Below are 57,671 nucleotides of genomic sequence, written 5' to 3'. Positions count from 1 at the left end.
CACGCGAGAGAAGATCGCCTTCGAGAAGGCCGGCATCTTCCGTCCGGGACGGCCGGCGATCTGCGCCGACCCGGCGCCGCCGCAAACGCTGATCGATCACGCGAATGCGATCGGCGCGCAGCTGTGGCTGTTCGGGCGCGATTTCCGATACGAAGGGCAGGCGGGCAGCGAGCGGCAGCAGTGGAGCTACGTGGGCCCCACGCTGCGGCGCTCCGCTCTTGCTTATCCGGCGCTGCGCGGCGCGAATCAGCTCATCAATACGTCGGCGGCGCTCGCGGCGCTCGAGGCGTTGCGCGATCGGCTGCCCGTTTCCGCGCAAGATCTGCGGCTCGGCCTGGCCAACGTCGAGTTGCCCGGGCGCTTCCAGGTGCTGCCGGGGCGGCCGTCGGTCGTGCTCGACGTCGGTCATAATCCGCACGCGGCGGCCGTGCTTGCCCAAAATTTGGGGAGCATGGGTTTCTTCCGCTACACGTACGCCGTGTTCGGCGCGATGCACGACAAGGACATCGCGGGCGTCGTCAAGCATTTGAAAGACGAGATCGATCATTGGTGCGTGACCGATTTGCCGCTTGGCCGAGCCGCGCGTGCCGAGGATCTGGAAAAGATCTTGCGGGAGGTGGGCGTGGAAGAAGGGCCGGACAGCAGCATCGAATGTTTCAAAACGCCTGCGGAAGCGTTTCAAGACGCACTGAGCCGGGCGACAGAGGATGATAGAATCGCGGTTTTCGGCAGTTTCTATACGGTGGCCGGTGTGATGGTCTACCGTAAGTCTCGGCAACATTGACAGATGCGTGCCAGACGGATGGCCGCCCCCTCGAACTCGGCGATTCATGGGATTTTTTTCGTTCGGCAAGAAAGACGACGCACCGCGCCGGCGGGGTGCCGCCACAAAATCCGCGCGTAGCGGGGGGGCATTCGATACGCGCGAGCCGCGGCGCAACCGTCGCAGCGAGCGTGCCGGCGATGCCGACGCGATGCTGCTCGACCCCACGCTGCCCGAAAAGCAGCGCGCCCGCCGGCGGCTCGTCGGCGCGGTCGCGCTCGTGGTGGCGGCGGTCGTGGTCCTGCCGATGGTGCTCGATTCGCATCCGAAGCCCGTTACCGACGACATCGCCATCGATATCCCGAATCGCCCCGCGGCGGCGGCGCCGAGTGCGCGGGACGATAACGATGCCGACAGCCAAGCCGGTGTGGCGCCCGACACGAGCGATGCCGGCGCCTCGGGCAACGCGGTAGCGGGTATCGCTTCCGCGCCCGCTCCGGCGGCAGCCCAAGGCAAGGCGGCGCAGCAGTCCGCAGCGAATGCAGCGGCTCCCGCTGCGCAAACCCAATCCAAGCAAGCAGACTCTGCTAAATCGGCGCCGGCCAAGCAGGCGCCATCGGCGCACTCGAGCAAAGCGGCGGCCTTGCCGTCGCCGAGCCCGGCCGTTGCCGATTCGGGTACACCGGCTGCGCCGGCCGGCGCACGGTTTGCTGTGCAACTCGGCGTGTTCGGCGACGACGCCAGTGCTCGCGCGTGGGAAACGAAACTCAAGGCCGCGGGCGTGCCCGCCTACATCGAGCACCGCAAGCAAGCGGACGGCAAGACGCGTACGCTGTTGCGAGCGGGTCCGTTCGCCGATCGGGCGGCCGCGTCGGCCGCGATCGCGAAAGTACGCGACGCCGGTTTGACGGCGAGCGCGGCGCAGTGACGGCTCGATGCTGACCGCATTCGATTACGCGGCGCTGGCCGTCATCGGTTTGTCGGCGCTGCGCGGCGCGTGGCGCGGTTTGTTGTCTGAAATATTCGGGTTGATCGGTTGGGTGGTGGCTTTTTTTGTGGCTTGCCGCTACGTCCAGCTCCTGGTGCCCTATATTCCAAGCGACTGGCCCGGCGGCTCGCTGACGCAATGGCTCTTGGCATTCGCGGCGATCATGATCGGCGTCGTGCTCGTGGCGAGCGTGGCCAATGCGCTGATCGCGCGGCTCGTGGCCGTGACCGGCTTGGGCGGCGTGGATCGCTCGCTCGGCCTGCTGTTCGGCATCGTGCGCGGTGCGGTGTTCGTGCTGCTGCTCGTGGCGCTGGCTGGGCTGACCGAGCTGCCGAAGCAAGAATTTTGGCGCAATGCGCTGCTGCGGCCTTACGCCGAGCAAGGCGTGCGCGAGTTGAAGCCCCTGCTGCCTCCGGCACTCGCGGCGTACATTCGCGTGTGAGGCGCTAGTGCCGGCCACGCGGCCGGCGCCCATGTTTTCGTATTTTTGAAGGACCCTGCCATGTGCGGCATCGTAGGCGTAGTCTCCCATTCCCCGGTCAATCAGCTGATCTACGACAGCCTCCTGCTGTTGCAGCATCGCGGCCAGGACGCAGCCGGCATCGCGACAGCGAACGGCAGCACGTTCCACATGTACAAGGCCAACGGCATGGTGCGCGACGTGTTCCGCACGCGCAACATGCGCAGCCTGCCCGGCACGGCCGGCATCGGCCAAGTGCGTTATCCGACGGCCGGCTCGGCATCGAGCGAAGAGGAAGCGCAGCCGTTCTACGTGAACGCGCCGTTCGGCATCATCCTCGCGCATAACGGCAATCTCACGAACTGGCAGCAGCTGAAAGACGAGATGTTCCGCATCGATCGTCGCCACGTGAACACGAACTCGGATACCGAGGTGCTGCTCAACGTGCTGGCGCACGAGATGCAGTTGGCCAGCTCGGGGCTGCAGCTCGAACCCGCCACGGTGTTCAAGGCCGTGGCCGGCGTGCATCGCCGCGTGCGCGGTTCGTACGCGATCGTTTCGCTGATCGCCGGCTACGGCCTGCTCGCGTTCCGCGATCCGTTCGGCATCCGTCCCCTTTGCATCGGCAAGCACGAGACGGAGCAAGGCGTGGAATGGATCGTGGCGTCGGAATCGGTGGCCGTCGAAGGCATCGGCTTCGATTTCGTTCGCGATGTGGCACCGGGCGAAGCGATCTTCATCGACAACGAAGGCAACCTGCACAGCCAACAGTGCTCGGACAAGCCCAGCCTGAATCCCTGCATCTTCGAATACGTTTATCTCGCGCGTCCCGACTCGGTGCTCGACGGCGTGTCCGTCTACAACGTGCGCCTGCGCATGGGCGATTATCTGGCCGAGAAGATCAAGCGCGTGCTGCCTGACGTGCCGATCGACGTCGTCATGCCGATTCCCGATTCGTCGCGTCCGGCGGCGATGCAGGTGGCGGCCAAGCTTGGCGTCGAATACCGCGAAGGGTTCTTCAAGAACCGCTATGTGGGCCGCACGTTCATCATGCCGGGCCAGGCGGTGCGCAAGAAGTCGGTGCGTCAGAAGCTGAACGCGATGACGATCGAGTTCAAGGACAAGAACGTGCTGATCGTCGACGATTCGATCGTGCGTGGCACGACGTCGCACGAGATCGTGCAGATGGCGCGCGATGCGGGTGCCAAGCGCGTCATCTTCGCCTCGGCGGCGCCGCCCGTGAAGTACCCGAACGTGTACGGCATCGATATGCCGACGCGCAGCGAGCTCGTTGCCCACGGCCGTACGGACGAGGATGTCGCCAAGATCATCGGCGCCGATCATCTCGTCTATCAGGACGTCGACGCACTGAAGCAAGCCGTCAGCGACATCAATCCGGCGCTGACGAACTTCGAGGCCTCGTGCTTCGACGGCAACTACATCACGGGCGATATCACGTCTCAGTATCTCGACGCGATCGAACTCGCGCGGCTGTCGCCGCAATCGCAGCTGGAGCGCGATTCGGCGGGCGATGCCGTGGACGGGAGCGTGACGCGTTCGCAGTTGCATTTGCAGCTGTCGGTGGAGTAGGCCACGCGTTGTCACGGGGGCGCGTAATCGGCCCCGCATAGGAAGCCCGCTTTTGCTGACGCGAAGCGGGCTTTTTGCTGGGTGCCGTATTTGCAGCGGTCAGTAAGCTTCCGCCCTCAATGCATCCGCATTGCGCGCCACTGTCCCGGTGCGACCCCGAAGCGTCGGGTGAATGCATGGGTGAACGCGCTTTGATCGGCAAAGCCGACCGTCAGCGCCACGTCGATCAGCGTAGGGCGCGGATCGCACAGCAGCGTCAGCGCCGTATCGAGCCGCAGCCGCTGTAGATAGCGATGCGGGGTGGTCCCGAACGCCTCGTCGAATAGCTGATGGAATCGGCGCTCGCCGAAGCCGCAGTGTGCGGCAAGATCGGTAACGCGCAGCGGCTCGGATAGATGCGCGCGCAACCATTTGTCGATGCGTGCATAGTCGAGCCCCGACGCCGGCACCTCGACGCCGATGCTGTCTCCGATCAAGACGGCCAAGCGTGCCGCCGTATCCCACGCCAAGCGGCGCGCCAACAGGACCGCCCTTGCTTCATGCCCGGGAGCGTCCCGTTCACCGGCGATGCAGCGATCGGCACCCGATGCCGCATCGATGCGCGCGGCGAGCAACGCGGCTTCATGAACGACGCCTGTAAGCCCTTCGTTCATGGTCAACGGCACCGCCCGCGAGAAAATCCGCTCAGGCAATGCCAGCGAGGCGCACGGCACGTCGAGCACGAGTTGCCGGTTTTCGCCGATGCCCACATATTCGTGAAGCTCCCCGGCCGGAATCAGCCAAGCGCGCCGCGCGTCGATACGATGGCCGACCCCATCGACGGCCATCTCCATCGCTCCGTCTAGGCCAAGCACGATCTGATGGAACGTGTGCACGTCGCACGCACTGATAGCGCCGAAGCGGCGCAGCGACAAGGCCGGCGCGTCGATCGTGTGCTTGTGCTCGTGCTCGTGCATCTTTACGCTCGATGAGTCTCGGCTTCGTTGGGCCTTCGCTTAGGCTTCGAGCAGTTCGACTTCGAAGACGAGCGTCGCATTCGGCGGAATCACGCCGCCCGCGCCGCGCACGCCATAGCCGAGTTGCGGCGGAATCGTCAGACGTCGCACACCGCCCACCTTCATGCCTTGCACGCCTTCGTCCCAACCCTTGATGACCATGCCGCCGCCAAGCACGAACGCGAACGGATCGTTGCGGTCCTTGCTCGAATCGAACTTCTGGCCGTCGGTGAGCCAGCCCGTGTAATGAACGGTAACCGTACGGCCCGCCGCGGCTTGCTCGCCCGTACCTTCAGTCAAATCCTCGTACTTCAACCCCGATTCCGTGGTCACGACGGTCATGATTTTCACGCTCCGATTTCAGAAGAAACCACCATTGTAGGCGCTGCGCCCGCCGGGGTGCCTATAATGTCCGTCTACTCAACACGCCTACGGCGGCACCCGGCCGTTCCGACGTTGCGAGCGGCACGTGCAATTTGCATATTGCCCACTCGCGCGGCGTCGTGGCCGGATACCAGCCGACTTTTCAAGAGGCCGATCGTGTCGACGTTTCCCAACGCCGCTGCAACATCCGACGAACGTCTCGCTCATCTGCGGGCGGAGGTCGCACTCTTCATGCGAGACCATGTCCTGTCCCTCGTATCGCACGACCTGCGCAGCCCGCTGAATGCGATCCATAGCTGGGCGTACGTGCTCGAGCGCAAGCTCGATGCCGCCGATGCTTCGTCTCAGCGCGCATTGGCCGGCATTCGTTCGGGCGTCGAACAGCAAGTGAAGCTGCTCGAAGAGGCGGTCGACAAGACGCGCGCCGAAACCAAATCGCTGCCGCTCGCGCGCGAGGCGTTTCCCGTTCGCGCCGCCATCGAGCGCGCGCTTGACGATGCGCGCCGTGCCATCACCGAGGCGCGCGGCACAAAGGTGGAGGTCGATTCGGCACTCGACGCCGAGCGGTGCGACGGCGATCGCGAGCGTCTCGCGCAAGCGTTCTGGACGATGCTCGTCTTCGCCGCGGAAGCCACCATGCCCGGTGCGACGATCTCGCTCGCGACGGCCTTGGATGCCGGGTTCTGGCGTATCGAGGTTGCCTTCACGCCGAGTTTCGCCGTGTTGGCCGACGCGGAACTTCCCCACGCGCTCGAGCCGTTTGCGCGTACGCAGGCCATGCTGCCGCGCGAGGCAGGGCGTATCGCCTGGGTGCTGGCGATCGCGCAGCGAGTCGCTGCCGCTCACGGCGGCACCTTCGAGCAAGGCGCCACGAACGACGGCGAACCGACGACGCTCGTGCTGCGCATTCCCCTTTCCGCCCAGTAACCAGTCGCTCGCCGGTACCGGTTCGGCGCCGGTTGCCATAGCCGCAAGAAGCGGCAACCAACCGCAAGCAGGCGAAAGCCACCGAAAGCCATCACAAGAAGCCGCAACCGCAGGAGCGGTTTCCGTCGCTGCCGCGGCAATGTAACCCAACGCAGGCTACCCGTGCGGCACGCCTTCTTCCACCAAAAGCGCCACCGGCAGCGCGCTCAACGCGTCGCGCAGATAGAGCCTGCCCGCGCCGTCGGCTTTGGGCGCGGCGGGACTCATGCAGTCGAACAGCGCCCGCCCGGCCAGTGGGGGCGGCAATGTGATCGACGTCTCTCCCCAGGCGGCCGGATCCACGAGTGGGACATCGCCCGATTCCGATATCAACGACGACGCGAGCCGTGTCGCGATGACGATCGCATAAGCGTCGCCATGCTGCCGTGCGAACGCAACCGCGTGGCGCGCGCGAGGGCCGGTTACCGTCAGCGGAAGATACGAGCCTTCGAGAACGAGTGCGGGAGAGACCGCGCGCAACGTCAGCGCGCGATGCACGACGCCGAGCTTGACGCGGCCGTCGCGCCAGTTCCGCAGTTGCTCGCTCGGCGGCGTATCGACGAGGCATGCGCGTCGCGCATCGAAATCCACCGGCCGGCGGTTGTCGGGATCGACGAGGCTGAAATCCCATAGCTCGGTGCCCTGGTACAAATCGGGCACGCCGGGGCAGGTCATGCGCAGCAGCGTTTGCGACAAGCTATTGATCGCGCCGGCGCGCTCGATGCGCGCCACGAACGACGAAAGCTCGCGCAGAAAGCCGTCGCGCCGCTGCGGTGCCAAGATGTCGAACAGAAACGCGCGCGACGCCGCTTCGTACGCTTCGTCGTGAGCATGCCAGCTCGTCTGCTGCTTGGCTTCGCGCGATGCCTTCAACTGCCACTGCGCGATGCGCTCGGCAAACGCCTGGATACCCTTGGCATCGGTGTGTTCGAGCCCGTACGGCCAAGCACCGACGAGTGTTTGATAAAGCATGGCCTCCGCGGCCGGGCCCGGTGCCCAATTCGGCGTTGGGCCCGGCAACGGGGTGCATGCCATCGAGAGCCCCGCCTGCGATGCGGCCGCCGCTCGTCCGGCCATGGATGCACCGGTAGTCGACATGGAGACGGCGTCGATCGATGAACCCATCTCGCTCGTGGCTAGGACCTCAGCCCGATCGGCAGCCGTTTCGTCGATACCGGGGGCCGAGCCGAACGCGCGGCGATGCGGTGCGTTCAGCGTCGACCAAGCACGTAGCGTGGCCGTCCAGTCATCGGCGATTTCGCTCAGGACGGCGAGCCGGGCTCGCACGTCCTCGCCGCGCTTGTGATCGTGCGTGGCCGTCGCGATCAGCGCATAGGGAAAGCGCCGCGCGCGCTCGAGATTGGCTGCGTGAAAGGCATCGACGTCGAGTGCGAATTCTCCCGGATCGGCGCCGACTTCGTTGCGCGACAGTAAGCGGCCGTAGCGGTAAAAGGCGGTATCTTCGAGCGCCTTCGCCGCCAAGGGCGCGGTGACCTGCGCAAACAGCGTCGCCGCCGTGCGCCGTTCCCGATTCGGCAATGCGCTCGCGGCCGAGCGCGGTTCGCCGTCGCGGCCGTCGCCCCCGAGCGACGCCGCCACATAGGCGAGCACCGCATGGTCGCCGCGTGCCGTCGAGCGGCGCGCGCCTTCGAGCGCTTGGCGGAAATACGCGTCGTCGGGGGCCGTGCGCGAGCCGTTGTGCGGGTACATCCGGTAGACGGGAAAGTAGACGGCCAATTCGGCGAGCACGCGGCGAATCGCCGTGAACGTGAAATCGCGGGTAGCGGATTGCTCTCTCGCGATTCGATGAATGCCGCGCGCGGCGCGGTCGAGTTCGCTCGATAAGTTCTCCGCGAGGATCTTGCGCCGCGCCTCGAAAGCGAGTTCCGCGTACGTTCGCGCCGATCCCGAAAGCTCGCTCCACGTCGCCGTCAGCGGTGCTTCCCCTTGCGGATCGTGCAGCAAGGCGCTCACGTCGTTCATGAAGTCGTAGCCTGTCGTGCCGTCGACACCCCAATCGTTCGGCAACGCCTCGCCGCGAGCGAGGATTTTTTCGACGACGACATACGCGCGCGAACCGTCGAGTTGCGGCGGCCGCTCGGACTCGCGCTCGCCGAGTTTTTCGCGCAATCGTTGGCAATACTCGCGCGGGTCGACGAGTCCGTCGACATGGTCGACGCGCAGGCCATCGATGACGCCCTGCGCGAACAGACGCAAGGCGAGCGCGTGCACGGCATCGAATACTTCCGCGCGCTCCGTGCGCACGGCAGCGAGCGTGCCGATGTCGAAGAAGCGCCGCCAGTTGATTTCGTCGGCCGCCGTGCGCCACCACGCGAGGCGAAAGAACTGCCGCTCGAGCAGGCGATGCAAGCGCTCGCGCGAGGCCGTGGCGTTGGACGAATACCCGGCCAGCGCAGCATCGAACGGCTTCGCGCCGTGCGTCGACGCGAACGCGCGCAGCGCTTCTTGCGCGGCGCGCGCGCGAGGGTGCTGCTCGGGTTGCACGGTCAGCCCTTCGAAGTGGTCGGCCAGCGCCGTCATCTCGGGGTGTTCGCCGTGCGCCGCGCCGCGCAAGATCATCGGATAGTCGACGGGACAAATCGGAAACCGATGTTCGCCATAGCTCGCAAAGAAGCGGCCCTGCGCGGCGTCGAACGATAGCGCGATGCGGCCCGCCGCGAGTTCTTCGCCGTAGGGCGCACCTAGACAAGGCGCGAGCACTTTGCCGCGCAGCGCCGGGTCGGGCGAATGCCAGTCGACGTCGAAGTAGCGCGCGTGCGCGCCATGCCGGCCCCATTCCAGGATGTCGAGCCACCACGCGTTGTCGCTGCCGGCGATTCCCATGTGATTGGGCACGATGTCGGCGATGAGCCCCATTTGCCGCGCATGCACCGCTTCGGCAAGACGCAGCAATCCCGCCTCGCCACCGAGTTCGGGGTTCACGCACGTGTAGTCGATCGTGTCGTAGCCGTGCAGCGAGCCCGGCATTGCCCGCGTAATCGGCGACAAATAAAGGTGGCTCACGCCGAGTGCGGCGAAGTAGTCGACCCCCGCGATTGCATCGTCGAACGTGAAGCCGCTGTGTAGCTGTAGGCGTAGCGTGGAGCGCGGGACAGTCATGGCGTGCGGGAAGGTTTGGAGGGCGGGCCTTGGCGAGGGCGCGCGACAGGGGCACGCCTGCTCGACACGGCGAGCAGGCGGTCGCTCAAGACACCGCCGTCGAAAAGCGCGTCGACCGGCGCGGTCAGGCGCCGGCGCCAGTTCGGATGCTCGTCGATCGAGCCCGGCAGGTTCGGTTGATCGGGGAGGCCCAGCAGGTCCTCGAGCGGGTAGAGCGCGAGCGGCGCCGGCGTCGATGCGACGAACGCGAGCGCTTCGTCGACGGGCGCGTGGTCTTTCGGCGGCGCACTCACGCCGGGTGCCGCGACACCCGCGTGCTGGAACGTTCGCCACAGCGCATGGCGATCCGCGGCGCGCTCGGCATTGGCCAAGGCGACAGGATCGCGGCCATCCGCGCGCGGGGCCGTTTGGCCGATCCGATCGCGCCAGACGATGTCGTTGCCGCTCCACCAGCCGGCGACGGTCGGCAGGTCGTGGGTGGTCGTCGTCGCCAGTGCGGCGCGGCTGTATTGCGCCGGCGGCTTGAAACTGCCGCCGTCTTCGCTGCGCTCGAACCAAAGCACGCTGATGCCGAGCAGGCCATGGCGCGCGAGGCGCTCGCGAAACCCCTCCGGCACGGTGCCGAGATCTTCGCCGATGACGATCGCGCGATGGCGCATCGATTCGAGCGCGATGAGCCGCAGCAAATCCGACATCGGGTAGCGCAGATAGGCGCCGTCGGCGGCGCTCGCGCCCTCGGGCACCAGCCACAGCCGTTGCAGGCCGAGCACGTGGTCGATCCGCAGGCCGCCGCCGTGAGCGAACGAGGCGCGCAGCATGTCGATGAACGCGCCGAAGCCTTGCATGCGCATGGCGCGCGGCGAGAACGTCGTCAGCCCCCAAGCTTGACCCGCTTGATTGAACAAGTCGGGCGGCGCGCCGACGGAGACCGAGCGGAGCATATCGTCGGGATACGACCACGCGTGGCTGCCGGCGCCGTCGCAGCCGACCGCGAGATCGGCGACGAGCCCGATCGCCATTCCCGCGGCGCGCGCGGCGCTCTGGGCATCGGTCATCCCCTTCGCCGCGAGCCACTGCAGGAATAAATGGAAATCGACCTCATGGCGATGCTCGCGCGCGAAGGCCTCGACCTCGGGGCGGCGCGGATCCGTGAGTGCGGCGGGCCAGTCGCGCCAGTGCCCGACGCCCTGGCTCGCGCGCTCGATCGCATCGATCGCTTCGAAGCGGGCATGGTCTTCGAGCGCGCGTCCCCCTTGCGAGCAGAACGTATCGAACTCGCGGGCCAGCGGTGCCGCCGCTGTGCGCTCGTGCGCGCAAAAACGCTCATAGAGCGCGCGCAGCACCGCGAGCCGAAGCCCGAGGGCGTCCGGCCAATCGATGAGCGGCAGTGCTTCCAGCGCAGCCCAGCGTTCTCGCGGCGAACCTGTACCGGTCGTCGCCACCGCGTCGAGCGCGGCTTCGACGGCCTGCATGCCGAGCACGGCCGACGGGTCGATATGCGCGACGTTCAAGAACAGCCGGGATGACGGCGCATACGGGCTGAACTTGCGCGGATCGGCGCTGAACATGGCATGCGTGGGACTGATCGCGACGGCGTCGGCGCCCGCCTGCGCGCTGTGCCGCGCGAACGACGCGAGTGCGGTGAAGTCGCCGATGCCGCCGTCGCCGGCACGGCGCAGTCCGTAGAGTTGCGCGCCGATGCCCCAGATCGAGGCGGCGCGCGGGGCGTCGGCATTGCTGCGCCGCGTGGGCTTGCCGTCCGCGCTAGCGCGCGGGGCGAGACACGCATCGTCGACGGTGTAGCAGCGCGGCGGCGCGACCGCCAGGCACACGCGCCGCTCGCCGATTTCCAACATGTGATAGCCGGGCTCCGCGACGGGGGCGAGCAGGGCCGATTCGCCCTTCGGCACGCCCAAGCGCCCTTCGACGATGCCACCGCTTTCGAGCTCGATCCGGTATGCGTCTCCTGCTCGGCAGGCGGCGGCGGGCAGCGCCGTCGCGCGATGGCATTCGGCCGTCACGAGCGGCGGCAGCGTCTGCGCGGCGTGTTCGGCATCGAGCATCGCCAGCGTCTGCTTGGCTTCGTCAGCGGTGCCGCAGGGCAAGCCCAGCGCCGCGAGCAGCGTGGCGAGCGTTTCGGATTTGACGCGATGCGTCCGCTTGTTCGCATCTTCCCAATGCACTTCGAAGCCGGCGCGCGTGGCGATTCGCTCGATCGTCTCCCGGCCGAGCGATGACGATATCGTTCGGGACCCGGTCATGGCGCACTCCCGCCGAGCATAGGCGCGCGAACGTCGTGTTGCAGGGCAAACGCGTTCACGTTGCCCGTCAGCCACGCGATGCAGGCATAGCCGGGCAATTCCCGGGCGTCGGCGCTGTCGCGCGCGCGGCCCGGCGTTTCGAAGATGACCATGCCCTCGGGCCGCTTTTCGAGCGGCAGCGTGTCGGACGTCAAGTTGAGCGCGATCGAGAGCGCTTCACCGTCCGCCAGGCGCCAACGTGCGACGAGCGCGTTGGCGTCATGGCCTACCGCCGTGCGCAACAGCGTGACGTCGAGCGTCCGCGCACCGCGAAGCCGCGGCGCGATCAGCTTCGCGCGCACGGCCAGGGCCGACCGATAGAAGTGCAGCCAGGCCTCGCGCTCGCCGTGCGCCGCGGGTTGAGCTGAGCCGTTGCTATTGCTGCCTCCGCCGCTGCCGTTGCTGTCGGCGTTCCCGTTGGGTTCCTCTTCCGTGGGCGGTGACGATAGCGCGAACGTCTGGACCGCATTGGGATCGGGGATGCGTGCGCGCCGCTCGGGCTCCGTGAAGGCGGAGAACTTCGCGAACTCGCGCCGCCGGCCTTCGCGCACCGCTCGCGCGAGGTCGCCCGAGTAGTCGGTGAAGTAGAGGAACGGCTGCGTGGAGCCGAATTCCTCCTCCATGAACAGCAGCGGGATTTGCGGCGAGAGCAGCAGCAGCGCCGTGGCCGCGAGCAGGGCCTGAGGCGCGCACAGTGTGCGCAAGCGTTCGCCGAATGCGCGATTGCCGATCTGATCGTGATTCTGCAAGAACATCACGAAGGCCGTCGGCGGCAACTGCGCGCTCGGCTCGCCGCGCGGCGCATCGTCGTGAATCGGAGACGGCTCGCCTTGATAGACGAAACCTTCGGCAAGCACGCGCGCGAGTTTGGCGATGGGCCGCTCGGCATAGGCGCGGTAGTAGCCCTCGTGCTCGCCCGTGAGCAGCACGTGGAGCGTGTTGTGCGCATCGTCGTTCCACTGCGCGTCGAAGTGCGTTTGCAGCAGGCTGGCCGTGTTGCGCTCGTTCTCGAGCACGAGATGGACATGTCGTTGCGGCTCGATCGAAGCGTGAACGCGGTCCGAGAGTTCGCGCAGCCAGCCGTCGTTGCCGATCGCATGGACGGCGTCGATGCGCAAACCGTCGAAGCCATACTCGCCCAGCCAGTAGAGCGCGTTCTGAATGAAGAATTCGCGTACTTCGGTACGGCCGAAATCGATGGCGGGGCCCCACGGCGTCTTGACGTCGTCGCGGAAGAACGCCTGGGCGTACTCGTGCAGGTAGTTGCCGTCCGGCCCGAAGTGGTTGTAGACGACGTCCAGCAACACGGCGAGCCCCAGTTCGTGCGCGCGATCGATCAATGCCTTCAGTTCTTCCGGGCGGCCATAGGCCGAATCGGGCGCGAACGGCAGCACGCCGTCATAGCCCCAATTGCGGCGTCCCGAGAAATCGTTGACCGGCATCAGCTCGATGGCGGTCGCGCCTAGTCGGGCTATGTGAGGCAGGCGTCGTGCGACGTTCGCATAGCCGCCGAGCGCGCCGACGTGCAGTTCGTAGACGACCATCTCTTCCCAGGGGCGGCCGAGCCACCCAGGGTGCCGCCATCGATACGAAAGCGGATCGACGACTTCGCTCGGTCCGTGCACATCGTCGGGCTGAAATCGCGACGCGGGATCCGGCACGGCCAAGTCGCCGTCGAGCCGATAGCGATAGCGGGTTCCAGCCCCGCAGTCGGCTTGTGCCTCGAACCAGCCGTCGCCGGCCGGCGTCATCTGCGCGATGCTCGCCTTGCCCGCGTATTCGAATTCGACGCGCACCGCCGCGCGCGACGGCGCCCAAAGCCGAAACCGCGTGCGCGGCGCTTCGCCCGCGGGCGCGCCGATCAGCTCGGCACCGAACGCGAATCGATGCGCGCGGCGGTCGTGCGGGTCGGATCGGTCTTCGGACATGTCAGCGGCTCCTTGTTCGAGAACGCGAAATGATTCGTCAGTGTTGGTTCGGACCGTGATGTTGATCTTGGTCTTGGTCCGGGTCCCCGGCATCGGGGGCCGGTGTCGTGCTTTGGGCCCGTGGCGGTCTCGCGGCGAGCAGCATGAAACCGTGCGCGCCGACTTGCAGCTCGCCGCCGTCGAGTCGATGCACGGGGGCCTCGGGGTCCGTGCTGTCGGTCAGCACGTTCCATTCCAGAGGCGGGGCGGGCGGCACGAATTTAAGGTCCACGTGCGAGCCGTTGTGCATCAACAGCAGCACTTCGATCTTGCCTTCGAGATCGGAACCCGCGCGGCGCAACGTGAGCGCGCGCCCCTCGGGGTCCTGCCACGCATCGCTCGTCAGCGGTTCGCCGCGTTCGTCGAACCAGCTGACGTCTTTCACGCCGGGCACCACGTCTTCCTCGCCACGCAGAAAGCGCGTGTCGCGCAGTAGCGGATGTTGGCGCCGAAGTGCGATGAGCCGGGCGGTGAACGCCGTCAGCGCGCGGCCTTCCTTCGAATCGGCGGCCTGCCAGTCGAGCCACGATAGTTCGTTATCCTGACAATAGGCGTTGTTGTTGCCGCCCTGGCTGCGCCCGAACTCGTCGCCCGCGGCGAGCATCGGCGTGCCGAGCGACGTGAATACGCTCGCGAGCATCGAGCGTGCGATGCGCGCGCGCGTCGCTTTGATCGTCTCGTCGTCCGTCGCGCCCTCGGCACCCCAGTTCGCACTGCAATTCTCGTTGTGGCCGTCGGCATTGTTTTCGCCGTTCGCTTCGTTGTGCTTGTGCTCGTACGCGGTGACGTCGGCGAGCGTGAAGCCGTCATGCGACGCGAGATAGTTGACCGAGGCCCAAGGGCGCCTGAAACGGTGATTGAACAGTTCCGCCGAGCCGGCGATCCGGGCCGCGAGTTCGGCGCGTATGCCCGAATCGCCACGCCAGAAGCGCCGCGCGCAGTCGCGGAACTTGTCGTTCCATTCCGCGAAGCCCGGGGGATGATGGCCGACCTGATAGCCGCCGGGGCCAACGTCCCACGGCTCGGAGATGAGCTTGCGCTTCGACAGGACCGGGTCCTGGCGAATCACGTCGAAAAAGCCCGAGCCCGGGTCGAAGCCGTTGCCTTCGCGGCCGAGCGTCACGCCGAGATCGAAGCGGAAGCCGTCGACATGAAACGCGCTGACCCAGTAGCGCAGCGAATCCATCACCATCTGCAGCACGCGAGGGTGAGACAGATTGAGCGTGTTGCCGCAGCCCGTATCGTTGATGTAGTGGCGCTCGTCGCCGGGAATGAGCCGGTAGTAGCTCGCGTTGTCGAGTCCGCGCCACGAGACGGTCGGGCCCAGTTCGTTGCCTTCGCAGGTGTGGTTGTAGACGACGTCGAGAATGACTTCGATGCCGGCCGCGTGCAGTTGCCGCACGGCGATCCGCATTTCGTTCAAGCGCCGCGTCGAAAGATACGCCGCATGCGGCGCAAAGAAAGCGGCCGTGTTGTAGCCCCAGTAGTTCGTGAGGCTGCGTTCGAGCAGGAAGCGTTCGTCGAGAAATGCGTGGATCGGCAGCAACTCGACTGCCGTGATGCCGAGATCGCGCAGATGGTCGATGAAGCGCGGCGACGCCAGCGCCGCGAACGTGCCGCGCTCGTGCTGGCGCACGTCCGGGTTCAGCATCGATACGCCGCGCAGGTGCGCTTCATAGATGACCGTTTCGGACCACGGCACGTCGGGGCGGACGTCGCGCGACCAATCGAACGCTTCGTCGATCACGACGCATTTCGGCACGGCCAGCGCCGAATCGCGCTTGTCGAGCGACAAGTCGTGCTTGTTCGAGTGCACGCGGTAGCCGAACAGCGCATCGGCCCAGCGAAACGGCCCCGTTAGCTTCTTCGCGTACGGATCGATCAGCAGCTTGTTCGAATTGAAGCGATGGCCATACTGCGGCTGATAGGGGCCGTGCGCGCGAAAGCCGTATACGGTGCCCGGATGCGCGCCGGGCAGATAGCCGTGCCAGACTTCATCGGTGCACTCGGGCAGCGGCAGGCGAGCGAGTTCCTTGTGACCCGCGGGATCGAACAAGCAGAGGTCGATCTGATGCGCATTCGCCGAAAACACGGCGAAGTTCACGCCCAAACCGTCCCACATCGCACCGAGCGGATAGGGTGCGCCGGGCTCGAGCCGATCGGGTAACGAATTCGCCATGCCTCGTCCTTGTCCCTGTAATGATGTGATGGTCGTGATGCGTCCGGGCCGGCGATGCCGTTGCGTCGTTACCTAGTGATGTCGTCACGTGCGCGATCGATTACTCGGCGCGCAGCACGATCGTGGCGAGCGGCGGCAGCGTCAGCACGGCCGATTGCGGTTTGCCGTGAGCCGGCACGTCTTCGGTGACGACCCCGCCGCCGTTGCCGACGTTCGATCCGCCATAAACGAGGGCATCGGTGTTCAGCACCTCGCTCCACCAGCCGGAACGCTGCATGCCGATGCGGTAGCCGTGACGCGGCACGGGCGTCATGTTGCAGACGATCGCGACTTCCCGGCCCGCCCCGTCGCAGCGCCGATACGCGAACACGCTGTTGCCGCTGTCGTCGCCGACGAGCCACTCGAAGCCGCCCGGCTCGGAGTCGAGCGCATGCAGCGCGGGCTCCGCGGCATAGAGACGGTTCAGGTCGCGAATAAGCGTTTGGACGCCCTGGTGCATCGGATCGTCGATGAGATGCCAATGCGGCGAGGCGTCGTGGTTGAATTCGGCGTGTTGCGCGAGTTCGCCGCCCATGAAGAGCAGCTTCTTGCCGGGGTGCGTCCACATGAAGCCGAAGTACGCGCGCAGATTCGCGAACTGCTGCCAGCGATCGCCGGGCATCTTGCCGAGCAGCGAGCCCTTGCCGTGCACGACTTCGTCGTGCGAGAGCGGCAGCACGAAGCGCTCGGAGTAGGCGTAGACCATGCCGAACGTCATGTTGTGATGGTGGTAGCGGCGGTAGACCGGGTCTTCATGCATGTAGTGCAGCGTGTCGTGCATCCAGCCCATGTTCCACTTGAAGTTGAATCCTAGGCCGCCGTCCTCGAGCCGAGCCGTTACGCCGGGCCATGCCGTCGATTCCTCGGCGATCGTAATGGCGCCGGGTACACCGGGGGCGTAACCGACCTCATGGTTGACTCGCTTGAGGAATGCAATCGCTTCCAGGTTTTCCCTGCCGCCGTAAATGTTCGGCACCCATTGGCCTTCGGCGCGCGAGTAGTCGCGGTAGAGCATCGAAGCGACGGCATCGACTCGCAGCGCGTCGACGTGATAGCGCAGCAACCACGCAAGCGCCGATGCGACCAGGAACGCGCTGACCTCGTTGCGGCCGAGGTTGTAGATCATCGTGTTCCAGTCTTGGTGATATCCCTCGCGCGGATCCGCGTGTTCGTAAAGCGGCGTCCCGTCGAATTGGATGAGGCCGTGCGCGTCGTTCGGAAAGTGCGCGCTGACCCAATCGATAATCACGCCGAGCCCCGCCTCGTGCGCGCGGTTGACGAAATGCGCGAACCCTTGCGGTGCGCCGAAGCGCGCGGATGGGGCGAAAGGCGCGAGCGGCTGATATCCCCACGAGCCGCCGAACGGATGCTCGGCGATCGGCAAGAATTCGACGTGCGTGAAGCCCATGCCGAGCACGTAAGGAATCAGGCGATCGGCGAGTTCGTCCCAATCGAGTCCGCGGTGGCCGTCTTCCTCGATGCGGAGCCACGACTCGGCGTGCACCTCGTAGATGGAGATCGGCGCCTGGGCGCTTTGCAGCGCGGCGCGATTCGCGATCCAAGCGCCGTCCGTCCAAGGGAATTGTTCGATCGAAGTCCAATCGGCGACGACCGATCCCGTTGCCGGCGTCCGCTCGGTTTGCAAGGCGCAGGGATCGGCTTTGAGCGGCAGCGTGTGTCCCTCGCGCGTGACGATTTCGTACTTGTAGCGCGCGCCGGCTGCGAGCCGAGGGACGAACAGCTCCCAGACACCCGCCTCGTGGCGCAGGCGCATGGGATGACGGCGGCCGTCCCACGTGTTGAAGTCGCCGACGACGGACACGCGCCGCGCGTTCGGCGCCCAGACGGCGAAGCGCACGCCCGGGATGCCTTCGAACGTGCAGGGCCGCGCGCCGAGGCAATCGAGCACGGCATAGGGATCGGCGCGCGCGAGACGCGCGAGTGCGTCCTCGGACAGCACGGGGCCGAACGTATACGTGTCCTCGATCTCCTGCTCGACGCCGTGCCAATCGACGCAAAGCCGATAGGGCTCGTCGCGTTGCACGAGCCCCGCAAAGAGCCCGCTCGGATCGATCCGTGTCAGCTTGCCGATGCATTCGCCGCTCGAGCGCGCAACGACGGAGACGCCCGATGCGCCGGGCAGCATCGCGCGCACGGCATGGCCTGCCGTGGTGCGATGCAGGCCGAGCTGCGAGAACGGATCGGGATGCCGGCCGTCGACGAGTGCTTCGACGTCGACGGGGTGCATGCCGGTGGTCGGATCGCGGTCGGCGATTTCGCGGACGCGTGACGATTGATCGTTCATGGAACCCATCTGACAATTCTCACGTTTGCTCGGGCGAGGCGGCCTCGTCGTCGTCGCCCGTTTCGCCGAGGAGCCGCGCTGCGAGCGCGGCCAGGCCGCGCAGCGGCAGCCCGAGCCAGGTCGGCCGGTTCGCGGCTTCGTAGCGCACCTCGTAGGCTGCCTTTTCGACGAGGAACAGATCGAGCAGCACACCCTCGGCATCGGGCGAGACGAGCGGATGCGCGGCATGGCCGACGGCCTCGCGATAGCCATCGAGGAAGCTTTGCTGGCCTTCCTCGCGGAAGCGTTCGAAGAGCGCGCGCTTGCGGTCGGCGGTCAGCATCGGCGCGTTTTCCGAAAGGGGCTGCGCCGCCGCGCTCGCATACGAGAGCGAGCGCAACAGGCCCGCGACGTCGACGAGCGGGCTGCGCTTCATTCGGCGCTCGTCGAGCGGGCGGGCCGGCTCGCCCTCGAAGTCGATCAGGTAGACGTCGTTTTGCGCGATCAGGATTTGGCCCAAGTGGAAATCGCCGTGCACGCGGATGCGCAGCGCGTCGACCTGATGCGGCACATGATGCTCGAGCGCTTCGACGAGTTCGGCACGCCGATCGACGAGCGCCTGCGCTTGCGCGCGAGTCTCGTCGTCCATCGACGATCCTTCCTTCGCCGCCTCCGCCGCGAGCACGTCGAGCGCGTGCTCGAGCATCGAGCGAGCGCCTTCCACCCAGGCTCGCACGTCCGCGCGCGTGGCCTTTTCCGGTGCGAACGCAGGGTCGTCGCAGGGGGCCGCCAGCGCGGCGTGCAACTCGCCGAGGCGCCGTCCGATTGTCCTCGTGAGCGCGCGATAGCCCTCGAACATCTCCGGATCGGGTTCTTCCGTTTCCGGCGCGAGCGCGAGCTCGTCGATCACGCGGCGCAGATAGTCGAGCGCCCAATTCCACGCATCGCCTTGGTTTTCGATGAAGCCTTGCAGCAGGGCCAGCGTATGCGGCACGTTTTGCGGGTCGACGCGCACGACCTCGCCGTAAAGCGGTGCCGTGTTCGCATAGCCGATCTCGGTCAGATGCCGGCTCATTTCGGCTTCGGGATGGATGCCGCCGATCACGCGCCGCACGAGCTTGAGCACGGCGCGATCGCCGACGACGAGCGAGCTGTTGCTTTGCTCCGCCGCGATCCAGCGAATTTCGGGCGCCTCGCCGAGTGCGTCGAGTTCGCCGAACCTAGCCGTCGGAACGAAACGAATCTCGCTCTTCTGCACGGTGGGGATGACCGATTGCACGCGCAGATTCTGCAACACCGCATGCGCGAACAGCGGCAGCGAGAAGGCGTCGGTCAAGTGGCCGATGTTGCGTCCGCGTCTCACACGGGCGAGCGATAGCTGCATGAACAGCGGCACGGTCGTGTCGCTGCCCCAGCTGATCGCCAGCGGCAGCACATAGCGCTCGGTGTGGCGTCCGACGTCGGCTTCGATTTCGGTGAAGGCGAAGCCCGCGTCGGGGATCGTCGTCAGCGCGGCGAGCCGCACGGCGTGAAGCTTCTGGTCCTTCGACGCGAACCAGCGGCGGCGGCTGAGGTAGGAGGGCAGCACCTCCGATTCGAGCAGCCGCACGTTTTCGGGCGTCGGGCCCGTTTGCCCTGTGCGAAGCACGAGCGTGATGAATTCCGGCAACTGCTCCGAACTGGACTGCGACCAGGACGGGCGATCCTCGTTGTTGCAGAGCATGAACCAAAGGAAGCCGTAGGGCGGGAAGGTCAGCAGATACGTGAGCTGGCCGATCGCCGGAAACACCGAATCGGCTGTCATTTCGACGGGCACGCGGCCGGCGAATTCGGACAAGTCGAGTTCGACCGCTTGCGGCGCGCGCGACATATTCGCGACGCAGAGAATCGGAGCGTGGCCCTCCATTTCGCGTAGATAGGCCAGGATTTTGCGATTCGACGGACGCAGGAAGCGGATCGTGCCGCGGCCGAAGGCGAGCTTGGAGCGGCGCGTGGCGAGCATGCGCCGCGTCCAGTTGAGCAGCGAGTGCGGGTCGCGTGTCTGCGCCTCGACGTTGACGGCGTCGAAGCCATACAGCGTGCCCATGACGGGCGGCAACACGAGTTGCTCGGGATCCGCGCGCGAGAAGCCGCCGTTGCGGTCAGACGACCATTGCATCGGCGTGCGGACACCGTCGCGATCGCCGAGATGGATGTTGTCGCCCATGCCCAGTTCGTCGCCGTAGTAAATGACGGGCGTACCCGGCATCGACAGCAGCAGCGAATTGATGAGCTCGATCCGGCGCCGGTCGCGCTCCATCAGCGGCGCGAGCCGGCGGCGAATGCCGAGATTGAGGCGCGCCCGACGATCGCTCGCATAGGTGTTCCACAGATAGTCGCGCTCGGAGTCCGTCACCATCTCGAGCGTCAGCTCGTCGTGGTTGCGCAGGAAGATGGCCCACTGGCAGGTGGGCGGCAGCTCCGGCGTCTGCCGCATGATGTCGGTGATCGGAAAGCGGTCTTCGCTCGCGATCGCCATGTAGATGCGCGGCATCAGCGGGAAGTGAAAGGCCATATGGCATTCGTCTTCCTGCCCGAAGTATTCCTGCACGTCTTCCGGCCATTGATTCGCTTCGGCGAGCAGCATCCGGTTCGGATACTCGGCATCGATCGTGGCGCGGATGCGCTTCAGGATCGCGTGCGTTTCCGGCAGGTTCTCGTTGCTCGTGCCTTCGCGCTCGACGAGGTAGGGCACCGCATCGAGCCGGAGCCCGTCGATTCCCATGTCGAGCCAGAAGCGCATGACCTGCAGCACTTCGCGCATGACGGCCGGATTGTCGAAATTCAGATCGGGCTGATGCGAATAGAAGCGGTGCCAGTAATAGGCGCCGGCTACGGGATCGTGCGTCCAGTTCGAAGGCTCGGTATCGATGAAGATGATGCGCGTGCCCTCGTACCGCTTGTCCGTGTCGGACCACACGTAGTAGTTGCGGTGATTGGATCCGGGCTTCGCGCGGCGCGCGCGCTGAAACCACGGATGCTGATCCGACGTGTGATTGATGACAAGTTCGGTGACCACGCGCATGCCGCGCGCGTGCGCGCCTTGAATGAAGCGTCGCAGATCGGTGAGCGTGCCGTAATCGGGGTGCACGCTGCGGTAATCGGCGATGTCGTAGCCGTCGTCGCGTCGCGGCGACGGATAGAACGGCAGCAGCCAGATCGTGTTGACGCCGAGTTCCGCGATGTAGTCGAGCTTCGCGATGAGGCCCGGGAAATCGCCGACGCCGTCGTTGTTCGCGTCGAAGAACGACTTCACGTGCACCTGGTAGATGATCGCGTCTTTGTACCAAAGCGGATCGTCGGACAGGGGCGATTTGGCCGCGCGCCGCGACGTGCGCGAGCGCTGTCTCGTCTCGTCCTGCGTGGCGGCGGAGTCCAAAGGATGATCTTCACGCTTCATGGTGCGTCTCCGTGTCGCCGTGACCGCGGTTGCCGGCTTGTTCCGCTCGGCCGATGCGATCCAAGGAAGCCAGCGCGTGTTCCTCGCGCGGCAAACCTGCGGCGGGCGCAATGCGCCAGATGGCGAAGGGGCGTGTATCGGGTTCGATTCGTACGTGCTGGCGGCGGCCGCGCCACTCGAAGCGCTCTCCGGTAGCGAGATCGGCGACGGCCAGCGCGTCCCATTCCTGCATGTGCCAATGCTCGAACAGATGCCCGGGCAGTTCGAGGTCGGCCTCTTGCGGACCGAACGGATCGAGGCTGATCGCGACGAGGATCACGTTTTCGCGCGAGCGCGTCGCTTTTTCGAAGAAGAGGATCCGGTCGTTGTGGGCGGCCAGAAACGTCAGGCCGAGATGCGAGTGCAGCGCGGGATTGGCGCGGCGAACGCGGTTCAGCATCGTGACGACATCGACGATATTGCCGGGCCGATTCCAATCCCGCGCCCGAATCTGATACTTCTCCGAATCGAGGTATTCCTCGCTGCCGGGCAAGGCGGCGGACTCGCAAAGTTCGAAGCCGCTGTAGACGCCCCATAGGCCCGACAACGTCGCGGCCAGGGCCGCGCGGATCATGAAGCCGGGACGGCCCTGCGCCTGCAGGTGGCGAGGATTGATGTCCGGCGTATTCACGAAGAAATTCGGCCGGAAGTAGTCGCGCACGTTCGTTTGCGTGAGCTCGGTCAGATACTCCGTGAAGTCGCGCTTCGATTCGCGCCACGTGAAGTACGTGTAGGACTGCGAAAAGCCGAGCTTCGCGAGCCGGTACATGAGGCGCGGACGCGTGAACGCCTCCGACAGGAACATCACGTCGGGATCGCGCGACCGGATATCGGCGATCATCCACTCCCAGAACGGCAGCGGTTTCGTGTGCGGATTGTCGACGCGGAAGATCCGCACGCCGGCGTCGATCCAGAACGCGATGATGTCGCGCAGCGAAAGCCACAATGCCGGTTTTGCGTCATGCGCGTAGAACTCGGGGTTGACGATGTCCTGATACTTCTTCGGCGGATTCTCGGCATAGCGCAGCGTGCCGTCGGGACGCCAGGCGAACCAGGTCGCGTGCTCGGCGAGCCATGGATGATCGGGCGCGCACTGGATCGCGAAGTCGAGCGCGATCTCGAGCCCGTGCTCGTGCGCGGCGGCCAGCATGCGCTTGAAATCGTCGAGCGTGCCGAGTTCGGGATGCACGGCGGTGTGCCCGCCTGCTTCGCCGCCGATCGCATAGGGGCTGCCCACGTCGCCCGGTAGCGCCTTGAGCGTGTTGTTGCGGCCCTTGCGATTGATCTGGCCGATCGGGTGGATCGGCGGAAAGTAAAGAACGTCGAAGCCCATGTCGCGAATGCGCGGCAGTTGCGCGATCACGTCGTCGAACGTGCCGTGGCGCGCGGGATCGCCGCTCATCGAGCGCGGGAATATTTCGTACCAGCTCGCGAAGCGGGCCGCGGCCCGCTCGGCGTCGATGCGGTAGATCGTGGCCTCGCGTGCGAAGAACGGGCGGTGCCGGGACTTTGCGATGGCATCGGCCGTGTCGGGCGCGAGCACCGCTTCGAGCCGCGCGGCAGGGTTCGCGCTCGCGAAGCGCGTCGCGATACGCTTCAGTGTGGCGATGGCCGCGTGCTGCGCCTCATGCTCGCGATGTTCGTGATGGATCTGTTGCTGCGCGCCCGTTTCGTCGGCGGTTTCCGCTTCGGCCAGCACGCGCGCGAGCAGATGGCGCGCTTCCTCGAGTTCGAGTTCGACCGATTGATTGGCGTCGAGCTTCTTGCGGATGTGATCGACGAGCGAGGCGAAATCGTCGCGCCAAGCGACGACCGTGAACTCGTAGCGCCCCACGCGCGGGAACGTCACGCTCGCCTGCCAAAGATCGAGGCCAGCCGGCGCAGCCGGGTGCATCGGCGTCTCGTGCCAGGCCGTTTCGTCCGTGGCGCGCCAGATGACGGCCGCCGCGATCTTGTCGTGGCCCTCGCCGAAGATGGCGGCGCCGATGTCGACCGCTTCGCCGACGACGCGTTTGACGACGAACCGCCCGGCGTCGACGGTGGGCGTCACGCTCTCGATCGCGATGCGCGGCGCGGCAAGCGCTTCCGAGGCCGAGGCCACCGAGTTGCGTTTCGGCGCGCGCCGCACGGCGATGCTGGGGCACGGCTGCGCGCGAAAGACGCGCGCTTCGCCGGGCGCGAGGGCGAAGGCCGGCAGCGGCTCGGCGGGTTCCGAACAGGGGCTTGCCAGCGGCTTGAATGCCATGAAGTTGCCGGGTACGCCTTCGAGAAAGCGTGTCGGCTCGACGAACGCGGGCCGGCTCAGATCGGGATTGACGACGAGCAGCACGGCTTCGCGCGCATCGCGCAGATCGGCGCACTCGCCGCGCAAGACGGCCGCGACGTTCGATCCGGAAGCCGACAATTGACGCAGTTCGCCGACCGTCGACAGCAGCGGCGTTTGCTGCCGCAGCAGGTTGGCTTGCCGCACGGCATCGCCCAGATCGAAGCGCGCGGCGGCGCATGCTTCGCCGTATCGCTGCGCGCTGCCGGTCGTGTACGAGATCGGCTCGGCAACGCCGTATTCGAATCCCATCGGCACGAGCCAACCGGTGCCGAGCGAGGCACTCGTTGCGATCGCGCGGCGATAGGCGCGTTCGATCGCGGTTGCGTCGGACACATAAGCCAATTCGCTCGCCAGACGCGGCCCGTACGGCGCTTCGGGAAACGCGATCGGCGCGCCTACGCGTGCGAGCACCGCATGCTCTTCGGCCAGCCAGTCTTCGCGATAGTCCCACCAGCGCACCGACGAGAAGACGCTGTCGAACTGTGCGCGTTCGAGCCTTGCGAGGTCGTCGCGCGCGAGTCCCGGTGTCGCGGCGAGCATGCGCGCGTTTTTGCGGCGGGCGCGCACGGCTGCCCCCAATTCGAGCCAAATGTCGACGGGAACGTGATGCGGCGAATCGAACCTGAAGCCGTCGACCCCGGCCTCGATCAAAGCGGCGAGCCGCTCGCGCCACCAGGCGCCGAGCTGCGCGGCGGCATGCGGGTCGCCGAAGTTGGCGTAGGCCGCGTTGTCCTCGTAGCGCGCGTGTCGTGGATCGAGTCGAACGCGTGCGGGCTCGTACGGGTGAAACCATTGGGGGTGCGCGCGCAGCAGTTCGCCGTCGGCCGCGACGCGATCGAGCACGAGATCGACCAGAAGCGCGAGACCGGCGGCGTGGGCGTCGTCGGCGAGGCGATGCAGGCCTTCGTCGGCATGCCCGGACGTACCGAAGACCGGGTGCAGCCGGGCCGAATCGGCCACCAGTTGTGTGTGTCCCGCTTGCCCCGTGGCGAAGGGCGAGCCGATCAGCACATGATCGAAACCGAGCGCGGCGGCTCGCTCGAACTGTGCGGGCCAAGCTTCGAGCGGCCCGACGAGGGGAGGGTGAAGAAAATAAATCCGCGGCGCATACGCGTGACGAGGTTCCATCGGTCCGTTCCAGTTCGTCGGCGATGTGGATGCACGTTGGCCGTGCGATCGCATCGCGTTGTCAGGCGGCGCTCGATGATCCGCGCACCGGCGCGGGATCGCCCGAGAGGTGGCGGCATGAGCGCGCGACAGAGCCGAAAGCACGATGCATGCCGCGAAGACCCGAGCGGGGGCCGCGTCCGAGGAACGGAAGGCGTCGATCGCGTCAAGTATGCGCGCGTTGAGCGAAGCCGGCATACGCTTCGACGCTGCGGTCGATGCACCGAATGCGCGCGCGAAGACAGTGCACATCGACTAGTCTTGAAGACGGATTCGTCAGTTGTGCGCGGTGTAAATGTGACAGACGGCGACGCGTTTTTACATCGGCGCCGGCGTCGAGCGTTGAATCGTGGAATGCCGCCGCGCGGTTCGTCGTCTATCGGTCTAATCGGTCTATCGCGCGTATGAAGCGCGTGCTCGAAAAGGCCGCGAGACATGGAAAGGAGACGCTGTGCAAAAAATCACTCCGTTTCTCTGGTTCGACGATCAAGCGGAACAGGCCGCCGCGTTTTACACGTCTGTATTCGAACGCTCGAAGATCGTCGACGTCATGCATTACCCCGACGCGGGCGAAGGCGGAAAAGGCCGGGTGATGAGCGTGACGTTCGAACTCGACGGACAGACCTTCATTGCGCTGAACGGCGGCCCGAACCCGCAATTCGCCTTTTCGCCCGCCATGTCGCTCTTCATCCATTGCCGCTCGCAGGAGGAAGTCGACGCGCTGTGGCAGCGGCTCGGCGAAGGCGGCGAACGGCTTCAATGCGGGTGGCTGCGAGACAAGTTCGGCGTGACCTGGCAAGTGGTGCCGACGGTGCTCGGCGGCATGCTGCGCGACGAAGACCACGAGCGAGCGGCACGCGTCATGCGCGCGATGATGAGGATGTGCAAGCTCGACATCGCGCAGTTGCAGCGCGCATACGAGGGCGAGGGGGGCTGATCGGATCGATGCGATAGATGCGATTGATCCGATTGATCCGATCGATCTGCTTAATCGGTTCGGCTGCGGCGAGATCGTTTCCAGCTTGAATGTCTCCCCTATGCATCCACCTATGCCGATTGTCTAAATGCTGGGACGCGGCTATAGTCGCAGCCAATGGGCACGGCCCAAGGGTTATCACGGATAAGGACAGACCGCCACGGCTAGGGCGGCATCAAGACCGGAATCGGGGAATGAAGACCGTCGGCCCATGTCGGCGGTGTCTTGAACACGATGCTGGAGCCCACATGACAGATGCCCGAACCGGCCGGCCGCGCGAGGCGGAAGCGGCCGCGGCCCGCAGACAATTTCTGCTGGGCGCCGGTGCGTCGGCCGCAGCGCTCGCTTTTACCGCGGCGATCGGGCTGCCGCTTACCGCGTCGCGCGCGTTCGCGTTCGCACCGCCTGCCGGCGGCGGACTCGACGCTTTCACCGCGCTTTCGCAACAATTGACGGGCCGCCCGACGCTCGACGCGATGCTCGCCTCGCGCATTTACGACGGGCTATCCAAGGCCGACAGCGCGTTCGTCTCCAATGTCGCCGCGCTGAACAAGTGGCTGGCGACGCACGCCGGCGTACCGAGCGACACCGTGACGGCCGCGCTGGCAGCCGACGATCCTCGTTTGGCGAAAACGGTCGAGCGCGTTGTTCGCGCCTGGTATCTCGGGCTCGTCGGCGACATGCCCATGGTGCATGTGGTCGCCTACGAGCACGCTCTGATGTTCGACCCGGTGAACGACATTCTCACGATCCCCTCGTATTGCCGGGACGTGCCGTTCTACTGGGCGCAGAAACCGGCCGGCGTTTGACGCCGCCACCACGCGAAGGGAGCGGCACGCGCTTGCGGCTTGCTTCTGGGTCCCGCATGCGGAAGAACAGCAAAAGAACGAAATAGGGCGAAGCGCTTATGGCAAACAACCCTTCCGCCGACGTCGTGATCGTCGGTTCGGGCGTGGCAGGCGGTCTCGTCGCGCATCAACTCGCACTGGCCGGCGCATCGGTCATCATCCTCGAGGCCGGGCCGCGCCTGGCGCGCTGGCAGATCGTCGAAAATTTTCGCAACTCGCCCGCCAAATCGGATTTCGCGACGCCGTATCCGTCGATGCCGTACGCACCGCATCCGGAATACTCGCCGGCCAACGACTACCTGATCCAAAAGGGCGACTATCCGTACAACTCGCAGTACCTTCGCCTGGTGGGCGGGACGACCTGGCATTGGGCCGCGGCCGCTTGGCGCCTGCTGCCGTCGGACTTCAAGCTGAAAACCACGTACGGTGTCGGCCGCGATTGGCCGTTTCCCTATGAAGCGCTCGAGCCTTGGTATTACGCGGCCGAAGTCGAACTCGGCGTGTCCGGGCCCGACGTCTCGATCGACCTCGGTTCGCCGCGCTCGAAGCCGTATCCGATGTCGCAATTGCCGCTCTCCTACATGGACACGCGTTTTTCCGACGTGCTCAACGCCAACGGGTTCAAGGTCGTGCCCGAGCCCGTCGCGCGCAACAGCCGCCCGTACGACGAACGCCCGACCTGCTGCGGCAACAACAACTGCATGCCGATCTGCCCGATCGCGGCCATGTACAACGGGATCGTGCACGCGGAGAAAGCGGAAAAGGCGGGTGCGAAGCTGATCGATCAAGCCGTCGTCTACAAGATCGAAGCGGACGACAAAGGGCTTATCTCGGCCGTCCATTACAAGGACCCGACGGGCCGCACGACGCGCGTGAGCGGCAAGCTGTTCGTGCTCGCCGCCAACGGCATCGAGACGCCGAAGCTGATGTTGATGTCGACGTCGGACCAGTTTCCCCACGGCATCGGCAACAGCTCCGATCAGGTCGGCCGCAATTTGATGGACCACCCCGGCACCGGCGTGAGCTTCCTCGCGAATGAAGCGCTATGGCCGGGACGCGGCCCGATGGAGATGACTTCGGTCGTCAATTTTCGAGACGGATCCTTCCGTTCCGATTACGCCTCGAAGAAACTGCACTTGTCGAACGGCGTGGCGACGATGGCCGTGACGTCGGCACTGATCGAAAAAGGTGTGACCGGGGCCGAGCTGGACCGGCAGATTCGCGACCGGGCCGCGCGCACGCTGTCGATCAACAGCTTCCACGAGCATTTGCCCGAACCGCAGAACCGGATCTTGCCTTCGCAAGAGCACAAGGACGCGCTCGGCATCCCGCAGCCCGAGATCTACTACTCGATCAACGACTACGTCAAAAAGAGCGCCGCCAACACGCACGAACTCTACGCGCAGATCGCGAATCTATTCGGCGGCACCGAGGTAGCGTTCGACGACCACTTCGCTCCGAACAACCACATCATGGGCACGACGATCATGGGTGCCGATCCGCAGGATTCCGTCGTCGATGCGGATTGCCGGACGCACGACCATCAAAACTTGTTCCTCGCGACGAGCGGCGTGATGCCCACCGCCGCCGCGGTCAATTGCACACTGACGATCGCGGCGCTCGCGCTGCGGCTCGCCGACAAGCTCAAGCATGAGCTCTGATCGCGCGAGGACTCGATGAGACTTCCGATGACGAATCTGCGACTCCGTTCCGACGCGACCGATCTGCGCCACGGTTCGATCCATCGCACCGTGCGGCGTCATCCGCTGCGCATGAAGGGCTTTGCGGCGGCCTTTTCGATTTTCGCCTTGTATCTCGCTTGGCATGCGGCGCACGATCGCGAGGCCTCGCCTGCCGACGAATTGCCGGTCGCCGCCGCCCTGGCGCAAGGCGCGAGCGAAGTCGGGGCGGCCGGCGCATCGGCCGCGAGTACGCCGATGCTGGCGAGTGCGGCGTCGGTCCCGAACGGCGCCTCGCCTTCGGGGGCGGTGAGCGGTGCGGCCGCCGCGGGTACGGCGGGACCGTCGGGCGGCTCGGGTCAGGAGGCGGCCGCCGTGGCATCGACGGACGACGGCACGGCCGATCTCGTCAAGCGCGGCGAGTATCTCGCGCGCGCCGGCGATTGCATCGCCTGCCACACGGCGGACAAGAGCCGGCCCTTCGCCGGCGGTTTGCCGATCGGCACACCGTTCGGCACGCTCTATACGCCGAACATTACGCCCGATCCCGAGACCGGCATCGGCCGCTGGACCGACGCCGATTTTCTGCGCGCCATGCAGCAGGGCATCGGCAAGGGCGGCGAGCACTTGTATCCCGCGTTTCCGTATGCCGAATACACGCGGATCACCGAGCGCGACGTGCTGGCCATTCGTGCCTATCTGAACACGCTGGCGCCGATCCGCTATACGCCGCCGCGCAACGACCTGAGCTTCCCGTTCAATCAGCGCTGGCTGATGTTCTTCTGGAATCTGTTCAATTTCCATGAAGGCCGCTTCGTACCCGATCCGAAGCAAAGCCCGCAATGGAATCGCGGCGCCTATCTCGTCGAAGGTCTCGCGCACTGCGAGGAATGTCATACGCCGCGCAATTTCATGCAGGGGCTGAAGTCGAGCGATCGGTTCTCGGGCGCGGTGCAGGCGGGCTGGCGCGCGTTCAACATCACGCCGGACCGAGCGGGCGGCATCGGCAATTGGAGCGACGAAGACATCGTTCGCTACCTCGGCACGGGCGCCGTGCCGGGGCGGGCGAACGCGGCGGGGCCGATGGCCGACGTCGTGGCGGACAGCACGCAGTACCTGACGCCCGAGGATTTGCGTTCGATCGCCGCGTACTTGCACTCGGTGCGGCCTGTTGTGGGCGGGCAAACGCGTCCGCGCGATCAATGGGGCAGTCCCGCGGACGACGTGAAGCGCTTGCGCGGTACGCGTGTGACCAGCGTCGACGGGGCGCAGCTGTTCGTGGCCAATTGCGCGAGCTGCCACAACTGGACGGGACAGGGTATCGGCGCGTCCTCGCCGCTCGCGTATCCGTCGTTGATTCATAACAGCGTGGTGGGTGCGCCCGATTCGGACAACTTGGCCATGGTCATTCTGCACGGCGTGAATCGCCATACGAAAGAGGCGGATGTGATGATGCCGGCTTTCGGCAACGAATTGGACGACGATCAGATCGCGGCCATCGCGAACTACGTGACGAAGCACTTCGGCAATCCCAAGGCGACCGTGACGGCGGACGACGTCGGCAAGCTGCGTCAGCGTCAGCAATAATCAATCGTTAATAGCGCACTAACGGCCGCACTACGCGTCAAAAGACACCGAGGGGCGGGGACGGGCGGCCGTTGCAACGGCCGGCGGGATCCTCGCCGAACGAGGTGTTTCGGTGTATCCCTACGCGCTTCAAGCGCAGGCAAGAACACCGGCTTTAACGCCGGACTATGATGGCCGTATGAGCACAACGAACGAGGCCTATCCCATTGTCTGCCGACATGCGGCCAACGCCGCCGGTCGCGACTTCGTCGTCGGCGACCTGCACGGTTGCGTCGACGCGCTGCGCTATTTGCTGCGAGAGATCGTGTTCGATCCGGATTGCGACCGGCTCTTTTCGGTAGGCGATCTGATCGATCGCGGGAGCCAATCGGAAGAGGCGTTGGCGTTGATCGACAAGCCGTGGTTCTTTCCCGTGCTCGGCAATCACGAGGAAGCGCTTTGCCTCGTGGCTGAGGGCGCCATGCGGCGCAGCGTTTGGGACGGCCTTGGCGGTGATTGGGCGGAAGCGCTGCCCGACCGCGTGCTGCGCGCCTATGCGAGGCGCTTGCGGACGTTGCCCCTCGTGCGCGTCGTCGGTAGCGGGGCGCGACGCTTCAACGTGCTGCATGCGGAGTTTTTCGGCGATGATGGTGCGCTCGACGCCGGCGTCTACACTGAACGTACGCGCCAGCAATTGTTGTGGGGGCGCGAGCTTGCATTGGGCAGCGGGATCGTCGAGCGGCAAGCCGGGCTGTCGCCGACCTACTGCGGCCACACGCCGATGCGCGAAATCGGCCGCATCGGCGCGCAAATCTTCATCGACACGGGCGCATTCGCGATGACGGGCAAGCTGACCGTCACCGAAGCGTTGACGTCGCGCGCGTGGTCGGTCTCGGTCGAGCGGGCGGTAGCCGAAGGGGCTCGGCAGATGTCGCTGCCATGAGCTTATGGGTCCCTCAGCCCCTCAGCCGCCAAGCCCCTAAGCCCAAGCCCCTAAGCCCAAGCCCCCTAAGCACAATGTGTCGCGTGGGCCAGTCACGCAGGCGCTGCGTTATCCGATCTGATTCAATTCGAACACGCTGTCGATCACCGTGCCGTTCCAGTTGTATTCCAAGTACGCGGCATGGTGACAGTCGCGCAGCAACGTCGTCTTGAATGCCGCGAGGCACTCGCCCGACGGGTCGCGCACCGACGGGTAGACGATGCCGGCCGCGCCCGCTTCGCGCAGACGCCGCCCGAGTGCCTGACCGGCGGAATAGTCGACCGGAGAGAGCACGGCTGCGTCGAGCGCCGGATCGTTGCGCAAATCGATGGCTTCGCCGCGTGCGAGCACCGTGTAAAGGCGCATCTGCTGACGCAGCGGCGGCTCCTTCGTCGCCGCGAGAAACAGGGCCGAGTGGAAGCGCGTTTCCGCCACGGCCGTTTTCACTTCCCGCGCGCAATAGAAGATGCCGTATCGGCCATCCGAAAAACGGCTGCCGAGCGGATTCAGATGCGTGAACGCGGCCATGATCGGCCCGTAGCCGGGACCGAAGCAGCGTTCCTCGGGCGGTACGAGATCGAGTTCGCCGACTTCGGTGCGCAAGCGGTCGTTCGTCATCGCTTCGAGCGCATAGAGCGCCTCGAAATCCTCGGGCGAGGCGACGCGATCGAACAGATTGACCGCGGGAAATCGTGTCGGGATGACGCGATAGGCCGGGGACCAATCGATGCGGGCTGGGCGCGCGGGGGAGTACCGGTCTTCGGCCGTCGTCACGCCCATCCGCCCCGCATCGCGTCGAGATATTGGCGCACGGCGATCAGATCGCTGACATTGCCGGCGAGCATCCGGTCGAGCGCGCTGGCCCCGCCGAACGGCGGAGCGCTGTTCGGCCGCTTGATCCATCCATCGGCGGCAGTGGGCTCGGGCAAGAGAATCTGCAAGGCCTTATAGATACCGAGCAGCAACGATAGGCGCTCGAGCGTATCGCGCGAAAGCCGCGCCGAATTGGGCGCGGCTTTCCACTTGAAGAACGTCGAGCGTCCGGGCGAGCCCAGCAGAACGATTTGCTCGTCGATGGCGAGCCCCCAGTCTCGGGCGATATTGAAAAACGCGCGCAAGCCGGCCGCGGACATCGCCGCGATCGACGGTGCGGCCGCGAGCGCGTGTTCGCGCGCGTGGGCTTCGGCAGGGGACAAGCGGTGAACGGCGGGCGACATGTGATCGATCTCTATTTGAACCACAGTCCGATCTTAGTCCATTTGTGGATTATTGCAAGCCGAGCGTGTCGAGGGGGCGACAGGCTTCGTCAGACGGACGGCGGCCGTTATATCGAGATGGGTATGATCCCGCTTCTCACCGTTGATGCGCCGAGGGAGAAGAACTTGAAATCGATAAAAACCAATCCGAGTCGCGGGGATGTATATGACTGCATTTTGGGTAACTACGACCCTGTTGATCCCGGTCAACCGGATGGCCCTTTCAAGAAGAATAACTACGATTACCGCATACCTAATGAGATGCGGAAGCGGCGCCCGGTGGTGATATTGGGGGAGCGTAACAAGCAGTTCCTGGTAGTCCCGATAAGCAAATTACAAGATAGACACAAGAAGCCTCACCGGACGGGTGAAGCGATGAGGCTCCATGTCAGGTTAAGTGGCGGTGAAGTGCCTGCCACCGGTGCCTATCGGGGCGACATCCCGATATGGGCGAAGACGGACTTGGTTCAGTCCGTGGACGAAGAGCGCCTTCGGGAATTTCGACTGCCGGACGGAAGCTATGCTCATGGCAAAGTTTCTCCCGAAAAGCTTCGGGCCATCCAAGAAGGGGTAATGCGGCACATAGGATTGACGCCTTGGGTTGAAGAAAAAAATGCGCTTCAGTGCCAAAGCGAAGTTGAGCGTGCGATTGGCGTTGAAGCAGAGCCTCTCGTCGAAAAATAATCGACGTCCGCTTGACTCGAGAGGTATTGTCGTGAACAATGTTTCTGTTCGCCGAAAGGCACGCCTGAAAGGGCACTGCTGTATGACCCGCCGAAAGGCACGAAGGCCCGCATATGCGGGCCTTTTTGTTGTGCGCCCAGCATGGGCGCAGTCTTGTGGGTGCAAGTCCCACCATGAGTTGACCACAGCGAATGAAGCGAAACGCAACTGCGAGAGGGCGACCGATCGTGGGAAGGAAGCGTGGAGCGAAGCCGCGAGCCGATGAACAAGAACCAGATAGAAGGCGAAGCCGATCAGGGCGAGCAGGCAATGAACTGAGAAGCTCTCGTGGTCAAGTATCAGGCGGCGTAAATCTGGCGGTTGTGCGGTGAAGGACTGCGTTCTTACCTGGGGAGATCTCGCCTTGTGCCTGAAAGGGCGACGGCATGAAGCTGGAGCGAGAAGTCAGCAGAGCGGACTACCTGAAGACGCACTGGCCCCTGATTCGGGAGGCGCTACTGGATGGTAGTTACCGGCCCGCGCCGGTACGGCGCGTCCAGATCCCGAAACCCGGTGGCGGGACGCGTGAACTGGGGATTCCAACGGTTACGGATCGACTGATCCAGCAAGTCCTGCTGCAAGTCTTGCAGCCCATCATTGATCCAACATTCTCCGAACACAGCTACGGCTTCCGACCGGGGAGGCGTGCGCGCGACGCGGTGCTGATGGCACAACGGCATGTGCAGGACGGCTACCGGATGGTGGTTGATGTGGATCTGGAGAAGTTCTTCGATCGAGTCAATCACGACATCCTGATGGAAAGGCTATCGAGGCGGATCGACGACAAAGCCGTGCTCCGGTTGATTCGGCGCTACCTTGTGGCCGGAATCATGGATGGCGGAGTGGTCATGGCGCGTCACGAAGGTACGCCGCAAGGCGGACCGTTGTCACCGCTGTTGGCCAATGTGCTGCTGGACGAGGTGGATCGGGCACTGGAGAAGCGCGGCCACCGCTTCGTGCGTTACGCCGACGATTGCAACGTATATGTGCGCAGCCGTCGTGCAGGCGAACGAGTGCTGGACGGTCTGCGCAAGCTCTACGCCCGCCTTCACCTGCGGGTCAACGAGGCCAAGACGGCGGTTGCTCAGGCGACCGGGCGCAAGTTTCTGGGCTACGCGCTGTGGCTCAGTAAAGGCGCCTGGATCAAATGTGCGGTGTCGAGGAAGGCGCTCGCGACCTTCAAGCGACGCATTCGGGAAATGACTTACCGCTCGGGTGGGCGAAGCCTGCCGGAGGTAGCGGAACGACTGAAAGCGTATGTTCCGGGCTGGAAGGCATACTTCCACCTTGCGCAGACGCCGCGGGTGTTTCGTGATCTAGACGAGTGGAGCCGGGTGGTGTGGGAGGAGGGGATCGGTCAGGCTCTGACCGCCCCTATCCCGATTGTCCGCCAGGCGACCTACAACATCGGTTTACTCTTCCGTTTGCGCACGCAAGGCCAGGCTCGCTGCACCCGCATCCGGCCTGTAGTAGATTGACGTCGCGCCACCCGGGCGCTTGCATACCCTTCTATCGACGAGGATTCGATTCGATGACGACGATACGCAGAATCGAAGCGCGCGACGAGGCGCGCTGGCGCGAGTTGTGGGACGGCTATACCCGCTTTTACGAACGTGAGCCTTCGGAACCGGTCACGCGCCACGCCTGGTCGCGCATTCTCGACGAGCGTTCCCCCGTGCATGCGATCGTCGCCGAGCGAGACGGCGAAGTCATCGGTATCGCGAACTACGTCATTCACGAGAGCACCTCGCTGCTCACGCCCGTCTGCTATTTGCAGGACCTGTTCGTCGATCCGCTCGTGCGCGCGGGAGGCGTCGGGCGCCAACTGATCGACTGGCTGCTCGAAGAGGCGCGGCAGCAAGGCTGGGCACGCGTGTACTGGACCACGAAGGAAAACAACTACCGGGCGCGGGGCCTCTACGACAGCTACGCGCCGCGCAGCGAATTCGTTCACTACCGCATCGATACGCCGCGCTGAGGCTCGGGCCGCTCCGTTGCATCGCATCGCGTCATGTCGCGTCATATCGCGCCGCCGAGCAGTCTAGGCGCTAGGTCCATGGCTGCTTTTTCCGCTACCCCCGCGCCAGCGACTTCGCGAGCGTGCGCAGCGCGTCGGCCGAGCGCGGCTCGCGCACGCGCGAGTACATGACGACATGCGATTCGGGCAACGGCGGCAACCCGAACTTTTCGCCGACGTCGACCACGCCTGACGGCGCCACGCGCCGGGCGAGCGCCGAAACAGCGAGCCCGGCCGAAAGGGCCGCCCCGACCGCGGCGATCCCGCCGCCCACGAAGGCCTCTTCCCATTCGATCGACGCCCGCTCGAGCGCACGAAGCGCGGCGGTCCGCACGCCGCAAGGCCCCGATAGCACGGCGAGCGGCAGCGGGGCGTCGGCCGGCGGGGCCCAGTCCGACGCGGCAAGCCAGACAAGCGGCTCGACGAACAACGCCTCGCCGTCCGACATGCCGCCGGTCTGAGCCATGCGCGCCGCGACTTCGTCGGGCTCGTGCCGCACGATGACGGCGTCGAGCCGCCGCTCGTCGTACTGAGCGACGAGCGGGGCGGACGAGCCCAAATGCATTTCGATGACGAGGCTTGGATCGTGCCGATGCAGGCTAGCCACGAGCGGTGCGAGATTGGGCCCGGCCACATGCTCGCTGAGTCCGATTTTGATGCGCCGGCGTTCGGTGCCGAGCGCGCCCAATGCGCGATCGTGCGCTTGCAGCAGCTCGCGCGCCGCATCGAGAAACGCGCCGCCGGCCGGCGACAGTCGCACCGAGCGCGGCGTCCGTTCGAACAGCGGCTTACCGAGGTGTGCTTCGAGCCGCTTCACCTTCAGGCTGACGGCGGACTGGGTCGTTCCGAGCAGATCGGCCGCGCGCGTGAAACTGCGCAAATCGGCGACATGGACGAACGCGCGTACGGCATCGAGATCGAGTACTTTCATTTCAGATGTAAATGATAGAAATGGCTTTTGATTTCTGTTCATTATGGATGATGCGACGTATTCTGCCTACATCCGATCACGGTGATGACTAACCACAAAGGAGAAACACCATGCCGCTCGCTCGTATTTCGCTCCCCGCCGGCCGTTCGGCCGAGTACAAGCAAGGGTTGGCCGACGGCGTGCTGCGCGCGCTCGTCGACACGTTCAACGTGCCGAAGGACGACCAGTTCACGGTCTTCACCGAGCATGCGCCCGAGGACCTGATCTATAACCGGAGCTACCTCGGCATCGAGCGCGGCGACGGCTTCGTGATGATTCAGTTGACGGTCAGCAACACGCGGCCGCTCGAAAAGAAGCAGGCGCTTTATCGCCGCATCGTCGAGTTGCTGGCGGACAACCCTGGCGTACGGAAGGAAGACGTATTCATCAACCTGGTGGAGGTGCTGCCCGAGAACTGGTCGTTCGGCAACGGCGAAGCGCAATACGTTCCGCGTTGAACTCGCTGTGTCGCGGGTGTCGCTCCCGCGGCGATAGCGCGCGTGCCTACGTTTTGTCGAGCGCCACGGCCGCTGGTGCGTATAACATGACCGGTGCACTTCAGCTTACGGAGCGACGATATTGGGCACCGTCGAACTCGTGCTTGCGGTCGAGCCCACGGCGGCAAGCGAATGGATGGCCGGCCCGGCTCCCGCGAGGAGCAAGGGTTGCGCGGATGGCCACGCCGCCGCGGACGAAACCAAGCATGCTGTCGCGACGCGCAAGCAGTACGGCAGCGGCCGAAGCGGGGTATCACCCTCACTCGTTCACACGGACGCCGGCACGGCCATCGCGGATGCGTTGAGCAGAATGCCGGGCATTGCGCCGATCCGCGCCGTGGAGCTTTCCACGGTGCGCGCGTTCGTCAGCCCGGATGGGGTATGGCGCGTCATGTTCGTGGCCGACGAGGAGGGCGCTCGCCGCGTCACCGCAGTGCGTGCGAATGAATTCGCACCGGGTGTCCGGCGATGCGAAACGGTGTGCGACGAGCCGCTCGAAGCCGGCACATCGTTTGCGATCGGCGATGCTTTTCCGCAGGCGGTCAAACACGCGCTAGGCAAGCAGTTGGGCACACTCGCGCCGTCGCGCGCGCTGACGGTTTGTCGCGGCGTTTGGCGATGGAGCGGTCCCGGCGGCGCCGTTGTCGACATCGAACTGCACGACGCGCGCGTGGCAGGTAGCGCGGACGCCGCGGCGGCCAAGTCATCTTCGCCGTCCGAGCACGGCGCCATGTCGATTGCATTTTGCGAATTGCGTCTTGCTTCGCGCATCGGCGAAACCCAAGGCTTGACCGACGTCGAAGCAGGCTCGTCACCGGCCGCCGCCGCCGCTGCTGAGCAAGCGCAGCGAGCGGACGAATCCGCGGCTGAATCGGACGCCTGCGCCGACGCCGAATGCGCGGCGCTCCGCGCGCTGTTCGCGGCGGCCGGCGCATTGGCCGATACCTTGCCCGTGTTCCCGTTGCTGACGGACGGCTACGGCCGCGCGTGCCTCGCCGGCGGCGCGGATCCAGCGCCGGTACGCGCGGCGCACGTCGATTTGCGCGGTGTGAAGACGCCGCACGGCGCGCTGATGGCCGTGTCGGCGAATGTGGCCCGGCAGTGGTTCGGCAACGAGGCGGGTGTGCGCGACGATACCGGCACCGACACGGAATTCGTGCACCAGATGCGTGTGGCCCTGCGCCGTTTGAAAACCCTGCTCAAGACGTTCCGGCGCTGGGCGGACGATGCCTGGGAGCGCACGATCGCCCCCGATCTCGATTGGCTCGGTGGTTTGCTCGGCCAAGCACGCGACCTCGATGTCTTCGTCGATTCCACGCTGCCTGTCCTAGCCGAGGCCGATGTCGACACGGCGGCGTGGGCGCCGCTTAGGGAACGTGCCGCCGCGCGCCGCGACGAAGCGCGCTCGCAGGTTCGCGCCGCGCTGCGCACGCGCCGCTATGCGGCGCTTTCCCTCGCATGGCTACGTTGGTTGGCGGCTCAGCATTTCTCGCAAGGGCCATCCGTCATGAGGGATAAGTCGCTTGCCGATTACGCGGCGAAGCGGGTACGCAAGCATTACCGGCGTCTGATCGAGAAGCCGGGGCTGACCGCGCTGACGCCCGCGCAGCGTCATCGTCGACGGATCGAAGCCAAGCGCTTGCGTTACACGCTCGAATTCTTTCAGCCGCTGGCGTCGCGCAAGACGCAGCGCGAGATAGCGAAGCAGCTCAGCCGAATCCAGAGCGTGCTCGGCGACGGGAGCGATGCCACGGCGGCATTGCATTTTCTTGAAGCGCTCGACGTACTGCCGTACAAGCACGGCTTCGCGCGGGGGTGGTGCGAGGCGGTCAACCGCTGGTCCGCGATCGAGGGCGATCGGCTGCTGCAGGACTTGGGCAAGCCGAAAATCGTGCGCGGAGCGTAGCGTTCCCGGCTCCCGTGTGGCCGGGTGCGAACCGGCAAGGCCGCCGCCTATAATCCCGACTTCCACTTCCTATTGCCCAGCTAGCCTAGCTAGCTTCGCTACGCGCCCCCTCATGAGCGAACACTCTCCGTCATCGGAACGTCCCGCCACCGGCAGCCGCTCGGCCCCCACGCTCGAGCTCGGCGGGTCGGTCTGGCTGCGCGCGGGCCACGAAACGCTCGGCGGCGCGGCGCGCATTGCCCTGCTGGCTGCGATTCGCGACACGGGATCGATCACGTCCGCCGCCAAAGCGGTCGGCATTAGCTACAAGTCCGCGTGGGACGCCGTCGATGCAATGAACAATCTCGCGGGCGAACCGCTCGTCATGCGCGCTGTCGGCGGCAAGGGCGGTGGCGGTACGGCGCTCACGCCGCGCGGTCATCGCCTCATCGAAACGTTTCATGCGGTCGAGCGCGAGCACCGCAAGTTCATCGAGCGCGCGAGTGCGGCGATCGAGGACTTCGCGGGCGATTGGGCTTTGATCGGGAGAATCGGCATGAAAACGAGCGCCCGCAATCAGCTCTATGGGACGGTGTCGGCCGTGACGCGCGGCAGCGTCAACGACGAAATCTCGCTCGCGCTGCCGGGCGGCCAGTCGGTCGTCTCCGTCGTGACGCACGAGAGCACCGAGACGCTGGGCCTCGCGGTCGGCGCACCGGCGTTCGCGCTCGTGAAGGCGTCCTGGGTCATGCTCGTGGCCGACGAAGCCGATGCGGGGCAGCCGCTGCGTCTGTCCGCCCGGAATCAACTCAGCGGCTTGATGACGCAGGTGACGCGCGGGGCAGTGAACACCGAGGTCTCGCTCGCGCTCGACGGCGCCGCGGGCTCGCCGCCGGACGTCAATTCGACGGTGATCACCGCGGTCGTGACGAACGAAAGCGCCGACACGCTGGCACTCGCCGAAGGCAAACGCGCGACAGCCGTTTTCAAGGCCTCTAGCGTGATTCTCGGTACGGCCGACTGAGCGCGGCGGACGGAGCCGGCACGGCCGCGCGGTCGGGCTTCGGGGCGGGGGTCAGGCGAAAGGGGGCGTTATCGCCGCGCTGCGGCCCGTAGGCGGAGCCAGTACCGGCCGGGGCGCATACAGCCCCGCTTTCCAGCGCGCGCGGATGTACGGCCGTTCGCGGCCGGACAAATGCAGGGCGATATGGGTGATCCAATATTGGGTTGGCACCCGCACGTCGTGCAGTGCCGCAGTCAGCATCAATAGACTGACGGCCACCGGCACGGCCGACAGCTTACTGGGCTTGGCATCCCAGGCCCACCAGACGAACAAGATCGCGGCGAGCGCGCCGACGATACAGCCGGCCACGGCTTCGGACGGCGAGTGCGCGCTGAGAACGACACGCGACAGGCCGACCGCGACGCCCGCGGCGAGGCCGCATGCGACACCGGCCAGCCGGATGCTCGCGCGGGTCGGCAGCAGGGTCAGGAAGAAGGCGACCGGATAGACGGCGGTGGACAGCATCGCATGGCCGCTGACCCCCGTGAAATCCCATTCGCGGATTCCGACCCCCCAGCCGAGGAAGGCAATCTTGGTGAGCGTGACGACGCCCGCTGCCGCACCGATGATGACCAGCCATTCCAGGGCCAGGCGGCGCGAATAGCCGATGGCCAGCCACAGCGCGATCGCGATGGCGAGCGGCAGCGTGAGTCCCGCGCCACCGAGGCGCGTGATCGAAAACCACAGGTGTAGAGGCAAATCGTACATATCGTGCATAGGCGGGGGCGGGTCTACCGCACGGCTCCTATTTGCTCAACGCATGAGCCGCTCGAGGCGACGACACGCGTGACGTGAACGGACAGTATAACGAGCAGCGGCCGCGCACGGTGGCGCTGCTCGTGCGATGACGCACGCGGCCGGCGCCGTCGCCGGTACCGGCAACGCCGGGCGCCGACACTCGAAGAGGGTATATTGTGCATTGCGTCATAAAACTGTGCCGCACGGCCGAACCGTCCCTTTTTAGCGAGCCACGTCCAATGACCAAAAGCCTGACGAAACTCTGGCTGCAGGGTGTCAAACGCATCATGTCCAGCGTGCCGGCTACGCAAGCCGAATACCTGCGCGAAGCCACGAAGACAAAACGCCGCAAGCGCGCCGATTCCGTTCGCCGCGCGCCCGAACGTGCTGCCCAGAGCGCGCGCGAATCCGGCGAGCCGCGGGAATCGCGTGTCCGGCCGCGTGCCGGCGCTTGGACAAAAGGCCAGTGGACGCGTTCCTACCACTCCGCGCCGCCGTTGCCGGGCCGCCTCGTGAATCATTTGTCATACGGTTTATACGTTCCACCGACAGCGGAGAAGGGAGCGGGGCCGATCCCGCTCGTCGTCATGCTGCACGGCTGCAGTCAGACGATCGACGACTTCGCGATGGGCACGCGCATGAACCTCGTGGCCGATCAGCATGGCTTCGCCGTCGTCTACCCGGAGCAGTCGAAGCACGCGCACGCGCATCGATGTTGGCACTGGTACGACGATCACGATACGGCGGGGCTCGGCGAAGCGCGCGCGGTCGTGTCGCTCGTCGATTCGCTGATCGCCCATCACGGCATCGATCCGGAACGCGTCTACATCGCGGGACTGTCCGCCGGCGCGGGCCTGGCCTCGCTGCTCGCGCTCAATTATCCCGAACGGTTCGCGGCCGTCGCGCTGCACTCGGCGCCGGCATTGGGCGAAGCGCACTCGGGCATCACGGCGATGGACGTCATGCGGCGCGGCGTGCGGCACGATCCTGTCGCCCTCATCGATGCGATGGTCGACGTCGCAGGCTATCCGGGCATGCCGGCGATCATCATGCACGGAGATGCGGATAGGGTCGTCGCTCCGAAAAACGCCGAGCAACTCGGTCAGGCCTTCTTGCGCCTGAACGGCTTCATTGACCGCGAGAGTGCCTGGATAACGGGCACGTTGCGAGAAACGCAGGAAGGCGTGGGGCGGATTCACGACTACCTGATGAGCAACCGGCGCGTAGTCCGGGTGTGCCATGTCGCTGGCCTCGGTCACGCATGGGCGGGCGGCGACGAAACCGTCCCCTTCCATTCCGAGACCGGCCCCAATGCGAGCGCGTTGATCTGGGCGTTCCTGCGCGATCAGCGCCGCCGGCCGGCCGCCACCGCCCGTCGAGCCGCCGTCCGGTAGCGTCGCCGGCGACCTCACGCGGCGGGCGTTGATGCGGAAAAACCACAACCCCGGATACCACACTAGCGCATCACTAGGGTTTTCCCTATAATTAGGGTTATCGCTTAGGTGTTAACACCTGTAACCTAGTACCGCACCGCACGAGGCCACATCATGTTCCTGCTTAGCCGCCTGTTCCTGTTCCTGACCCAAACGGCCGAAGAGCGCCAAAAGACGCGCAACGACGCCTATTTGTCCGAAGCCACCGATCTCTACGATCTCGAATTCCGTATGCGCAAGCTCGATCGCGAAGCCGCGGTTGTGCAGCCGTCCTGGCAAGCCGCGCGCTAAGTTTCGCGGTTCGGCGAACGCCGAATGCACGGACGCATGGGCGCCGATCAGACGCCGGGCGTTCCGGGCGCGCTGGGTCCGTTAGGTTCCTGTACGCCGTAGCAGCCGCGATACGTGGCGTAGAACGAGCAGTAGAGCATCGTCGTCAGCGTGATCGATGCGGGAAACAGCACGGTGAATGCATAGTCGCGCGCGCCGATCGCGTCCATCAGCAGCGAAAGCGCGGTCGAGACGACCACTGCCGTCGCGAACCACAGCACGCCGTAGACGATGAACGCGCCGCGATTGCGCCAGCATGTGACGAGGCTGAAGAACATCGCCTTGATGGGCGGCACCTCATGCCATGCCGTCAAGATCGGTGCGAACCAGAAGAGCATCGCAACGGGCAGGTAGCAGGCGAACGCGACGAGTCCCGCCTTCAGCAGAGGGCTCGCGGCCAGCGTCTCGGGAGAGACGTTCTGCGTACCCATCATCAGCTTGAACAGCACCCCACCGTCGGCCAGTGCCGAACCGGCGAACACGAGCGCGATCGCGGCCACATAAATGCCGCCGAGTTCGATCAGCCGCATGGCGCCCGCCGCGCCGTAAGACCGAAACCCATCGGCAAGCACCGTCGGAAATACCATTTTTCCCGCCACCGTGTCGCGGCAGGCGGCCATGAATCCGACCGCTACCCCGGGAATCAGCGCGAGCGGCAGCACCGCGCCGACGTACGGAATCAGAGATACCGCCCACATCGCGATCAGGTAGGTGAAGAAAATCGTCAGGAATCCGAGCGGATTCCGACGGAACAGCCAAATACCCTGCCGGTACCAAACGTAGCCGGTCTTCGCGGAAACTTCTGTCAGTTGCATGGACTTGACGCGGTCAAAGGCGCGACGCCGGCTAGCCGGTCGCGCAAGATGCGTTCGAAATGAGTGGGATCGTGCGGCTTGAGCATCTCGGCCGCTCGGGGCAAATAAAAATCGTATAAGCGCGACACCCAGAAGCGATACGCGCCCGCGCGCAGCATGTCGGCCCAATGGCGCCGCTCTTCGGGCGTGAACGGCCGTACCGTTTGATAGGCGCGCAGCATCGCATTCGCGCGGGCGTCGTCGAGCCGGCCGCTCGCGAGATCGACGCACCAATCGTTGACGGTCACCGCCACGTCGAACAGCCACTTGTCGCAGCCGGCGAAATAGAAATCGAAGAAGCCGCCCAGGCGCACCGTGTGGTTCGTGCCGGGCGCGGCAGGCGCGAACAGCACGTTATCGCGGAACAGATCGCAGTGGCACGGGCCACCGGGCAGCGCCGCATAGTCGGCCGAGGCAAAGAAGGCCGACTGGTGAGCGAGTTCGGACGTCGCAAGCTCACGTTGCGAGTCGGACAGGAACGGCAACACCTGCGGCACCGTCTCTTGCCACCACGGCAGGCTGCGCAGATTCGGCAGATACGGCTTGAACTCGCGCCCGGCCAGATGCATGCGGGCCAGCATTTGGCCCACTTCGGCGCAGTGCTCGGCGGCGGGGGCCAATTCGGCCTGACCGGGCAGCTTCGTGACGATGGCTGCCGGCTTGCCGTGCAGCATGCCGAACAGTGCGCCGTCGTGGCGCGGCATCGGATCGGGTACCGGTACGCCGTGATGCGCGAGGTGGCGCATGAGTTCGAGATAGAACGGCAGCTGCTCGGCCGTCAGCTTCTCGAAGATCGTGAGCACATAGGCGCCGCGCGTCGTCGTCAGGAAGAAATTGCTGTTTTCGATGCCGGAGGGAATGCCGCGGAAATCGACGACATCGCCGAGATCGTAGTGGCGCATCCAGTGCGCGAGATCGGTTTCGTTGACGACGGTAAAGACGGCCATGCGAAGGCTTCGAGAGCAAGGATTGAACGGGGAGCGGCGCAGGGCGCCGGCGGCTGTGGCCGCACGCCGCCGCGCAGGCGGCCGATCGACGGTCGCGCGCGGCGTGCCGAGCGATGCGACGAGAAAATCAGTAGTGCAGGTTGATCGACGGCAGGCGCGTGCTCGGTTGAGCGCTGCTATGGACTTGCGGCGACGTGTCCGGCGATGCGCTCATCTGGTAGTGCGTGCCGAAGTTCGAGTGAACGTCGATTTCGACGGGCTTGCCGCGATCGCGGAATTCGGTGATCTCGGTGCCGTTGCGGTCCTTCTCATGGAAGCTCGGCTTGCGGGGAACGTCATTGATGTCGACCTTCGACGAGACCTGCGCCGCGGGGCGATTGATCTTGGTCAGGTCGGGCAGCCCGGCCGCCTCATTGGCAGCGCGCTGCGCTTCGCGCGCCTGGGCGTCGTCGGTCTGGGCCGCGAGCACGAGACGCGGTGCGGCGGCGAGACTCGCGACGGCAAACGCGGCGCAAACGGCGGCGGAAAAGTACGGCTTCATGATGGATCTCCGGAAGATCCTTGAATTCTAGCAAATGCGACCCCCGAACCGGCTGCGAGGTGGCCGACATGGCCGGCGTGGCAACAACAGCGCAGTGCGGGCGGGACCGCGCGGGGGGCCGCCGCGACAGGGCCCGATGGCCGCGCTTCGTGGTAATGTCGATTCAACGAACGAGGCGACGAGAACGATGAAAAACGATCTGACACAACAGACGCAGCAGACACAGCATGCGCGGGCGATGCATCCGACCGATTTTCCGACCGAGGCGTTCGCGGACGCGACCGACGCCGTCACGCGTCTATCCGAAATCTACGAGGCGAATGCGGCATTCTTGCGCGATGCATTCGCGCGCTATCGGCGCAACGAGCCGTTCCATGAGCGTGTGCGCGCCTGCTATCCGTTCGTGCGCGTGCGCACGGAAGTGAACACGCACGTCGATTCGCGCCGCTCCTACGGATTCGTGGCGGGGGCTGGCATATTCGAGACGACGGTGACGCGTCCCGATCTGTTCGGCAACTACTATCGCGAGCAGCTGCGCCTGCTCGCGAAGAATCACCATGTCGCGATCGAAGTCGGTGTCTCGCAGCAGCCGATCCCGATCCACTTCGCGTTCGCGGAAGGGATTCACCTCGAAGGCGATCTCGGGCGCGAACGCCTGATGGCCATGCGCGACGTCTTCGACACGCCCGATCTGGCGGCACTCGACGATCGCATCGTCAACGGCACGTACGAACCGTCTCCGGGCGAGCCGTCCCCGCTCGCGTTGTTCACGGCGCCGCGCGTGGATTTTTCGCTGCATCGCCTCAAGCACTACACGGCGACCGCGCCGACGCATTTTCAGAATTACGTCCTTTATACGAACTATCAGTTTTATATCGACGAGTTCACGAAGCTCGGCCACCAGTTGATGGCGCATACGGACGATGAAGAATTGCGCGCTTATCGAAGCGAGTACACGTCGTTCGTCGAGCCGGGCGACGTGATCACCTATAACGCGAATCTCGGCGAGCAGCCCGACGAAGGCACGGCGCCCGCGCGGTTGCCGCAGATGCCGGCCTATCACTTGAAGCGGGCGGACGGCAGCGGCATCACGATGATCAACATCGGCGTGGGGCCGTCCAATGCGAAGACGATCACCGATCACATCGCGGTGCTGCGCCCGCATGCGTGGGTGATGCTCGGCCATTGCGCGGGGCTGCGCAATACGCAGCGCCTCGGCGATTACGTGCTGGCGCACGGCTATGTGCGCGAGGATCACGTGCTCGACGCGGATCTGCCGCTGTGGGTGCCGATTCCGGCGCTGGCCGAAGTGCAAGTGGCGCTCGAGCGCGCGGTCGCGCACGTGACGAAACTCGAAGGCGCTGAACTCAAGCGCGTGATGCGCACGGGCACCGTGGCGAGCGTCGATAACCGCAACTGGGAGCTGCGCGACCATCGCGAACCGGTGCAGCGTCTGTCGCAAAGCCGCGCGATCGCACTCGACATGGAAAGCGCGACCATCGCCGCGAACGGTTTTCGGTTCCGGGTGCCGTACGGCACGCTGCTTTGCGTTTCGGACAAGCCGCTGCACGGCGAGCTCAAATTGCCCGGGATGGCCGATCAGTTCTATCGCGCGCAGGTCGACCAGCATTTGCAGATCGGCGTGAAGGCGATGGAGCTGCTGCGGATGAACGGGCTCGACCGGCTCCATAGCCGGAAGCTGCGCAGCTTCGCCGAGGTGGCCTTCCAATAACGGAGCCGGCTGACTCATGCATACGATTCGGCCGATGATCATCGGCGACTACGACGCGGTCATCGGCCTGATGAGCGCGACTCCCGGCGTGTCGGTGCGCGATGCGGATTCGCGCGAAGCGACGGGCCGGTACCTCGAACGCAATCCCGGGCTCAGCTTCGTGGCCGAAGCCGATTCGCGGATCGTCGGCTGCATCATGTGCGGCCACGATGGCCGCCGCGGCTATCTTCAGCATCTCGTGGTGCGGGTTGAGCATCGGCGCCAGGGGATCGCCGATGCGCTCGTCGAGCGCTGCTTGACCGCGCTGGACGCGCTCGGTATCCGCAAGAGCCACGTCGACGTCTTCAAGACGAACGAGGCGGCGGCGGCGTTTTGGGCGCGGCAAGGGTGGAAGCTCAGGACGGACATCGATCGCTATTCGGTGATTCGAGGCGGTGGGGACAACGCATAGCAAGTTCCACTTGCCCGACACGCCAACCATCTGGCGTCCGTCTCGATCTTCAAGCAAGCGTCAAGCGTCGTCATTGCCGAGTGACTCAGGCGGGAGCGCGGTTTTACGCATGCATTTTTACGCATGCATTTCCAAGTTTTTTTTTGATTTTTTTCGGAATCTCTTGCATGCAAGCTTTTCGTAATGAATGCTTGCATCGTTCGCACGAGCGTCGCAAGCGCTCGTACGGATCTTCAGCAGGAGGACATCGATGAATCATGCGAAGCGGCTGCTGCCCCTATCCACTCCATTCGCGACTTTACGCAGCGACCTGTTCGCCGGCATCGTCGTGTTCCTGGTCGCGTTGCCCTTGTGCCTCGGCATTGCCTCCGCGTCCGGCGTCGAGCCCTTCGCGGGCCTCGTCTCGGGCATTGTCGGCGGCCTCGTCGTCGCCCTGCTCAGCGGCTCGCATTTGAGCGTGAGCGGCCCGGCCGCCGGCCTTGTCGTCATCGTCGTATCGGCGATCGCATCGCTCGGGAGTTTTTCTGCGTTTCTTGCCGCTGTACTGATTGCCGGGATCCTGCAGATCGGCTTCGGTCTCTTGCGCGCGGGACGCATCGCGAGCTACGTGCCGGTTGCCGTCGTCAAAGGGATGCTGGCGTCGATCGGCATCATCTTGATCCTGAAACAGATGCCGGTGGGTGCCGGGATAGTCGCCGGAGGCGATTCGACGATCCTTCACGCGATGGCGATCTCGACGCCGTTCGGCCACATGTTGCCGGTTTCGCTCTTGCTTTGCGCGGTGTCGGTGGCGATGTTGTTCGCTTGGGAGGCGCCGCGTGCGAAGCGCTACGCGCTCGTGCGCGCTGTGCCGGGGCCCCTGGCCGCCGTAGCGCTGGGCATTGCCGCCACGCTCGTGCTCGATCGAATTGCGCCATCGCTTGCGACGCCCGTCGAGCATCGCGTATCGCTCGCCGCGCTCGCTTCGCCCGGGGCATTGCTGGATGCCGTTTCGATGCCCGATCTATCGCAGCTGGCGAGTCCCGACGTCTGGCGTGTCGCTGTGACGCTGGCTATCGTCGCAAGCCTCGAAACGCTGCTGAGCCTCGAGGCGCTAGAGCGGATCGACCCGAAGCGCCGGCGCGTATCGCCCGATCGGGAGTTGAAGGCGCAGGGTGCGGGCAATGTCGTCGCCGCGTTGTTCGGCGGCCTGCCGTTGACTGCCGTGATCGTCCGCAGTTCGGCGAACGTGCACGCGGGGGCGCAGACGCGTCTGTCGGCCGTCGTTCACGGCGTGTTGCTGCTTGCCAGCGTGTTCGTGCTGACGGCGGTGCTGAATCTGATTCCGCTCGCGAGCCTAGCCGCGATCCTCATTCAAACAGGCTACAAACTGGCCAAGCCTCGACTCTTCGTCGACACGATTCGTGAAGGGATCGGCCGATGGGCGCCGTTTGCCGCGACGATCGTCGGCGTGGTGGCGGCCGATCTATTGACCGGCATCGCGATCGGCATTGCAACGAGTGCGCTCTTTGCGATGCGAGCGAGCTTCGCCCGGACGTTCGCGCTCACGCGTCACGACGATTACTTTCTGCTCTCGGTGCGAAAGGACGCGACCTGCTTCGCCAAGCCGATGCTCGCCCGTTGTCTGGCGCAAATTCCCGAGCGCGCCACGGTGGTGATCGATGCGGAGCGCGCCGATTTCATCGACGCGGACATTCGGGAAGCGATCGATGCTTTCGTGCGGGAGGCGCCGCGGCGGCATATGACGGTGGAGCGATTGCGTTGGCCCGAGGCGTCGCAGGCCTTGCTTCCCGTCTCGTCGAGCATGAAGTAAAGCCCATGTCGTTGCTTTGTGCTTCGCTTGCCTTCGTCTGTCTGCCTCACCGGCGACCCGCAACCGGCTATCATGTGCGCAATTTGCAAATCCACGAATCATTGCGCCCGATCGGCCGGAGAACTGTATGGCTTCCCCTCAAGATAGCGTCAGCATGGCGGTGTTCTGCGACTTCGAGAACGTCGCGCTCGGCGTGCGCGACGCGAAGTTCGAGAAATTCGACATCAAGCCGGTGCTCGAGCGGCTGCTGCTGAAAGGAAGCATCGTCGTCAAGAAAGCGTATTGCGACTGGGACCGCTACAAGGGATTCAAGGCTTCGATGCACGAGGCCAGCTTCGAGCTCATCGAGATTCCGCACGTGCGGCAATCGGGCAAGAACTCCGCGGACATCCGGCTCGTCGTCGATGCGCTCGATCTCTGCTACACGAAGTCGCACGTCGATACGTTCGTCATCATCAGCGGCGATTCCGATTTCTCGCCGCTCGTCTCGAAGCTGCGCGAGAACGCGAAGAAGGTCATCGGCGTGGGCGTGAAGAATTCGACGTCCGATCTCTTGGTCGCCAATTGCGACGAATTCATCTTCTACGACGATCTGGCGCGCGAGCATCAGCGCGCGACGGCCAAGCGCGAGGCACGCGAAGCGAACGCGGCCGCGAAACGCCCGACCGACGAAGACAAGCAGCCGAAGGCGGAAATGGAGTCGCGCAAGGCGAAGGCCATCGCGATCGCCGTCGAGACCTTCGACGCGCTCGCATCCGAGCGTGGCGAGAGCGGCAAGATTTGGGCGTCGGTGCTCAAGAGCGCTATCAAGCGCCGCAAGCCCGATTTCAGCGAGTCGTATTACGGCTTCCGCGCGTTCGGCAATTTGCTCGACGAAGCGCAAGCACGCGGATTGCTCGAAGTCGGCCGTGACGACAAGTCCGGCGCGTTCGTTTATCGGCCGAGTCAGCCGGCATCGGCATCGGTCTCGGCATCGCCCGACGCGGCAAAGGACGGTGCAACGCACGGTGCGGTTCAAGACCACAACGGTGCTTCCACGGAAACGGGTGGCCACAAGGGCCGGAAGAAGAGCAAGAGCGCTCGCAAGCCGGCACGTGAGCAAGTGCCTGTCGCCGCCGCGGCGGAAGTCGTGACGTTCGAGGCGACGCACGAAACGACGGCGGAACCGGTCGTGACCGCCGAAGAACCGGCGGTTTCGCAAGCAGTGCCGAGCGCAGCCGCGCCGAAGCCGCGTCGCACCGCACGCAAGGCATCCGCGAAGAAGCCCGCGTCTACCGCAAGCCGTGGTGGCGCCGAGGAGCGAAACCCCCAAAACGCGCAAACCGCGCAAGGGCCGGATCAAGCCGCCGAGCCGGCCGCAACCGCGGAAGTTCCGCCCAAAGCCAAGCCGGCGAGGGCGCCGCGCAAGTCCGCACCGCGCACCAATCGTCCCCGTAAAAACGCAACGGAAAACAACAGCGGCCAATAACTCGAATGGGCCGATGACCCGGTAGGAGAAAGACAGTGTTCACGTGTAGAAATCAGAGCTGCCAAGCGCAATGGGAACTGGCGGACGTCGTCATCAAAAATGAGGGACAGGGGCTTCTGTTCCGCTGCCCGATGTGCGGCGCCCGCAATTACGTCGAGAAGTTCGAAGCCGACGACGGTACGGTCGTCTACGAGCAAATCGAGGGGAAACCATTCGTCTGATGCCGCGCCCGGCCGATCTGCGCTTCGCGCCCGTCGACCGATTGCCGCGATAGATCCGATCATTCAGATCGTTCCGATCGCCCCAACCACGCAATTACCCTATTCGCGTAAACGCGCGATTGCACGCCGCACCCCGGCCGCTCCGGCCGCGGTGCCTCTTTTCCGTGCCTGCACGTCAACCGAATCCACCCCGGCCGCGTTAAAACAGATCATAAGCTGCTATATCGATCGGTCGGCGGGGTTCCTCACATTACAGGCTCGACGAACGGCGCGCTAATGCCGTCGCTCTCGCTCGCCCGTGCCCCCTTGAGCGACCGATCCACACGAAAGATGCCCGACGGAAGTCATGGAGATCGTAGTTCGACAGTCGTAGCCGCGTTCTATGCGAAAGCGCGGCACGCGAACTACAAGCGCCTCATCTCGCCCGCATTTGCACTGATCATCTGCATTCTGCTGCTGCTTGCACTGCAGAAGATTTCGCAGAGCATCGACTACCACTCGGTCAGCCGCCAACTATTCTGCATCGCTCCCGGCCGATGGGCCGTCGCGCTCGCCGCCACGGCGCTCAGTTTCGTTGCGCTCGTCGCGCGCGATGAAATCGGCCTGCGCCACGTCGACGCGAAGGTGCCGAGGTCGCTGCTCTGGATCGGCGCGACAGCGGCTTCCGCGCTCGGCAACATCGCGGGCTTCGGCGCGCTCACGGGCGGCGCCGTGCGTTGCCGCGTGTATGGCGCGGCCGGCGTCACGCCGTCGCAGGTTGGGCGGCTCACCTTGTTCGCGAGCGGCTCGCTCGTCTTGGCGACACTGTTGATCAGCGCGTTGGGCGCGCTCTGGGATATCGGTCCGCTCGCGACGATGACGCACCTCTCGCCGGGTGCGCTGCGCACCGGCAGCGTGATCGCCCTGGTGATGCTGGCCGTCGCGGTCGCATGCTGCGGCTCGACGACCAAGCGGATTCAAACCCGTTGGCACGGGGTCGTGCTCGATATTCCCACCCGGGCCAGCCTAGCCTCGCAAATCATTTTCGGCGTGGTCGATGTCGCGGGTGCGGGTGCCGCGTTGTGGGTCTTCTTGCCCGACACGCATACGAGCTTCGTCAGCTTTCTCGCCATCTATTCGGCCTCGCTGCTGCTCGGCATCGTCGGCCACACACCGGGCGGCGTCGGTGTATTCGAGTCGGTGATGGTCTTCGCGTTGCGCGGCGACGTCTCCACGCCGTCGCTCGTCGCGGGCTTGGTGGCCTATCGCGCCGTGTACTTCGGTCTGCCGCTGGTGCTGTCCGCGCTCGTGCTGGCGTGCTACGAAGGCAGAGCGCTGCGCGCGCGTCTGCCGCTCGGCCGCGTGGCGCGCGTCGGGCGCATCGCGCCGCTCTTCCTATGCCTGATTACGTTCGTCGTCGGCTCGATGCTGGTCGTCTCGAGCGCGACGCCCGCGCTCGCGCAGCGCTTGGCGGTCTTACGGGAGATCGTGCCGCTCTGGGCCCTCGAAGGCTCGCAACTCGTGAGCGGTGTCCTCGGCGTGCTGCTGCTGTTCGTCGCGCGCGGCTTGCTGCGCCGGCTCGACGCCGCGTGGTGGCTGACCGTCGGATTGACGGCGGTCGCGCTCGTCCTGTCGGTGCTCAAGGGGCTGGCGTTCGTCGAGGCCGGCGTGCTCGCCACGTTGCTCGTCCTGCTGCTCTGCACGCGCCGCCATTTCAGCCGGCGCGCCGCGCTGTTCGCGGAGCCGTTCACGCCCGGATGGCTGATCTCGGTCGCGATCGTGATGATCTGCGCGTCGTGGGTGATGTTCTTCGCCTATCGCAACGTGCCGTACCAAACCGATCTCTGGTGGCGGTTCGCGTTCCATGAGCCTGTTTCCCGATCGCTGCGGGCGATGCTGGCCTCTGGCCTCTTCGCCACGGCGTTCGCCGTTTGGCAGCTGCTGCGCCCGGCGGCCGGACGTTTCGTGCATCCGACGGCGGAAGATCTGACCGACGCCGTCAAGATCATTCGCGCGCAAGAGCGAAGCGATGCCGGACTGGCGATGATGGGCGACAAGAGCTTCCTGTTCTCCGATTCGAGAGAAGCGTTCCTGATGTTCGCGAAGCACGGCCGGACATGGGCCGCGCTTCACGATCCCGTCGGGCCGCGCGACGAATGGCCCGAGCTGATTCGCAAGTTCGTCCTGCTCGCGCACAAACACGGAGGGCGTGCCGCGTTCTATCAGGTCAGGGCCGACTCGCTGCCGCTTTATTTGGATTCGGGGCTGACGCTCATGAAGCTCGGCGAGGAGGCGCGGCTCGCGCTCGAGCCGTTCGATTTGACCGGACCGAAGCGCGCCGCCTTGCGCTACTCGCTGCGACGCGCCGAGCGCGACGGCTGCACGGCGGAGGTCATCGGCGCCGCCGATATTCCTCGGCATCTCGACGTATTGCGCGCCGTTTCCGACAGTTGGCTCGATAGCCGGTCGGCGCGCGAAAAGAGCTTTTCCGTGGCGGCCTTCAGCGAGGCCTATCTAGCCGCGCAATCGGTGATGCTGGTGCGGCAGAATGGTGTTCCGGTCGCCTTCACGACGTTCATGACGACGGATCTGAACGTCGAGGCGACGGTGGGCGTGATGCGCCATGTGGCCGACGCCTCGCCGTTCGTCATGGACTACCTGTTCGTGCAGCTCGCGTTGCATTTGAAAGGCGAGGGCTATCGACATCTGAGCCTCGGCATCGCGCCGTTCTCGGGCGTGCGCCCGATGCCGCTCGGCTCGCCGCTGCATCAACTCGGATCGCTCGTATGGCGATTCGGCGGACGCTTCTACAACTTCCAAGGCCTGCGCGCGTTCAAGGGCAAGTTCCAGCCGCGCTGGGAACCACGTTATCTCGCAGTATCGGGTTGGGCGGGCGCCGTCCTGACGCTGCTCGATCTTTCGATTCTGGCGGGGGGACGCCGTTCATGACACTGACACTTCACGCAGCGTTCAAAAAAATCAAATGGCTTGCCTTGCTGGCCGGCGCATCGTCGTTGTGCATCGGCGCGCAGGCGGCCGAATCGCACGTATCGGGCGGCCGCTACGGCGACGTGACCGTGGAGTGGCCGCACGGCGAGATGCGCGGCTTCGTCGTGCTGTTTTCGGCGGGCAAGGGCTGGACCGCGGCCGATTCGCAAGCGGCCCATGCGTTGGCCGAACGAGGTGCGCTGACCGTGGGCGTCGATACGGGTCAATATGCGGCCAACCTCGCAAAGACGGGCAAAGCATGCCGGCATCTGGACGGCGATGCTGAAGCGGTCAGCCATCAACTCGAACGCCAACTGAAGTCGGACCGGTACTTCGCGCCGATCATGGCCGGTACGGGACAAGGGGCGACGCTCGCGCTGCACGTCCTTGCGCAGGCGCCGTCGAATACGATTGCCGGCGCGGTGGCGGTCGATGCGGATGCGAAGCTGGACCATGACTTCTTCCAGTGTCCGCCGGACCCGACGATCAGTCGCGGCAGCGCGCTGCCGGGCTTCGTCGAAACCGGTGTCACGAAGCCGCGCGCCGTCACCGCCATGCAGCAGGCCGAACGCTCCGCGGTGAAAGAAGGCGCCGATTCCCCGGACTTTCATTTCGACAAGGATGCCGCTCGCTTGACGGTGCCGCTGTTGGCTAAGTCGCCGCGGATGTTCGCGACAACGGCGACGCGTGCCGACCAGTTGACCGCCTTGGTCGAGCCTCATCTGCAGCAGGCCGATACGGGCGGCGACCAAGACGTCTCCGATTTGCCGCTCGTCGAATTGCCGGCTGCGCATCCGAACGGGAAGCTGGCGATCGTCATCTCGGGAGACGGCGGTTGGCGCGATCTCGACAAGACGATCGGGGAGCAGTTGCAGAAAGACGGTGTATCGGTTGTCGGCTGGGACGCCTTGCGCTATTTCTGGAGCGAGAAGACGCCCGAGCAGGTGAGCCGCGATCTGAGCCGCGTGCTGCGAGTCTATGGCGCACGCTGGCATGCGACTTCCTATGCGTTGGTCGGCTACTCGTTCGGCGCGGACGTGATGCCGTTCGCCTACAACCGGCTGCCCGCTCCGTTGCGCGACAAGGTCTCGATCGTTGCGCTGCTCGGCTTTGCCAAGGCGGCGGATTTTCAGGTTCGCGTGACGGGTTGGCTCGGCATGCCGCCGAGCGATAAGGCATTGCCCGCGAAGCCCGCGGTGGACCGTCTGCCCTCGGGGCTTGTGCAATGCTTCTACGGCGCGGACGAAGAAGATACGCTGTGCCCCGCGTTGACCGAGACGCAAGAAGTGATTCGTACGTCGGGCGGCCATCACTTCGGCCACGACTACGACGCGTTGGAGAAGCGGATCCTGTCCGGCTGGGACAAGCGCTTGCATGAGGAGGGCGGCGGCCAGGCGGCGCGGTGAATTCGCAACGTTGCAAACTCGTGAAGACGGCGATCGTTCGGGCCTTTAGGTCCCTCGATCTTTCGATCGCCGCCTTCGAAACATTCGCTTGCAAAAGTCACATCTCTCCGGTCATCGACGGCGGTCATCGCGGCGTTGAGGACATAAGCGGCGCGAAGCCGCCCTCAACCCGACAGGAGATGAACATGAAGAGCATTGTCTTTCGCATCGCGGCCGTCGCAGCGTTGGCTTTTTCGTTCGCCGGTGTGGCCTCGGCGCAGACTCAATGGGACGCTGCCCACCCGCGCCGCGACGAAGTCAACGACCGGCTCTCCAACCAAAACAGCCGTATTCACCAGGAAGTGCACGAGGGTGAAATGTCGCATGCGCAGGCGATGAAGCTGCATCGCGACGACCGCCAAATTCGCCATGAAGAGCGGCTGATGGCGAGCCAAGACCGCAGCCACCTCACCAAGCAAGAACAGCGCACGCTCAATCAGCAGGAAAACCACGTCAGCAAGAAAATCGGGCAGTGAGCCCCGATCGCTTCCACGCTCACGGGGTAACACCTAGGGCGGCCTCGAGGGGCCGCCCTTCTTCTTTCCGCAGTTGAATATCGATGTCGATTCCAAAAGGCTAGATGCGGAAACGACCTATTTCATGCGAGATGTGCGCGGGCGTTTCGAACGCTGTGCCGATGCCGCTTCTATTCGATTTGTTTCCGACGCTATCGATTTACTTCGATCCGCATAAACGCAAGCGATTCCCTAGAAAATTAGAGTGGAACGCTTAGTGCCGATTTTGACGATGAGCGGGTTTCGACCTAAAACGTAGTCCTATTCGACGGCGGCTCACAAGGACACGGCGTGAAAGCACGAAAAGCGTTTTGGCGGCGAGCGTTGCTGATGGCTGCTGCGATTGTCGTCTTCGCAGTGTGGCGCTGTGAACGGTTTTCCGGGGCCGCGACCGATGCGTCCGCCGAGGCGAGCCATGGTACGGCGATGGCGCCTACGCCTACACGCTCGTCATTGAATGTCGCAGCGACGCCCGCGCCCGCTGCCGAGCCGGGCCCGCAAGAACGGGCCCTCGACCTCGCGGCCTTGCGCAAAGCGCTCGCGGGGCGGCCGGATGCCGAAGCAGAGGAGCATCGCATCGTCGCGTTCGCTCGATTTCGCGATCTAGTCACGGCATACGGGAATGGTCGCGAGCAGATGCCCGCGGCCGAGAGGATGCGATTGGCTCGCCAAATTCTCTCCGAACTGCCCGAGCACGTCGCTCGCAATGAGATTGTCCCCGTGCAGGCCCAAGCGATGACGGCTGCCTTGTTGACCGACGCCGAGCCCGACCCGCTCACGCGCAGCGCCGATTTGGCGGCCTCGCGCCGGCAGTGGGATGCCTATGCGAACCAAACGGTGGGACCGTCGCCCGCGCAAGATCCTCGCTATCAGGCCTACGCGCAGCAAAGCCGGGCGATCTTCCAAGAAGTACAAGCGGCCATGCCCGATTCCGCCGAGCAGCAAGTGGTGATCGCCCAGCGGCTCCAGGCGCTGCGCGTCCAGTTGTTCGACCACGCTTCTTCACCCGACACGCACTGAACGCGAACGTACGGCTCGCGCATTTCGCCCGAGCCGGGATTGCTTCGCATCGTCGAAAAGGAGGGAGGATGTCTATATTCAAACGGTTAAAAGGGCTGTTCCTCGGCGGCATACTCGCCTGTGCAACGTTGAACGCACAGGCCTCGGATACGGTGCTGCCGGATCCGTCGATTCCGTTCTACTCGTGGTACGAAGTCGTTTTGCCGGAAAGCAGCGGCGCGTCGTGCGGGAACGGAACGCCGATGCGCTTCTATCTCAATCGCGCGCAATCGGACAACCTGCTCTACATGATGCAGCCGGGCGGCGCATGCTGGGATTATTCGACGTGCACGGAGACGGCGACGACAGGCACCGAAGCCGGCCTTGGCGCTTTCAATCCGGACGGCATCCCGCACAACTATATGAACGGCACGGCCAGCCAAAGCCTGATGTCCTCGTTTCTTTCTCCGCTGATGATCCGAATGGATCTTGCTCATAGGCTCGTGGGTGAACCGAAAATCGAAACGCAGGACTGGACGCAGGTGTTCGTGCCGTACTGCACGGGCGATATCCATATGGGCAGCGCGGTGCGCAGCTATTCGGCGCCTACCGGCGAATGGCGCATCCAGCATTACAACGGGCTGAAGAACGTAGAGGCCGTGGCGCAGTGGCTTGCCGATCATGGCTTCGGCCAGCCGAACCGGTTGTTGATCTACGGGACGAGCGCGGGCGGCTACGGCGCACTTGCCAACTATGCGACGCTGCGCAACATACTGAGGCCTCAAGCGCACAGTTCGATGCTCGACGATGCCGGGACGGTATTCAATTCGCCGTTCAATGGCGACCCATCGGAGTATCCGTCCGTCGGCCTATATGACAAGGTGCGAGACGAGTGGAACATGGCGGGGCCTAACGGCATGATCACGATCAACGCCAAGCTCTCGCCGGACTTCGACCCGAACAATATGGGCAGTGCGTACGCGGCGTTGTCGCGGATGTTCCCCCATGATCGCTTCGGCTATACGACCTACCAGCGCGACGCGGTCATGGCGGCCTATCACTACCGTGCGTTCGTCCCTGCCGTGATCGCCGCGCCGGACGATACCCGCAAGGATGCGCTTTCTCTAGCCCTATTCGCGCAGGAGTTGGATTTGCTGAAGCGAACGATCAATCCGTTGCCGAATTTCGGATACTTCATGCCATGGGCGCGAAACGACTTCATGCATAACCACCAAGTCACGGCGGTTAGCTTCACGGGGTCGCGCATTCACGAAAACGGCATCGATGCCGATGTAGGCACGTTCGTCGCCGATTTGCTCAATCGGAAAGATCCCGCCGACGCGCCGGTGATGAAGGCGTTTCGCACCGATCAATCGTCGGATTTCACGTTTTCGACGTTCTTGTCGTGGATCGATAGCGTCCTGAATCTGACCGGCGAGGCAGGGCCGATCTCGGGGCATCGTGCCTAGCTTAGATCACCATGCCGCCGCTGAAATCGGTGGCAACCGCACCGGGTGCCACCGTGTTGACGGCGATGCCGCGCGGGCCGAGTTCCTTCGCGAGATGAAGCACGGTATTGCGCCCCAGCCCGCGGCTGCCACCCGTGACGATGGCGATCTTGCTCGGCACGCCCGAGCCTGATTCAGAGCGGCATGAGGCACTAGACAGTATGACTCCCGTGGAGCAAAGGCTGGCCTGCCGTGAGGAATCAGACGCGGGTTAGCATTGCTGCCAGAGCCGCACGGTGCG

At 65.0% G+C, this 57,671-nt stretch carries 44 protein-coding genes and 1 pseudogene (1 of these 45 running past the window's edge); 28 read left to right on the top strand and 17 right to left on the bottom strand.

Annotated features, from left to right (window positions below; genetic code table 11):
* The 4 genes in view from folC to purF are tightly spaced (at most 60 nt apart) and all read left to right on the top strand, a layout consistent with a single transcriptional unit that may run on beyond the window.
* Nucleotides 1-784, top strand: partial view of a bifunctional tetrahydrofolate synthase/dihydrofolate synthase gene (folC, locus tag DWV00_RS30430; RefSeq protein ID WP_115537326.1) — the 3' portion only. Its footprint begins 527 nt before the window's first position; the window shows 784 of its 1,311 coding nt (coding positions 528-1,311); its start codon lies off the left edge, out of view; the stop codon is at nt 782-784.
* Nucleotides 785-830: 46 nt separating this feature from the next.
* Nucleotides 831-1,691: an SPOR domain-containing protein gene (locus DWV00_RS30425; RefSeq protein ID WP_115537325.1), complete on the top strand. Its 861-nt coding sequence runs from the start codon at nt 831-833 to the stop codon at nt 1,689-1,691.
* Between the two features lie 7 nt (nt 1,692-1,698).
* On the top strand, nt 1,699-2,193 hold the full coding sequence (locus tag DWV00_RS30420; protein WP_115537324.1) for a CvpA family protein: 495 nt from the start codon (nt 1,699-1,701) through the stop codon (nt 2,191-2,193).
* Between the two features lie 60 nt (nt 2,194-2,253).
* Entirely contained in the window at nt 2,254-3,801 is a 1,548-nt protein-coding gene (gene purF, locus DWV00_RS30415; protein ID WP_115537323.1) for an amidophosphoribosyltransferase, read from the top strand.
* 116 nt (nt 3,802-3,917) lie between these two features.
* Here purF and DWV00_RS30410 read toward each other — a convergent pair whose 3' ends face one another.
* Together DWV00_RS30410 and DWV00_RS30405 are read right to left on the bottom strand one after the other, a co-directional pair.
* Entirely contained in the window at nt 3,918-4,757 is an 840-nt protein-coding gene (locus DWV00_RS30410) for an AraC family transcriptional regulator (RefSeq protein WP_115537322.1), read from the bottom strand.
* Nucleotides 4,758-4,796: 39 nt separating this feature from the next.
* A complete protein-coding gene (locus tag DWV00_RS30405; RefSeq protein ID WP_115537321.1) occupies nt 4,797-5,138 on the bottom strand; it encodes an FKBP-type peptidyl-prolyl cis-trans isomerase in 342 nt (113 codons plus the stop codon).
* Between the two features lie 198 nt (nt 5,139-5,336).
* On the opposite strand from DWV00_RS30405, the gene DWV00_RS30400 reads away from it, so the two are divergent.
* Entirely contained in the window at nt 5,337-6,107 is a 771-nt protein-coding gene (locus DWV00_RS30400; RefSeq protein WP_425452864.1) for a sensor histidine kinase, read from the top strand.
* A gap of 156 nt (nt 6,108-6,263) precedes the next feature.
* Here the strand turns inward: DWV00_RS30400 and treY are convergent, their stop codons facing one another.
* From treY to DWV00_RS30365, 7 genes are all read right to left on the bottom strand, one after another.
* The gene (gene treY, locus DWV00_RS30395; RefSeq protein WP_115537320.1) at nt 6,264-9,266 is read right to left on the bottom strand and encodes a malto-oligosyltrehalose synthase; all 3,003 of its coding nucleotides are present in this window, start codon (nt 9,264-9,266) and stop codon (nt 6,264-6,266) included.
* Nucleotides 9,263-11,527, bottom strand: coding sequence for a 4-alpha-glucanotransferase (gene malQ, locus DWV00_RS30390; RefSeq protein ID WP_115537319.1), 2,265 nt, complete (start codon nt 11,525-11,527; stop codon nt 9,263-9,265). Before malQ ends, treY begins: the two co-directional genes overlap by 4 nt.
* The gene (gene treZ / locus DWV00_RS30385; protein ID WP_115537318.1) at nt 11,524-13,494 is read right to left on the bottom strand and encodes a malto-oligosyltrehalose trehalohydrolase; all 1,971 of its coding nucleotides are present in this window, start codon (nt 13,492-13,494) and stop codon (nt 11,524-11,526) included. The genes malQ and treZ overlap by 4 nt, the downstream gene beginning before the upstream one ends.
* A 37-nt stretch (nt 13,495-13,531) precedes the next feature.
* Nucleotides 13,532-15,712: a glycogen debranching protein GlgX gene (gene glgX / locus DWV00_RS30380; protein WP_115537317.1), complete on the bottom strand. Its 2,181-nt coding sequence runs from the start codon at nt 15,710-15,712 to the stop codon at nt 13,532-13,534.
* 100 nt (nt 15,713-15,812) lie between these two features.
* Nucleotides 15,813-17,999, bottom strand: coding sequence for a 1,4-alpha-glucan branching protein GlgB (gene glgB, locus DWV00_RS30375; protein ID WP_425452869.1), 2,187 nt, complete (start codon nt 17,997-17,999; stop codon nt 15,813-15,815).
* A 76-nt stretch (nt 18,000-18,075) separates the two neighbouring features.
* Nucleotides 18,076-21,474: a maltose alpha-D-glucosyltransferase gene (treS, locus tag DWV00_RS30370; protein WP_115537316.1), complete on the bottom strand. Its 3,399-nt coding sequence runs from the start codon at nt 21,472-21,474 to the stop codon at nt 18,076-18,078.
* Nucleotides 21,464-24,967, bottom strand: coding sequence for a maltotransferase domain-containing protein (locus DWV00_RS30365; protein ID WP_115537372.1), 3,504 nt, complete (start codon nt 24,965-24,967; stop codon nt 21,464-21,466). Before DWV00_RS30365 ends, treS begins: the two co-directional genes overlap by 11 nt.
* Before the next feature lie 490 nt (nt 24,968-25,457).
* On the opposite strand from DWV00_RS30365, the gene DWV00_RS30360 reads away from it, so the two are divergent.
* The 5 genes from DWV00_RS30360 to DWV00_RS30340 all read left to right on the top strand — a co-directional run bounded on the left by DWV00_RS30360 (nt 25,458) and on the right by DWV00_RS30340 (nt 31,018).
* Nucleotides 25,458-25,943, top strand: coding sequence for a VOC family protein (locus DWV00_RS30360; RefSeq protein ID WP_115537315.1), 486 nt, complete (start codon nt 25,458-25,460; stop codon nt 25,941-25,943).
* Nucleotides 25,944-26,230: 287 nt separating this feature from the next.
* On the top strand, nt 26,231-26,791 hold the full coding sequence (locus DWV00_RS30355; protein WP_115537314.1) for a sugar dehydrogenase complex small subunit: 561 nt from the start codon (nt 26,231-26,233) through the stop codon (nt 26,789-26,791).
* Between the two features lie 98 nt (nt 26,792-26,889).
* Entirely contained in the window at nt 26,890-28,491 is a 1,602-nt protein-coding gene (locus DWV00_RS30350) for a GMC family oxidoreductase (protein ID WP_115537313.1), read from the top strand.
* A gap of 27 nt (nt 28,492-28,518) precedes the next feature.
* The gene (locus DWV00_RS30345) at nt 28,519-30,096 is read left to right on the top strand and encodes a c-type cytochrome (RefSeq protein WP_425452863.1); all 1,578 of its coding nucleotides are present in this window, start codon (nt 28,519-28,521) and stop codon (nt 30,094-30,096) included.
* Between the two features lie 178 nt (nt 30,097-30,274).
* A complete protein-coding gene (locus tag DWV00_RS30340) occupies nt 30,275-31,018 on the top strand; it encodes a metallophosphoesterase (RefSeq protein ID WP_115537312.1) in 744 nt (247 codons plus the stop codon).
* Between the two features lie 108 nt (nt 31,019-31,126).
* On the opposite strand, the gene DWV00_RS30335 is transcribed toward DWV00_RS30340, so the two are convergent.
* Nucleotides 31,127-31,837 (bottom strand): RES family NAD+ phosphorylase, encoded by a 711-nt coding sequence (locus DWV00_RS30335; RefSeq protein ID WP_115537311.1) that lies wholly within the window; start codon nt 31,835-31,837, stop codon nt 31,127-31,129.
* A complete protein-coding gene (locus DWV00_RS30330; protein ID WP_245965102.1) occupies nt 31,828-32,190 on the bottom strand; it encodes an MbcA/ParS/Xre antitoxin family protein in 363 nt (120 codons plus the stop codon). The genes DWV00_RS30335 and DWV00_RS30330 overlap by 10 nt, the downstream gene beginning before the upstream one ends.
* A 207-nt stretch (nt 32,191-32,397) precedes the next feature.
* Here DWV00_RS30330 and DWV00_RS30325 point away from each other — a divergent pair, with 207 nt between their 5' ends.
* The 3 genes from DWV00_RS30325 (at nt 32,398) to DWV00_RS30310 (ending at nt 35,014) form a co-directional block, all read left to right on the top strand.
* The gene (locus DWV00_RS30325) at nt 32,398-32,997 is read left to right on the top strand and encodes a type II toxin-antitoxin system PemK/MazF family toxin (protein ID WP_181885642.1); all 600 of its coding nucleotides are present in this window, start codon (nt 32,398-32,400) and stop codon (nt 32,995-32,997) included.
* Between the two features lie 425 nt (nt 32,998-33,422).
* The gene (gene ltrA, locus DWV00_RS30315) at nt 33,423-34,514 is read left to right on the top strand and encodes a group II intron reverse transcriptase/maturase (protein ID WP_181885641.1); all 1,092 of its coding nucleotides are present in this window, start codon (nt 33,423-33,425) and stop codon (nt 34,512-34,514) included.
* A 53-nt stretch (nt 34,515-34,567) separates the two neighbouring features.
* Nucleotides 34,568-35,014, top strand: a complete 447-nt coding sequence (locus tag DWV00_RS30310; RefSeq protein ID WP_115537308.1) for a GNAT family N-acetyltransferase — start codon at nt 34,568-34,570, stop codon at nt 35,012-35,014.
* Nucleotides 35,015-35,108: 94 nt separating this feature from the next.
* On the opposite strand, the gene DWV00_RS30305 is transcribed toward DWV00_RS30310, so the two are convergent.
* Nucleotides 35,109-35,984: a LysR family transcriptional regulator gene (locus DWV00_RS30305; RefSeq protein ID WP_115537307.1), complete on the bottom strand. Its 876-nt coding sequence runs from the start codon at nt 35,982-35,984 to the stop codon at nt 35,109-35,111.
* A 110-nt stretch (nt 35,985-36,094) separates the two neighbouring features.
* On the opposite strand from DWV00_RS30305, the gene DWV00_RS30300 reads away from it, so the two are divergent.
* From DWV00_RS30300 to DWV00_RS30290, 3 genes are all read left to right on the top strand, one after another.
* A complete protein-coding gene (locus DWV00_RS30300) occupies nt 36,095-36,481 on the top strand; it encodes a tautomerase family protein (protein WP_115537306.1) in 387 nt (128 codons plus the stop codon).
* A gap of 121 nt (nt 36,482-36,602) precedes the next feature.
* Complete coding sequence (locus DWV00_RS30295; RefSeq protein ID WP_115537305.1) at nt 36,603-38,426, top strand: CHAD domain-containing protein; 1,824 nt, start codon at nt 36,603-36,605, stop codon at nt 38,424-38,426.
* A 112-nt stretch (nt 38,427-38,538) separates the two neighbouring features.
* Entirely contained in the window at nt 38,539-39,429 is an 891-nt protein-coding gene (locus DWV00_RS30290) for a TOBE domain-containing protein (protein WP_115537304.1), read from the top strand.
* Nucleotides 39,430-39,480: 51 nt separating this feature from the next.
* Here the strand turns inward: DWV00_RS30290 and DWV00_RS30285 are convergent, their stop codons facing one another.
* Complete coding sequence (locus DWV00_RS30285; protein ID WP_115537370.1) at nt 39,481-40,176, bottom strand: phosphatase PAP2 family protein; 696 nt, start codon at nt 40,174-40,176, stop codon at nt 39,481-39,483.
* 269 nt (nt 40,177-40,445) lie between these two features.
* On the opposite strand from DWV00_RS30285, the gene DWV00_RS30280 reads away from it, so the two are divergent.
* Both DWV00_RS30280 and DWV00_RS30275 read left to right on the top strand, forming a co-directional pair.
* A complete protein-coding gene (locus DWV00_RS30280; RefSeq protein ID WP_115537303.1) occupies nt 40,446-41,600 on the top strand; it encodes an extracellular catalytic domain type 1 short-chain-length polyhydroxyalkanoate depolymerase in 1,155 nt (384 codons plus the stop codon).
* A 153-nt stretch (nt 41,601-41,753) separates the two neighbouring features.
* Nucleotides 41,754-41,930 (top strand): DUF3563 family protein, encoded by a 177-nt coding sequence (locus DWV00_RS30275; RefSeq protein WP_115537302.1) that lies wholly within the window; start codon nt 41,754-41,756, stop codon nt 41,928-41,930.
* Nucleotides 41,931-41,977: 47 nt separating this feature from the next.
* On the opposite strand, the gene DWV00_RS30270 is transcribed toward DWV00_RS30275, so the two are convergent.
* From DWV00_RS30270 to DWV00_RS30260, 3 genes are all read right to left on the bottom strand, one after another.
* A complete protein-coding gene (locus tag DWV00_RS30270; RefSeq protein ID WP_115537301.1) occupies nt 41,978-42,784 on the bottom strand; it encodes a BPSS1780 family membrane protein in 807 nt (268 codons plus the stop codon).
* Entirely contained in the window at nt 42,775-43,770 is a 996-nt protein-coding gene (locus DWV00_RS30265; protein WP_115537300.1) for a homoserine kinase, read from the bottom strand. Before DWV00_RS30265 ends, DWV00_RS30270 begins: the two co-directional genes overlap by 10 nt.
* Nucleotides 43,771-43,897: 127 nt before the next feature.
* On the bottom strand, nt 43,898-44,311 hold the full coding sequence (locus DWV00_RS30260; RefSeq protein ID WP_115537299.1) for a hypothetical protein: 414 nt from the start codon (nt 44,309-44,311) through the stop codon (nt 43,898-43,900).
* 187 nt (nt 44,312-44,498) lie between these two features.
* Between DWV00_RS30260 and DWV00_RS30255 the strand changes: the two genes are divergently transcribed.
* The 10 genes from DWV00_RS30255 to DWV00_RS30210 all read left to right on the top strand — a co-directional run bounded on the left by DWV00_RS30255 (nt 44,499) and on the right by DWV00_RS30210 (nt 57,391).
* The gene (locus DWV00_RS30255) at nt 44,499-46,043 is read left to right on the top strand and encodes an AMP nucleosidase (protein WP_425452862.1); all 1,545 of its coding nucleotides are present in this window, start codon (nt 44,499-44,501) and stop codon (nt 46,041-46,043) included.
* Between the two features lie 16 nt (nt 46,044-46,059).
* Nucleotides 46,060-46,494 carry a GNAT family N-acetyltransferase gene (locus DWV00_RS30250; protein ID WP_115537298.1) on the top strand — a complete coding sequence of 145 codons (435 nt, stop codon included), beginning with the start codon at nt 46,060-46,062 and terminating at the stop codon, nt 46,492-46,494.
* A 250-nt stretch (nt 46,495-46,744) separates the two neighbouring features.
* Nucleotides 46,745-48,307 carry a SulP family inorganic anion transporter gene (locus tag DWV00_RS30245; RefSeq protein ID WP_115537368.1) on the top strand — a complete coding sequence of 521 codons (1,563 nt, stop codon included), beginning with the start codon at nt 46,745-46,747 and terminating at the stop codon, nt 48,305-48,307.
* 154 nt (nt 48,308-48,461) lie between these two features.
* A complete protein-coding gene (locus DWV00_RS30240) occupies nt 48,462-49,775 on the top strand; it encodes an NYN domain-containing protein (RefSeq protein ID WP_181885648.1) in 1,314 nt (437 codons plus the stop codon).
* A gap of 35 nt (nt 49,776-49,810) precedes the next feature.
* On the top strand, nt 49,811-49,996 hold the full coding sequence (locus tag DWV00_RS30235; RefSeq protein WP_115537296.1) for a hypothetical protein: 186 nt from the start codon (nt 49,811-49,813) through the stop codon (nt 49,994-49,996).
* A gap of 330 nt (nt 49,997-50,326) precedes the next feature.
* Nucleotides 50,327-52,924 carry a bifunctional lysylphosphatidylglycerol flippase/synthetase MprF gene (gene mprF, locus DWV00_RS30230; protein WP_115537295.1) on the top strand — a complete coding sequence of 866 codons (2,598 nt, stop codon included), beginning with the start codon at nt 50,327-50,329 and terminating at the stop codon, nt 52,922-52,924.
* Between the two features lie 2 nt (nt 52,925-52,926).
* Complete coding sequence (locus DWV00_RS30225; RefSeq protein WP_425452867.1) at nt 52,927-54,369, top strand: virulence factor family protein; 1,443 nt, start codon at nt 52,927-52,929, stop codon at nt 54,367-54,369.
* A gap of 185 nt (nt 54,370-54,554) precedes the next feature.
* The gene (locus tag DWV00_RS30220) at nt 54,555-54,884 is read left to right on the top strand and encodes a hypothetical protein (protein ID WP_181885647.1); all 330 of its coding nucleotides are present in this window, start codon (nt 54,555-54,557) and stop codon (nt 54,882-54,884) included.
* Between the two features lie 330 nt (nt 54,885-55,214).
* Entirely contained in the window at nt 55,215-55,943 is a 729-nt protein-coding gene (gene plcR / locus DWV00_RS30215; protein ID WP_181885640.1) for a phospholipase C accessory protein PlcR, read from the top strand.
* Nucleotides 55,944-56,011: 68 nt separating this feature from the next.
* Complete coding sequence (locus DWV00_RS30210) at nt 56,012-57,391, top strand: pectin acetylesterase-family hydrolase (RefSeq protein WP_115537293.1); 1,380 nt, start codon at nt 56,012-56,014, stop codon at nt 57,389-57,391.
* A gap of 7 nt (nt 57,392-57,398) precedes the next feature.
* On the opposite strand, the pseudogene DWV00_RS30205 reads toward DWV00_RS30210, so the two are convergent.
* Nucleotides 57,399-57,488 (bottom strand): annotated as a pseudogene (locus DWV00_RS30205) (3-oxoacyl-ACP reductase); the annotation flags it as partial.
* Nucleotides 57,489-57,671: the final 183 nt, after the last annotated feature.

Source organism: Trinickia dinghuensis (assembly GCF_003367175.1).
GTDB lineage: Bacteria > Pseudomonadota > Gammaproteobacteria > Burkholderiales > Burkholderiaceae > Trinickia > Trinickia dinghuensis.
Note: the sequence above shows the minus strand (reverse complement) of the source record. Positions and strands in the feature narration are given on the sequence as shown.

Coding starts and splice junctions, on each gene's coding strand:
- DWV00_RS30425 (WP_115537325.1), top strand. CDS start 831: ATGGGATTTTTTTCGTTCGGCAAGAAAGACGACGCACCGCGCCGGCGG.
- DWV00_RS30420 (WP_115537324.1), top strand. CDS start 1,699: ATGCTGACCGCATTCGATTACGCGGCGCTGGCCGTCATCGGTTTGTCG.
- purF (WP_115537323.1), top strand. CDS start 2,254: ATGTGCGGCATCGTAGGCGTAGTCTCCCATTCCCCGGTCAATCAGCTG.
- DWV00_RS30410 (WP_115537322.1), bottom strand. CDS start 4,757: ATGCACGAGCACGAGCACAAGCACACGATCGACGCGCCGGCCTTGTCG.
- DWV00_RS30405 (WP_115537321.1), bottom strand. CDS start 5,138: ATGACCGTCGTGACCACGGAATCGGGGTTGAAGTACGAGGATTTGACT.
- treY (WP_115537320.1), bottom strand. CDS start 9,266: ATGACTGTCCCGCGCTCCACGCTACGCCTACAGCTACACAGCGGCTTC.
- malQ (WP_115537319.1), bottom strand. CDS start 11,527: ATGACCGGGTCCCGAACGATATCGTCATCGCTCGGCCGGGAGACGATC.
- treZ (WP_115537318.1), bottom strand. CDS start 13,494: ATGTCCGAAGACCGATCCGACCCGCACGACCGCCGCGCGCATCGATTC.
- glgX (WP_115537317.1), bottom strand. CDS start 15,712: ATGGCGAATTCGTTACCCGATCGGCTCGAGCCCGGCGCACCCTATCCG.
- glgB (WP_425452869.1), bottom strand. CDS start 17,999: ATGCACCCCGTCGACGTCGAAGCACTCGTCGACGGCCGGCATCCCGAT.
- treS (WP_115537316.1), bottom strand. CDS start 21,474: ATGAAGCGTGAAGATCATCCTTTGGACTCCGCCGCCACGCAGGACGAG.
- DWV00_RS30365 (WP_115537372.1), bottom strand. CDS start 24,967: ATGGAACCTCGTCACGCGTATGCGCCGCGGATTTATTTTCTTCACCCT.
- DWV00_RS30355 (WP_115537314.1), top strand. CDS start 26,231: ATGACAGATGCCCGAACCGGCCGGCCGCGCGAGGCGGAAGCGGCCGCG.
- DWV00_RS30350 (WP_115537313.1), top strand. CDS start 26,890: ATGGCAAACAACCCTTCCGCCGACGTCGTGATCGTCGGTTCGGGCGTG.
- DWV00_RS30345 (WP_425452863.1), top strand. CDS start 28,519: ATGACGAATCTGCGACTCCGTTCCGACGCGACCGATCTGCGCCACGGT.
- DWV00_RS30340 (WP_115537312.1), top strand. CDS start 30,275: ATGAGCACAACGAACGAGGCCTATCCCATTGTCTGCCGACATGCGGCC.
- DWV00_RS30335 (WP_115537311.1), bottom strand. CDS start 31,837: ATGGGCGTGACGACGGCCGAAGACCGGTACTCCCCCGCGCGCCCAGCC.
- DWV00_RS30330 (WP_245965102.1), bottom strand. CDS start 32,190: ATGTCCGCGGCCGGCTTGCGCGCGTTTTTCAATATCGCCCGAGACTGG.
- DWV00_RS30325 (WP_181885642.1), top strand. CDS start 32,398: ATGATCCCGCTTCTCACCGTTGATGCGCCGAGGGAGAAGAACTTGAAA.
- ltrA (WP_181885641.1), top strand. CDS start 33,423: ATGAAGCTGGAGCGAGAAGTCAGCAGAGCGGACTACCTGAAGACGCAC.
- DWV00_RS30310 (WP_115537308.1), top strand. CDS start 34,568: ATGACGACGATACGCAGAATCGAAGCGCGCGACGAGGCGCGCTGGCGC.
- DWV00_RS30305 (WP_115537307.1), bottom strand. CDS start 35,984: ATGAAAGTACTCGATCTCGATGCCGTACGCGCGTTCGTCCATGTCGCC.
- DWV00_RS30300 (WP_115537306.1), top strand. CDS start 36,095: ATGCCGCTCGCTCGTATTTCGCTCCCCGCCGGCCGTTCGGCCGAGTAC.
- DWV00_RS30290 (WP_115537304.1), top strand. CDS start 38,539: ATGAGCGAACACTCTCCGTCATCGGAACGTCCCGCCACCGGCAGCCGC.
- DWV00_RS30285 (WP_115537370.1), bottom strand. CDS start 40,176: ATGTACGATTTGCCTCTACACCTGTGGTTTTCGATCACGCGCCTCGGT.
- DWV00_RS30280 (WP_115537303.1), top strand. CDS start 40,446: ATGACCAAAAGCCTGACGAAACTCTGGCTGCAGGGTGTCAAACGCATC.
- DWV00_RS30275 (WP_115537302.1), top strand. CDS start 41,754: ATGTTCCTGCTTAGCCGCCTGTTCCTGTTCCTGACCCAAACGGCCGAA.
- DWV00_RS30270 (WP_115537301.1), bottom strand. CDS start 42,784: ATGCAACTGACAGAAGTTTCCGCGAAGACCGGCTACGTTTGGTACCGG.
- DWV00_RS30265 (WP_115537300.1), bottom strand. CDS start 43,770: ATGGCCGTCTTTACCGTCGTCAACGAAACCGATCTCGCGCACTGGATG.
- DWV00_RS30260 (WP_115537299.1), bottom strand. CDS start 44,311: ATGAAGCCGTACTTTTCCGCCGCCGTTTGCGCCGCGTTTGCCGTCGCG.
- DWV00_RS30255 (WP_425452862.1), top strand. CDS start 44,499: ATGAAAAACGATCTGACACAACAGACGCAGCAGACACAGCATGCGCGG.
- DWV00_RS30250 (WP_115537298.1), top strand. CDS start 46,060: ATGCATACGATTCGGCCGATGATCATCGGCGACTACGACGCGGTCATC.
- DWV00_RS30245 (WP_115537368.1), top strand. CDS start 46,745: ATGAATCATGCGAAGCGGCTGCTGCCCCTATCCACTCCATTCGCGACT.
- DWV00_RS30240 (WP_181885648.1), top strand. CDS start 48,462: ATGGCGGTGTTCTGCGACTTCGAGAACGTCGCGCTCGGCGTGCGCGAC.
- mprF (WP_115537295.1), top strand. CDS start 50,327: ATGCCCGACGGAAGTCATGGAGATCGTAGTTCGACAGTCGTAGCCGCG.
- DWV00_RS30220 (WP_181885647.1), top strand. CDS start 54,555: ATGAAGAGCATTGTCTTTCGCATCGCGGCCGTCGCAGCGTTGGCTTTT.
- DWV00_RS30210 (WP_115537293.1), top strand. CDS start 56,012: ATGTCTATATTCAAACGGTTAAAAGGGCTGTTCCTCGGCGGCATACTC.